Source organism: Cytobacillus mangrovibacter, from assembly GCF_042865275.1.
Lineage (GTDB): Bacteria > Bacillota > Bacilli > Bacillales > Cytobacillaceae > Cytobacillus > Cytobacillus mangrovibacter.
In genome coordinates this window covers 1-50,254 of sequence record NZ_JBIACJ010000019.1, presented here as the reverse complement: position 1 = coordinate 50,254, position 50,254 = coordinate 1, and the positions used below count along the sequence as shown (strand labels likewise).

The following is a 50,254-nucleotide window of genomic DNA, read 5'->3' as shown; positions in this document are numbered from 1 at the left end:
ATCCTTCATAATAACTAGCTCCTTCCGTAATGTAGCTCTGATTTGGTTTGTTTTTTCCAGTAAACATTCTAACCAAATTAACCTACGATTTTACGAGTAAGGAGCTAGTTTCGTTCATGATAACTCGGCGCTAAAGCGCCTGTGGGGTCTCACCTGTCCCACTCCTCCCGCAGGAGTCTCGCAACCTTCCGCTCCAATCAACAACCTTTTTTATCAACCGTTTTCATTTAAACAATTTATTCAAAAACAACAATCTTTAAAAAAAAGAGTCAACTGGATAAGAAATTGTAAAAAAAATTTTTCGTTTTTTTGTGGACTATACCAGTTCAGGAGAAGCTTGGGTCTTTGTGGATTTTTAAACTAGTCCAGTTTTTTTCTAGTGAACATGTAGTAAGAATATACTGAAAATTTAGTTGTGGTATATACCAATTGATGATATTCTCAATTTAGGAAGACGATAATAAGAACGGGGGACTACTATATATGAAACAAATTATGTTAGTGTGTGCAGCTGGAATGAGCACTAGTTTACTAGTATCGAAAATGCAAAAGGCAGCAAAGGAACAAAAGATAGAAGCAGACATTTTTGCTATCTCCGAAAGTGAAGTTGATCAAATTTTAAGGAGTAAAAATGTTGATGTGCTGTTACTTGGTCCACAGGTGCGTTATTTAAAGGGAGCTTACGATGTGAAGTATAAGGATAAGAAAATTCCTATTGAGGTCATCAACATGGCAGATTATGGAATGATGAATGGGGCGAATGTCCTGAAGCAAGCGATCACATTAATTGGGTGAGGGGGATGAAAAAATGGAACTAGAAGAGCCAGTCTTAATGCAAACAATCATGGGACTGATATTGCATAGCGGCAATACAAAAAGTGAATGTATGGAAGCCATCCAGCTTGCAAAAAAAGGAGATATCAAAGCTGCTAGGGAAAAGATTGATTTGGCTAATCAATCACTTGTAGAAGCCCATCGTTCCCAAACAGAGTTGCTGACACATGAAGCTAGAGGTGAAAAAGTAGAAGTATCACTGATGCTCATTCATGCACAGGATCACTTGATGAATTCAATTACTTTCCGTGACATGGCAAAGGAAATAATTGAATTATACGAAAGATTGACAAAGGAGTAACATCGATTAATGATGTTAGCCATATAAAATTTAATAAAGGGGAGTGTCGGAAATGTTCAGTTTTTTAGAAAGAAGTTTTGTACCAGTTGCAGCACGAATAGGGAATCAGCGCCATTTAGTAGCTATTCGTGATGGATTTATTACAATTATGCCACTTACGATTGTTGGGTCCTTTGCCGTATTAATTAACAATCTGCCTATTAAAGGTTACCAGAATCTTCTTGATTCGATTTGGGACCATGGAACATGGACACAATGGGGAGGAAATATGTGGGGGGCAACCTTTGGAGTTATCTCTCTATTGCTAGCCTTCTCCATTGCCTATCACTTAGCCAAAAGCTATGATAAGGATGCTCTATCGGCAGGTGTTATTGGATTATCAAGTTATATGACATTCGGTACTTTTGGTGAAGGCGGTCTAACAGGGTTAACAACTGGAACCGGCGGTATATTTGTTGCTATTATTATCGCTTTACTATCTTCAGAGATATTCTCCCGATTATCAGGGAATCGCCGCCTATTGATAAGAATGCCTGAAAGCGTACCTCCAGCTGTTTCAAAATCATTCGCTGCCTTGCTTCCGGCCATGATTACGATTGCCACATTTGCATTAATTCGCACAATTATTTCAGCAGGTTTCAATATTCCAGATATTATTGGTTCATTCTATACCTTCATTCAAGAACCATTTATGGGTCTAACAAATACATGGATTGCCGCATTAATCCTTGCTTTCATTCCTGCATTCTTATGGACATTTGGTATTCATGGTGCTAATATTATTGATCCATTTATGCAAACAATTAACTTGCCAGCCATTGATGCCAATGTTGCAGCACTAACAGCTGGAGAGGCAGCTCCATATATCATTAATAAGCCTTTCTTTGATGCCTTTGTTAATATGGGTGGATCAGGTACAACTATCGCTTTAATTATCGCAATATTCCTAATAGCTAGAAAAAATAAGCAGTACCGAACGGTAGGAAATCTATCAGCCGCACCAGGTCTATTTAATATTAACGAACCTTTGCTTTTTGGTTTGCCAATCGTATTAAATCCAGTTTTATTTATCCCATTTATCCTGACACCGATGGTAAACGTATCTATTGCCTATTTTGCGACAAAATTAGGAATGGTTCCTGCCGCAACAATTGCAGCTCCTTGGACAACACCGCCTATTATTAATGGGTTCTTAGTAACTCAGTCTTGGCAAGGAGCAGCATTGAGCTTTGTACTAATTGCTATATCTGTTTGTATCTACTTGCCATTTGTTGCAATGGCAAACAAAGCTACAAAAGTAGGAAAACTCCAATCAGGAGAGGCCGAATCATCGGAAAGCTTGAGGGTTTAGAATGAGAAGACTGGGAATATCTATTTATCCTCAACATAGCACGTTAAAAGAAATGAAAGATTATATTCAACTGGCACATACTAATGGCTTTGATCGTATGTTTACCTGCCTAATGTCTATTGGAAATGATGAAGAGAGATTGAAGCTGCAGCAAATTAATCAATTTGCACAACAGCATGGGTTTGAAGTGTTTGCAGACATTGCTCCTCGTGTATTGGAGGAATTAGGGATAAATTTTCGAGAAATCTCCTATTTAAAGGAACATTACCATTTGGATGGATTGCGATTAGATATGGGATTTACAGGTCAAGAAGAGGCATTCATGTCATTGGATGCTTCTAATATAAAAATAGAATTGAATATAAGTAATGGGACAAAGTATGTTGAAAATATCCTATCGTATAAGCCTGATATAACGAATATTGTAGGCTGTCACAACTTTTATCCAAGAAAGTATACAGGACTTTCTCGCAAACATTTTCTAAAGGCTTCCAAGCTTTTTAAAGATCATCATCTTCGCACTGCTGCGATGATTTCTTCACAGCACGCGAAGTTTGGGCCATGGGAAGAGACGCCTCACGGTTTACCGACATTAGAGGAGCATCGTCACCTGCCGATTAAAGTTCAAGCAAAAGATTTATGGCATACATGTTTGATTGATGATTTGATTATTGGGAATATGTTTGCCTCTAAGGAAGAAATAGAAGCCTTAGGTCGTTTAAATCGAAATAAATTAGAGTTAAGAGTTGAATTATTGTCACAAACCAATGCTTTGGAAGAAAGAGTCATTTTCGATGAGCCACATTTTAATCGAGGTGATGTATCTGAATATGTCATTCGAAGTACACAATCTCGCGTGAAATATAAAAATGAATCTTTTCCTCCTCATGATAGTGAAGACATCAAACGAGGTGATGTGACGATTGATAACGATTTGGATATTCGTTACAAAGGAGAGCTGCAGGTTGCTTTAAAGGCAATGCCGAACGCTGGCTCCACGAATATAGTAGCGAAAGTAGTTGACGAGGAATGTTTTCTACTTGACAAAATCGAACCATGGGAATCATTTGTCTTTGTGAGATAACTGATTAATAATAGAGTAGGATTGAGCAAGTAGTAATCGCTCAATCCTTTTTATTGTATGAAAATGCGGTATGGAAAACTTATTATGATAATGGAGGTATAGAATGACTTTGAAATTAGAAATATGGAAGAATCAAAATGAATTATACAATCGTGCGGTTGAAATTATTTCCGAACAATTAATGAGTGGTGCTAAAACATTTGGACTAGCAACGGGTGGGACGATGATCCCGCTTTATAAAAATTTAAGAAACAGCAAATTAGACTTCTCTCATTGCCAAAGTGTCAATTTGGATGAATATGTCGGCGTATCAAAAGATCATCCGGAAAGCTATTATACATTTATGAGAAGTCATCTTTTTGATGCTAAGCCATTCAAAGTAACAAATATTCCGGATGGTGTGGCGGAAGATATTCAAAAGGAATCGAAGGCTTATGAAAATTTATTAAAATCATTAACAGTAGACCTGCAAATATTAGGTGTTGGGGAAAACGGCCATATTGGCTTTAATGAACCAGGAACAGCATTTACTAGTGAAACACATGTGGTTGAGCTGACAACATCAACAAGGGAGGCCAATGCACGATTTTTCCAGTCAATTGAAGAAGTACCAAAACTGGCCATAACAATGGGGATTTCTTCAATCTTACGTGCAGAGTGCATCCTGCTGCTAGCAATTGGTGAGAAAAAAAGACCCGCAATTGAAGCGTTATTAAAAGGAAAAATAACTGAAGATATCCCAGTAACAAGTATTTTGCAGCACAGCAATGTAATATTGCTGACAGATTTAAGTATAGAAGAAGAAGGAACTTAGTTGTTTAGACTTACAGGTTTCATTTCTAATTATTGTTGAAATTACCAATACAAAAAAATATAGAAATCAAACGAATGTCTAAATTTGTGATATTATAGAGATTGTCGATTAAATTTAGGAAAATAAAATCGCTATCTTTTTTAGGGCATTAATAATATATAGAATCGAGAATGACCCAAAAGGTCGGTGAATAACGACTTTTTGGGTCATTCTTATTTGTGAATAAGAAAAGGTCATTTTTACAAAAAAGCTTGGTTGATTGTAGCGGAAGGTGCGAGACTCCTGCGGGCTGAGTGGGACAGGTGAGACCCCACAGGCGCTCTAGCGCCGAGGAGGCTCACCGCCCACCCCGCGGAAAGCGAGCATCCTGGAGCGGAAATCAACCTCTACAAACTATTTTTTAAGCAATAATATTTGCGAAAACAGCAAACAAAAAAGACTTCCCTTAGGAGGAAGCCTCAGTGAAGTGAATAAATAACTTAATAAGAAGAGGGAATGAAATGGGTACAGACAACTTTAGTGATTATCAATTAAGTGAAGAAATCAAAAAAGCATTGACTAGTTTAAACTATAAAAATCCAACAGAAGTCCAAAGAAAGGTAATACCTATCGCATTAGAGAACAAGGACCTCATTGTCAAATCACAAACAGGAAGTGGAAAAACTGCCTCTTTTGGGATTCCTATTTGTGAAATGGTTGAGTGGGAAGAAAACAAGCCACAAGCATTAATTCTTACTCCAACGCGTGAGCTTGCTGCTCAAGTAAAAGAGGATCTAACGAATATTGGACGATTTAAACGAATAAAAGCGACCGCTGTATATGGAAAACAACCTTTTGCTAAGCAAAAATTAGAATTAAAACAAAAAACACATATTGTTGTGGGTACGCCAGGAAGAGTGTTAGACCATATTGAAAAAGGAACATTTGTGGTAGAACGCCTGAAATATCTGATTATCGATGAAGCAGATGAAATGCTTAATATGGGCTTTATTGATCAAGTGGAAGCGATTATAAATAAGCTGCCAGTAAACCGAGTCACCAGTGTTTTCTCAGCAACATTGCCAAAAGACATTGATCAGCTCTGCCATAAATACATGAATCATCCGATTGAAATAGAAATGAAAGCGACAGGGATAACGACAGCCAAAATCGAACATTCCCTTTTAGAAGTAAGGGAAGAAAATAAATTTTCTCTCCTTAAAGATATTACGATTGTGGAGAATGCAGATAGCTGTATCATTTTCTGTCGAACACAAGAGCGAGTAAATGATCTATTGGAGCAACTGAACGATTTAAACTACCCTTGTGATAAAATTCATGGTGGCATGTATCAGGAGGATCGATTTGCTGTCATGAACGATTTTAAACGTGGCGAGTTCCGCTACTTAGTTGCTACAGACGTTGCAGCAAGAGGAATTGATATTGAGAATATCAGCCTTGTTATTAATTATGACATTCCATTAGAAAAAGAGAGCTATGTGCATCGAACTGGAAGAACAGGTCGTGCTGGTAAAGCCGGAAAAGCAATCACATTGATGACACCCTATGAAGAAAAGTTTCTGGGAGAAATAGAAGAATATGTTGGTTTTGAAATCCCAAAGGCTGATGCACCATTAAAAGAAGAAGTGGAAAGAGGAAAAGCGGCTTTTGAGGAAAAGATAAATATGAAGCCTACTCTTAAAGAAGATAAAAGTGCGCGATTAAATAAAGATATCATGAAGCTATATTTCAATGGCGGCAAGAAAAAGAAGATTCGAGCGGTTGATTTTGTAGGTACGATTGCAAAAATAAAAGGTGTAACATCAGAAGATATTGGGATTATCACAATACAGGATCAAGTATCGTTTGTTGAAATATTGAATGGCAAAGGCCCGATAGTCTTACAAGCAATGAAAAAAACAACAGTAAAGGGCAAGTTATTAAAAGTGAATATAGCTAATCAGAGGAAATGACAGATTGTCGAAAATACAGTATTATTGTATATGAATTTCGTACAACATTCTTTGGGGAGGATAAAAATGAGTAAAGATGTGAAACCTTCTCCACAGAAGGCTGGAAAGACTGCTACATCGAATAAACAAAATACAAATTCCCTACTTGCTGATTTACGAGCACTTTTTAAAGCAGCAGTATTGATCGCAAATGTTTTACCTGTTTTTTCAGGGTTTTGGCTAGCTCTCTACTTTACTAATGCTTCTTTCTCTGATCATTGGAGATTATTTCTACTATTAATGATTGGAAGTACATTTGTTATGGCTGGAGCGCTCATTATTAACAATTGGTACGATGTTGATATTGATACGGTGATGGATCGAACGAAAAATCGTCCAACCGTTACAGGAAATATTTCTCTTAAAGTAGTTCTAACAATGGGAATTACTTTTACAATACTGGGATTTATCCTTTTACTTTTTACAACAATTGAAGCTACGATCTACGCTTTTATCGGATGGTTTGTCTATGTTGTGCTATACACCATGTGGTCCAAGCGGAAATATACACTTAATACCGTTATCGGAAGTGTTTCTGGTGCTGTAACGCCTCTTATCGGATGGACGGCAATCGAATCTGGCTTTCATTTAGTGCCAATTGTATTATTCCTTATTTTATTTATTTTCCAAATGCCTCATACTTTTGCCATCGCTATGAAAAAGTATAATGAATATAAAGCGGCTGAGGTTGCAATGTTGCCAGTTGTATATGGATTTGAAATGACCAAGCGGCAAATGGTTATCTACATTGCCTGCCTGCTGCCATTGCCTTTCTTCCTATCATCTCTTGGTACCGCATTTATGATCATTGCAACTTTGCTTAATATTGGTTGGCTGGCTGTAGGCATAAGCGGATTCTTCACGAAGAATGATCTCAAATGGGCTCATGTAAACTTTCTTTATTCAGTCAACTATGTAACCATTTTATTTCTCATGATGGTTATTGTAACACTGCCGGTATTTCATTGAATGTAAGGCACTTTTTTAAAAGATTGTTATTTTGAACAAGTTATATGAACGAAAATTTCACAAAAAATTTAGTTGATTGGAGCGGAAGGTGCGAGACTCCTGCGGGACGAGTGGGACAGGTGAGATCCCGCAGGCGCTCTAGCGCCGAGGAGGCTCACCGCCCACCCCGCGGAAAGCGAGCACCTGTAGCGCAAATCAACCTCTACCAACTATATTTTAATTAGCAACAATGATTGCAAAAACAGCAAATTAAAACGATAAGCAAAAAACATCCTCAAGTGTCCTTGTGGATGTTTTTTTATCAGGTAAGAAGTGGAATGACTGTTAAAAGCCTATCTTCTTTGAGAATGAGTATAGAGAATAAATAATAATACCAACATAATAATGTCTAATCGTGCCTGAAAAGCAAAGGCCATAAATCCTGTATGCAAAATGGGCACCTTTGTTAACAGCAAAGCTGCAATCATAATGGTTAGTAAAGGAATGGTTGCTTTCTTAACACTTTTATTAGCCAATATAGAAATCCCACAAACGATTTCAAGCAGTGCGACAATATACATCAAATAGAGAGGATAAGGCAGGCCGAGATTGACAAAAGATTGGCTTAAATCTTCACTAATTAATTTCATCAAGCCAGAAGTAATAAAAACATAAGCGACTATATATCGAATGAGATGGATTGCGGATAAAGACGTATGAATGTTCATTCCCCCCTTTGTAAAAATGTATGCACAGAATGGGACAAACAATACAGAAAAGTTCAAGCCCCTTTAAATGCTCAAAACAGACAAATCGACATAAAATGTCTAAGGATTTTGCCAGATATCGTATGATATAATGAGGCGTATGGTAAACAGAATGTAAATAGAGGTGTACATAAATGAAAACAGTTCTAGTCATTGGCGGCGGTGTGACGGGCTTATCCGTCATGTATGAATTACATAAATGGAAGATAGCGAATCAGTCAGATGTAAGATTGGTTCTAGCTGAGGCTGCTAGTGAACTTGGCGGAAAGATTCGAACGGTGAAAGAAAATGGCTTTCTAATGGAAGCTGGTGCAGACTCAATCGTAACTAGAAAAGCGAATATGATGTCATTTATTGAAGAACTTGGATTAGAAAGTGAAATTGTTTATAACGCCTCAGGGCGATCGTTTATTTATACAGATGGTGAAATTAAGCCAATCCCTGCAGATGCTGTATTTGGGATTCCTACAAGTATTGAATCATTAGCGAAAAGCACCCTCGTATCAGCAGAAGGAAAGGTAGAAGCCTTAAAGGATTTTTATACAAAAAATGAAACCTTTACAAAAAATGACTCCATAGGAGAATTTCTTGAGCATTTTCTAGGCAAAGAATTAGTTGCAAAACAAATTGCTCCAGTACTTTCCGGTGTCTACTCTGGGAAACTTAGTGATTTAACAATTGCAACAACACTCCCCTTTGTATTCGATTATAAAGAAGAATACGGAAGCATTATAAAAGGCTTTGAGGCAAATAAAAAGAAATTCCAAAGTGGCGGTGGACAAAAGTTTATTTCATTTAAGAATGGGTTAAGCGCCTTAATTGATACTTTTGAAGCAAAGCTTGAAGAAGCTGAAATTTTAAAGAATACGAAAGTAAGCAAAATAAATAAAGTTAACGAAAGATATCATGTGACTTTGGAAAATCAAGATGTCATTGAAGCAGATCATGTGGTGCTCGGAATTCCTCATACAGCTGCAGAAAACTTACTTGATGATCCGATAATAAAAAATGAATACGCCAAATTGGAAAATAGTTCACTTATTAGTGTGTATGTTGGCTTTGATGTACCAGATAGTGTACTGCCAAAGGATGGAACAGGATTTATTGCAGCAGAAAATAATGAACTCAAATGCAATGCCTGCACATGGACAAGCAGGAAATGGGGGCATACTTCAGAAAGCGGCAACTTGCTTGTAAGACTATTTTATAAAAGTATTCACCCAGCCTTCGATTCTATAAAAGACATGAACGAAGATGAACTGCTCCAAGTAGCACTTGAGGATATTCGGAAGAGCCTTCAAATCACGGCTGAACCCATTTCAAGTGAAGTAACGAATTGGTCTGGTCAAATGCCTAACTATTTGATTACCCATCGTCAAAGCGTAGAAGCACTTGAAAGCAAACTCGCAGCTTTATATCCTGGGATTGAAATAGCAGGCTGTTCATATTACGGAGTAGGTATTCCCGACTGTATTGAAAATGGAGAAAAAACGGCGAAGAGAATTATTCAATCACTATAATTGATGATTAAAAGAAGAGGCTGTCCCAAAAGGGAAGCCTCTTTAATCTATTTAGGCACTTCGATTTTTATTAGGCGCTCCATCATGTTTCCTTAGCCTGACATAATGAAAGAACCGCTATTTCTTGTTTTGCTTAATTTGTTCATTATACATTTCTGTCTTTTTAATATTAACCCCTACAAATGTCTCCAATATTGCTTGTCCACCCGCAATGGCAAGAATGAAAATAATGTATCTGGCAAAAGAGGGAACAAATATGTACATCAAGCCTAGAAGGATGGCAGACCAAACCCCTGTACACCAGTAGCAAGTCAATAGGTAACCAATCATAGACTTTGGCACTTTCTTGATTTCATGAGAGGCAGACTCTTTTTTCTTTAAAAAAAGATCCCTTAATGGCTCTGCTATTTTATCAAAAACAATTAAATGTGTTAAACGATAACTTGCTAATATGATCATGATGAAACCCATGGATGATATCTCCATAAAATAACTCCTCCTTACCGCCTAATTTAATTATCACCGGAAAAGGTTTAGATTATAGGGTTCCTTTAATGAAAAAATAATTCATGAGCATCTACTTACAACTATTTATGCAAATGTCGGTCTGCCTAATTTCACTGCGCTGGTTATTACTTCGTACATAAATGCTTGTTCAATTAAGCAGACCGACCATTTATTGTTGCACAGAAAAGTAAAATGTGATGAATCGCACAATATAACTCCGAGCTTATGTATAAACTAGACTTTAGATAGGTAAGAAATGGAGGAAGAAATAATGATTGATGTACAACTTGATGGTGAGCGTGCAATTATAGATGTTCGTGGAAATATTGCAAGAGGTGAACACCCAAAAAATGAGATCTTCAAGTATGTGAAAGAAGCTCCGGTAGGAACAATCATAGAAATTCATGTGCCTTTTCGAGCAGAACCGTTAATTGGTGCCCTCTCATCATTTGGGCTGAATGTGACTATCACTGAACTGGCACCAGACCATTTCCGGTTAATGACTGTTAAATTGAATGAAATATAATAATAAATTTATGAGCATCAACAATTAAAAATGTAAAGGTCGTTCGTCTCATTTCCATGCGCTGGTTATTCTTACGCACTTAAATTAAGCAGACCGGCCATTTATTTTTTACACAGAAAAGGCCATACCCTCAGCATAGCAATAGAGGGTATGGCCTTTATTGGAAAAAACTAACTCATTGCTTAAAAATAGTAGATATAATCTCAGCAGTCGTCATTCCACTTTCTACTTCATACGTACCAGGACGTAGCTTGGTGGATACACCACGTTTTTCAACTTCATTAAAAAATTCCTTAGAGCTTTTAATAATATTTGCATTCTCAAGTGCTTTTCCCACATCAATGCTTGTCATACCCATGGATACGGTTAGCATTGTTCGATAGATGACGGTTTCTTTTGACTTATCTTCTGTCTTTGGTTCACTCGGTTTTGCAGCAGCAGTTTGTTCATTCCACTCTTCTTTTGTATGAATGACATAACCCTTTGAGGTTAATAGACTTTTCATCTCATCATCAGATGGTTTTTCAATATGCTGTGTTTCTGGCGTTTCATCAGAAGTCAAGTAGTACACTGTACCACATAGACTGGCTGCGACCATTAGTCCTGCGGCAAAGCTCCGCATTGATTTAGAGGTCATTTGCACTAGTACCTCCTTCATCCTTCACTTTTATATAAGGAGAAAGGAAATGTTCCACTTCATCTTTAGTCAGCTGCTTTTCCGTTGCAATGCTTTCAAATGAATATCCACGCTTATGTAGATCAAGCATTTCTCTAAGCAAAATTCGCTGCATAGGAGAATCTGCTAATATCCCCGCTTCTTGTGCAATAATTTCCGTATCAAATTCAATCTTTCGAACTTGCTGCTGTAGTTGATCTACTTCATTCATTAAAGAAAAAGAAACTTGATCTATTTGTTGCTCTAAATTTGATGTGGATTGCTTCTCTTTAATAAATGACAAAATGAGAAGAATCAATGCTGCACCAAATAATATACCTAACATCCATCCCATTAACCTATGACACTTCCTCACATGAATCTATTCTCTTGCAGTTTCCTATTATACATGGTTTCTCCCCAGAATTCGATTGAATAATAGAAAACACAACAATGGTCGTATGTTTATGACAGAAATAGGTGAAGGAGGTATATTTTTTATTTAAGGTTGTTGTTGCAAATATTGTTGCTAATGGAAAAGTAGTGAGTAGAGGTTGATTTCCGTTCCAGGCTGCTCGCTTTCCGCGGGGTGGGCGCTGAGCCTCCTCGGAGCACAAGGCTCCTGTGGGGTCTCAGCTGTCCCACTCCTCCCGCAGGAGTCTCGCACCTTCCACTCCAATCAACCGACTTTTTTTGTAGAAAGTTCTCATTTATACAACTTATTTACTGACAATAACTCTTTATCTTGTTCTTCTAAATATAAAAAATGCTTTCGATATTTTCGAATTAAAGTAAGGATGGTAATTTCCAAGGTAATGGAAATAATGAAGCTGATGATAATAATATAAAAGGCGGCTTGATCTGAAACATTTAATATAAATGGAAATACTGTCATGGTCCCAAGTGATCCAATGAGATAGACATTTAATCGATCTTGTGATCGTTCAGGAAGCTCATATATGTTCAGTTTCTTAGCCATTTCTATTAATCCATAAATACTGTAATAAATAACAACCAAGTGGAGAAGCCCGAAGATGGTTGAAGACGCCATGGTGATAAGTGATGAGCTAGATGGCTGAAATTCGTCTAACGGAATCGCAGGGATTAGAAAAAAGGCTGGGACGGACAAAATAACTAAGAAAACAGCAGCTATTTTTGCTTTTCGAAAAAACAATGAGTAAGGCTTTAGCCCACTTATACCAGAAACGATCATAATATAGCCGATAACATCAGGCAAGATATCAAAATAGATGATATTGATGTCTAGTAGGACGAGCAGTAATCCCCAAAAGATTTTGTTAATAGCATAAGGAATCTCAATCATTATTTGCCTCCTTGACGATGGCTTGAATATCTTTTTCATTTAAATATGGGCGATAGGTAAGATCGAAAGGAGTAGTGTACGCGAGCCCATTTTGTTTTTTGCCCTCTAGTCTGCCATTTATTTGATAGAAGTTTCGCTGAATCGAATTATCTTTCTCAAAGGAGAACTGGTAGTTAATAGAGAGGCTTTCCCCTTTTTGAAGAGTAATTGGAAAAAGATCCGGACGCAGCGGTTGTCCGCCAGAAAAAAGACTATTCCCAGGCCTATGAGGTGATTTTTTGAGCTCCACTTGGTCCTGGTTAAGCCGTAAGGAAAGTGCAGACTTTAAATCTTCAAAATAGGGAATATTGATTCCTGATAGTTCAATGTTTTTTTCCGCTTCTACTATATAAAAACCGCTATTATCACTGGATCCTCCTGAAGCTTTAAATTGTAAGGCCGCTTCGGTAGGTTTGAAAAATGATATTTCTCCAATATCCATGGCAACAGATTCCCCGTTTGAAAGATGGGCAGTAATTTCGTTAAAACGCAAACTTTCTGCCGGTATATTGCCAAGCATATAGTCTTCTAGTCGGACATACATTGTTTTTATTTTATAGTGTCGGTATGTCTCCGCATGTGACTCGAATGTGGGGGATAAAATGATTTCTGTTCCCGGTACTGTGGCCATTTGAATATCAACATCTTCATTGCGGTTAACAAGATAATGAAGCTCCAGCATGAATCCATTTTGAAAGGGAATGTCATAATAATGCTTAAGCATAATCGGCTGCTTCAGTTGCTTTACAGAAAAAAACAAATAATTGCCAATGAGGCTAATCAATACAATAGCCATACCTACATAAAGTACGTAATTTCTTAATTTCATCGCGAAATCCTTTCCCGAAAATAATAGGTTAATATTTACATATCTAATTATAATCAATCTTTTTCCTTATTAGTTCCAAAAATTAAAAATTCCTTCAACTGTTTCTCTAACAAATTGTTGTTTTGAATAAGTTTTCTCAATGAATAAATTGCCTAACTAAATTGGTTGATTGGAGCGGAAGGTGGCGAGACTCCTCGAAAATGCATCCGCATTTCCTCGTGCGGTGTCAATTCAAGAAGCCTATTCAATGTCCTGCGGGAAGTGTGGGACAGCTGAGACCCCACAGGTGCTTGCGCCGAGGAGGCTCAGCGCCCACCCCGCGGAAAGCGAGTCGCCTGGAGCGCAAATCAACCTCTACCAACTACATATTATTAAGCAACATAATTTGCGAAACATCCTATTTATAAAAAAACGATTATTATAGAAAGTAGAATTCTATTTAGCAGAGAATTTCGAATTTCTTTTATTGAGTAACGCGATAAAAAAAGGTAACATAGAAAAATAGGATATGACTTGTCCTACACATAATTGAGATACGGAGGGGAAACAATGAACAATCAAATAAAAATAGGCATTGTCGGTTATGGAAACCTTGGCAGAGGGGTCGTTGCGGCAATTGAGCAAAGTACCGATATGGAAATAGCAGGTATATTTACTAGAAGAGCACCAGAAAGTATCTCAGTTCATAATCCCAATTTGAAAGTATTACCCATTTCGCAAGCAGAAGAATGGAAAGATGAAATTGATGTCATGATTTTATGTGGCGGTTCAGCTACAGATCTGCCTGAGCAAGGACCTCAATTTGCACAAATGTTTAACACAGTTGATAGCTATGATACGCATGCGAAAATTCCTGAATATTTCGATTCAGTCAATAAAGCAGCAACAGAAAGTGGAAAGACAAGTATCATCTCTGTAGGCTGGGACCCAGGCCTATTCTCGATTAATCGTTTAATGGCTGAAGCGATTCTTCCAAAAGGAGAAACCTATACGTTTTGGGGAAAAGGCGTTAGCCAAGGACATTCGGATGCAATTCGTCGAATCGAAGGTGTTAAAGGGGCTGTACAATACACTGTTCCGATTGAAAATGCGATTGAAAGTGTAAGAAGTGGTGAAAATCCTGAACTCTCGACAGCAGAAAAGCATTTGCGTGTGTGCTATGTCGTTTCGGAAGAAGGCTACGATCAAGCAAAAATTGAAAAAGAGATTAAAACAATGCCTAACTATTTTGCTGATTATGAAACAGAAGTGAACTTCATTACTGAAGCAGAATTGAAAGAGGATCATTCAAAGCTGCCTCATGGTGGATTTGTCATTCGCGGAGGTCATTCGGGTGAAGGCAATAAGCAAATAATCGAGTTCTCATTAAACTTGGATAGCAATCCGGAATTTACATCGAGCGTACTTGTTGCTTATGCACGTGCGGCTTACCGTTTAAATAAAGAGGGACAGACTGGTGCGAAATCGGTATTTGAAGTACCACCAGTTTATTTATCTCCAAAATCTGCAGAAGAATTGAGAAGAGATCTGCTTTAAGGCAATAAGGATTAGAAAGTCAATGCTACTTTCCTTTCTTTACATCATTAGTTGTTACAGTCATCTGTGACAACTTTTTTTATGCCTTCTAACCGTTTGACAAAAAAGGTCGGTTGATTGGAGCGGAAGGTGCGAGACTCCTCGAAAATGCATCCGCATTTCCTCGTGCGGTGTCCATTCAAGAAGCCTATTCAACGTCCTGCGGGAGTAGTGGGACAGCTGAGACCCCGCAGGCGCTTTAGCGCCGAGGAGGCTCAGCGCCCACCCCGCGGAAAGGGAGTACCTGGAGCGGAGATCAACCTCTACTCAATCATGCTAGAAGCACCAATGTTTGCGAAAACAACCTTCTTCAAAATGACTTTATGCAGGATGGCACTTGTAAAAAAGGTGTAATTAGTGTAATATTACACTAATATTAATTGTATAAGTATGGAAGGAGATGTTTTCTTTGATAAAGAATGCAGGAAGATTGCTATTGTTTTTTGGGATTATTCCCTTTGGTTTATCTTTTTTAACATTTGCATTAATGAGTGTCGGGATGGACCAAATACTCATTGCTACGATTCTGCCAATGATCATTGGGGGAATAGTATTAGGATTTGCCGTTAGTAAAAGACAAAGGGTTCAGCTTGGGGAACGGATTACCCTTTTTAGTATTCCGCTTGTTTATACTGGAATATTATGGGCTGTTTTTATGCTTATTAGCAGCGGATTTTATGGTGAAGATGTTTGGTTTATTTTTGCGCTATCACATATTGCCTATGCTCCTATCTATTTTATGGCTTCATTAATGGGAGTTGGCGGTGTTTTTATATGGGCACCATTAGCCTTTGAGCTGTCTATGTTAGCTGGAGTCCTCTTAGCTATGTTTGGAAGGAAAGAACGTCCTGTTTTCAAAAAGAAGCAGCTCTTAGTCATTTTGGCCACGATATTAATTGGCTTTGGGACTGGAACGGCGGTACAATGGCAGCGAAGTCAAACGGTATTGCCATCGTATGGATTTGAATACGGCGGTGGATACTCGAGTACCGATTTATCCCCTTATGAGGTAACAAATCCTGCAAATAAACTGCCGAAGCTTGATTCACCGGCTACATTTAAGATTAAAGATCCTGGTGATATGCCTATCCTAGATGGTGCAGAAGCGGCATTTCCTGTCTATTCTGCTTTTGCGAATGCGACTTATGAAAATGTAAAGAGCAATGGAGACAAGATTACCTTTACAAACACGATTTATGCATATGAACGTCTATTATCAGGTGAGGTAGATGTTTACTTCGGTGCAGAGCCATCCGCTGAGCAAATGAAAATGGCGGAAAAGGCTGGGAAAGAGCTAGAAATGACACCGATTGGTAAAGAAGCATTCGTATTCTTTGTTAACCCTGCGAATAAAATTAATAGTTTAAGTGTTTCTGAAATTCAAGGCATTTACTCTGGGAAAATTAAAAAGTGGTCAGATGTTTCAGGGAAAAACGAAAGAATAATTGCTTTCCAACGGCCAAAAAACTCCGGAAGTCAAACATTATTGGAAAAAATTATGGGGAATACTCCAATCATGAAGCCGCTAAAGGAAGAAGTTCCAGCTGGGATGGGTGGAATATTAGAAGAGGTTGCAGATTACCGGAATTATGATAATGCAATCGGGTTTTCATTCCGTTTTTTTGCAACAGGGATGAATCCAAATGCAGACATAAAATTACTTGCCATTGATGGGATAGAGCCAAGTCCTGAAAATATTTCAAGCAGCACCTATCCGTTTACAGCATCCCTCTATGCCATTACATTGAAGGATAGCTCAAAACCTACAATTAAACCATTCCTAGAGTGGATGACAGGTCCAGAGGGGCAGAAAATTGTTGAAGACATTGGATATATTAAACTAGCAAATTAAAGTAAAAGGCACTGTGGGTGACAAAAATTTCGCCGCAGTGCCTTTCACAATTTAATTATATTTAATATAGTGTTTTTAGTGCAAGCTATGAAAAATTAATGATGTATTCACAGTTTTCATCACCGTTTACATTACATTTTACTTCACGGATACTTATTTTTCCGTCATAGATTTTTGAAAGAGCCCCTTCTAAAATAGCTCCTTCCAAGTCACAAACCATGTTTCCCTCATTGACTGGAAGTCCTTCGCAAAAGCAATCTTCAATGGCAATGTGCATTTTATTGTCAGTCTTCTCGATGATTTTGGGAATCCCAATCTTTAGCTCTTCAAAGAGGGTCAGTACATCTTCGATTGATTGCACAGGCATACTTTTTCCAATCTCTCTTCCGACTGTAATGGTTGTGTTCTTTCCTTTCATTGGCAGGCCCTGATACATGCCAATTAATCGAACAGATCGAAATAATTCTAAGGGAACAAGATTTCCTAATGTTTCTCGTTTGATTTTCTTCATATCGTCAAATGTGAATAGATTCATATTGAATTCCTCCATTTTAGTAGCACTTAGTTGAGTAGAGCACACCTTTCTATTATATTTTATTCTTTTACTCGAAACATTGATTTAAATCAATAACATTCCTATAAGTAACAGGTAAACTAAATAAAGGTAGAATAATGGGGGTGAATCATAATGAATTCTACTTTATATAAAGATATCTTTGATCAATTACATACTTGTGCCATCATCTCGGATCAATCAGATATCGTTGTTTCGGTGAACACTAAGTTTATAGAGTTAAGTGGGTTTGCTAGTGAAGAAATGATAGGGATGAATATAGAAGCTATATTGAATGGAAAATATGAATTAAACGAGCAGTGGAATAATAATGTTTTCATAATGAAGAAGGATGGAAGTACATTTTCGCAGCGGCTTTCTGTGAAATCAATAACAGATGCACTCAGCGGGGAGGAATACAAGATTTGGTTATTAACAGATTTTAAAGTTTGTAACTTAGATCCTTTAACCAATCTTCCAAACAGAAATTTACTTGACCAAAAGCTTACCCAAGCAATTAATCGGGCAAGAGAGGAATCTACCATTCTAGCCGTTTTATTTCTAGATTTAGACCGGTTTAAGTTTGTGAATGATACGCTTGGCCATTCCTCTGGTGATCAATTATTAACAGAAGCCTCCGTTCGAATAAAAGAGGTGATTGGTGAGGAAAATGTGGTTGCCCGAATGGGTGGGGATGAATTTGTTTGTTTTCTAGAGGATTTAAGCAGTGAGAAAGAGGCAGAGCTTTTTGCAAAGCGAATTATTTTGTCATTCTCTAAGCCATTTTCTTTAAAAGAAACGGAAATGTACATAACCACTAGCATTGGAATTAGTCTTTATCCTTTTGATGGGGATGAGGTCGAGCAGCTGATTACGAATGCAGATTCCGCAATGTATCGTGCCAAGAAAAAAGGAAGAAATCAGTACGAGAAAGCAAAAGCAGATGTGAATGCAGGGGGCTTTGAAAAATTGCTCTTAGAGAATAATCTGCGCAGAGCGTTAGAAAGAGATGAATTGACATTATATTTTCAGCCGCAAGTTGATCTGAAAACGAATCAGATTAAATCTTTGGAAGCGTTAATAAGATGGAATCATCCTGATTTAGGTCTTATTTCACCAGGTGATTTTATCCCCATTGCCGAAGAGTCAGGATTAATTGTCCCAATTGGAGACTGGGTGTTGAGGACCGCATGTATCAAAATGAAAGAATGGCAGAATGCTGGGTACCCTCCAGTAAGAATTGCAGTTAATTTATCTGCAGGGCAATTTCTAAAAAGCGATCTTGTGAAGAAAGTGAAAACCATTTTAGAAGAAACAGGCCTTGCACCTTCTTATTTAGAACTAGAAATTACAGAGAATATGGTTATGCATGATGTACACTTGGCCATTCAAGTTCTTCGGCAGTTAAAGGAAATCGGCATTCAAATCTCTATTGATGATTTTGGTACGGGGTATTCTTCATTAAATTATTTAAAAGAGTTTCCAGTAGATACGTTAAAAATTGATCGTTCATTCATCCGTGATATTGATAAAAATCCGAGCAGCGTGGCCCTGACAAAGGCTATCACAACATTAGCGCATGATCTTAATTTAAAGGTCATTGCTGAAGGTGTTGAAAACTTCAAGCAGCTTTCTGTGGTGAAACAGCATTCATGTGATGCCGTTCAAGGGTTTTATTTCAGCAGACCTCTCAGTTACGAAAATGTTGTTCATTATTTAAATGATCATGACCAAAAAGTCTCTGGAAATGATTGAAGTATCGTTGCAGGTTCCATAAATATTTGAAGTGGAACCTGCAATCATAAGTTAGTCGAATTCTAAAAAGGAAAAAATCTCATGGATGGAGAAGCTAACGTTAGGAAAAATTGTTGAGGTGAAGATATGATTCTCTTGATCATAAATTTCTTCTAGTTGAAAGGAATCTGAGTGCAAAACATACTTTTCAATTAATTGGTTTTGATAATCGACAATCAAATATTCTCTAACTCCAGCTTTTTCATAATAATTCCGCTTACGCAGCCGGTCGTTTCGGGCTGTGCTCGGGGATAATACTTCGACAATCAGTTCAGGAGCACCATAGCAGCGTTTGTTGCGGAGTTTGCTTTTATCACAAACAACAGATATATCAGGTAAAACGGTAACATTCTCTTTTCCCTTCTGTTCTTCCTTAAAGGGAAGTATAACTTGAAAATTACTTCCGAAAACCTGGCAGGTATTCCCTTTTAATGCTGAACCAATCTCTCTTATTAAATTGGCAATAACCCCTTCATGCTCAAATGCTGCTGGAGACATTGAAATTGGCACACCTTCATATAATTCCATTCGCTCTTCTCCAACGAATTGAAAAAACTCCTCTAATGTATATAATTGATTTTCCTTTTGTTCCTTCAAAATAATCCCTCCCTTGTTAAGTAATATTCTTCATTCAAATCTTATCAACTTCCCTTTTTTTCCGCAAGCTAAGCAGAGATGATGAGAAAATTAAATTTCTTACATACAATTATTTAAAAATTCCGCAAAAAGAGATATGATGTTAGTAATCATTTATTTAGGGATTCGAAGGAAATAATAAACAAAGAAAGTCAGCTTGGAGGATATCAAATGTTAAAGGTGATTTCATATTTAAAGCCATACCGGATAGCTGTTGTCATTGCACTTATATTAATGCTGACAGAGCTTGGGGTAGAGCTTGTTCAGCCGCTATTAATGGCAAAGATTATTGATGACGGCATCCTAGTGAATAATTTGTCTGCGGTGATGAAATGGGGCGGTCTAATGATCGGCTTTTCATTCATTGCTTTTGCAGCAGGGGTGATCAATTCCTTCTATGCAGCTCATGTAAGTCAAAGCTTTGGGTTTGATGTGAGAAAGGCTATATTTGAAAAAGTACAATCTTTTTCTTTTGCGAATTTCAATCAATTCCCTGCATCATCCTTAATTACAAGAATGACGAATGATATTACGCAAATACAAAATACTGTTTTTATGAGCTTAAGAATCATGCTTCGTGCACCTTTGCTCATTATTGGCGGGTTAGTGATGGCATTCGTCGTTAATGTAAAGCTGGCGCTGATTTTATCGGCAGTAATTCCCTTTTTATTTGTTTTTCTCATTTGGGTGATGAATAAAGGGGGAGAACTATTTAAAAATGTCCAAGAAAGATTAGACTCAGTGAATGGAGTCATGAGAGAAACACTGACCGGCATTCGGCTAATAAAGGCTTTTATCAGACGAAAATATGAGGTTAGCCGGTTTGCAAAGGCAAACGGAGAGTTGAAGGACCGTACGGTTACGGCATTAAGAATCATGGAAGTAACGATGCCGGTATTGCTATTTATTATGAATCTAAGCATTATTGGTGTTCTATGGTTTGGAAGTGTGCAGCTGAATACAGGCGAAGTAAAAGTAGGAGAAGTGGTAGCCATTGTTAACTATGCCACTCGAATTACCGCTGCTTTCTCCATCTTTTCTTTTATCATTATGGCGTTTTCACGCGCACGGGCTTCTTCCAATCGAATTGTAGAGGTAATGGAAACGCCGATAGATCTTCTTGATCGAAGGGATGCAGATTCTTCATTGGGTGTGAAAGAAGGAAAGATAGAGTTTAAGGATGTTATGTTTCAATATCCTGGTACTGAAGCATCTGCAATTGATCGAATGAGCTTTACCGTTCAGCAAGGGCAAACCATTGCAATTCTTGGTGCAACTGGCTCAGGGAAAACCTCGCTATTTCAGTTGATCCCTCGTCTATATGATGTGAATGGCGGGCAAGTATTAATTGATGGAATGGATGTCCGCGAGATGAGGATGGAAAATTTGCGAAAGCAAATTGGATACGTTCCGCAGGAAGCACTATTATTTTCAGGAAGTGTAAAAGAAAACATAGGATGGGGCAAGGAAGATGCTTCCATGGAGGATATTATTGAAGCGGCAAAGGATGCGCAAATCTATGACACCATTAAGAAATTACCGAATCAATTTGAAACAAAGCTTGGCCAAAAAGGGGTAAACCTTTCGGGTGGGCAGAAACAGCGGCTTTCCATTGCAAGAGCACTGGTTAGAAAACCAAAAATCTTGCTTTTGGATGATAGCACAAGCGCATTAGATCGAAGAACAGAAGCAAAATTACTTCAAGCTTTAAAAGCATACACATGCACGACCTTAATCATTACCCAGAAAATAAGTACGGCGATGGAAGCGGATCAGATTCTTCTTCTAGAGAATGGAAGATTATTAACTAAAGGGACGCATGACTCTTTGCTCGAAACCTCGAAATTATATAATGAGATTTTCAGCTCCCAGTCGAGAGAGGAGAGCAGAAACTATGCTTAAACAATTAATCAGGCCATTTCAATATAAGAAAATCAAGACAGATATGGAGACCTCACCAAGCAACAATAAACAAAAATCAAAGAATTATTTAGGCACTTTAAAAAGAATTTGGTATTTTCTCTCTTCTAATAAAGGGCTATTATTTCTTGTCTTATTCATGGTTTTCGTCAGTTCTGCCTTGGGCTTGCTTGGCCCGTATTTAGTAGGAATGGCGATAGACGATTATATTGTTACTAGAAAGATGGAAGGGTTCATTCCGTTACTGGTCGCACTCGGGGTAATTTATGTTTTCTACTCTTTATCTATTTGGTTCCAAAATTACTGGATGATCGGGATTGCGCAAGATACGGTCTATACGATGAGAATGAAGCTATTTCAGCATTTACATAAGCTGCCGATTCCCTTTTTTGATAAACGTCAGCATGGGGAATTAATGAGTAGAATAACAAATGATATCGAAAATGTCAGCTCAACACTCAATAGCTCTGTCATTCAAATTTTTTCAAGCCTACTTACCCTTATTGGGACAGTGGCTGTAATGCTTTGGCTTAGTCCATTGCTGACATTATTAACCTTGATCATTGTTCCTTTGATGTTTTTCGGAATGAAGTGGATTACGAAACGGACGGGACCGTTATTTAAGGAACAGCAGCGAAATCTGGGGGAATTGAATGGGTTTATTGAAGAAACGATTTCAGGCCAACGGATTATCAAAACGTTTTCTCAAGAGAAGAAGGTAACAGCAGAGTTTTTCGAGAAGAGTGAAAAGTTAAGAGCTGCAGGCTATTGGGCGCAGACATACTCTGGCTTTATTCCAAAGCTAATGAATGTCTTGAACAATTTGAGCTTTGCGATCATTGCTGGGGTCGGAGGGATACTTGCATTAAATAATATGATTTCTATCGGTGTGATCGTTATCTTTGTTGAGTATTCACGCCAATTTACCCGTCCTTTGAATGATTTGGCGAATCAATTTAATACCCTTTTATCAGCCATAGCTGGCGCAGAAAGAGTATTCGAAATCTTAGATGAAGATGAAGAATTTAAGGATGAACAATTGCTTGAAGAGCTCTCACAAGTAAAGGGCGAAGTCGAGTTTAAGAACGTCACCTTTTCCTATGAAGAGGAAAGTAAAACGGTAAAGAATATTGATCTACATGTGTATCCAGGGGAGACTGCTGCATTTGTTGGACCAACAGGTGCTGGAAAAACAACGATGATCAACTTGCTCTCCCGTTTCTATGATGTAGACAGCGGAAGTATTTTTATTGATGGAAATGATCTTGCTAAAGTGAAGAAAGAAAGCTTGCGTAAATATATGGGCTTTGTTTTACAGGATTCATTCATGTTTCAAGGAACGGTACGGGAGAATATTCGGTATGGGAGACTGGCGGCGAGCGATGATGAAGTAGTAGAAGCAGCAAAGCTTGCGAATGCCCATTCCTTTATTGTAAGACTTCCGGATGGTTATGATACGATTTTGAGTCAGGAGGGAAGTGGCATTAGCCAAGGGCAAAAGCAGCTTTTATCCATTGCAAGGGCCTTTCTTGCCAATCCGACCATCTTAATTTTAGATGAAGCAACAAGCAGCATTGATACTGTCACAGAATTGAAGATCCAGGCTGCCTTACAGAAATTAATGAAAGGAAGAACAAGCTTTGTTATTGCCCATCGTTTAAATACCATCCAAAATGCAGATCGGATCTTTGTTCTTGATGAAGGAAGAATTATTGAAGAAGGAAATCATGAATCCCTGCTGAAGGAAAAAGGCTTTTACTATCAATTGCATGGGAAGGTAGTTGCCTCAGGGACATAATCGATGAATGCTTGATAAACTGAGGGGTTTGCAAGAATAATTGTGAAATTGCAAGAATAACTGGCAGTTTGCAAGAAAGACTGAAAAGTTGCAAGATTAATTGCTGTATTTGCAAAATAAATGATAAAATGAATAAATTACTTGATACGCTGCAAAAGTTGTTAGTTAAATCAATAATCGGATGAATAGGAAGCAAAATTCATCCCAATAAGAGCTAAACAAACTTAAAATGGCTGTTAAAATGATAATATTTCATTTTAACAGCCATTTTTTTATATAAATTCTATTGAATGACCCTTTTTTCCTTCGCTTCCTTCAACCATTCTGGAAACTCATTTAGAAGCAGGCTGTACAATTCGTCATCAGATATTGCTTCAACATCTTTTATATGAAAGAAGTTTGCATTATCAATGAAACGGCCTTCCATTTCATCGAGATTTTTTAATACCTCGAAATTTGAATCCCCAATGCCAACAAATTGCCAGAAGAGTGGTTTGTTAGAGGAAGAAACGACAGGCTTTTTGATCGTTCTTTTACAGCCTCCATCATTAATAAATACGATAAAGGCAGGATCTGAACTTGGATCCTCAACCGTATATTTTTCAATGATGTCTTCCATTACCGGAGGCTCATCATTTCTGCCAAACTTATGTATTAATGAATTGTTTAAAATATACTGATCTACATAGCCCTCGAAATCAGCTTCAGTAACAGGCTTCAATCTTGAAAATTCATTATCATATACCCATACATCCAATGATCCATCATCATCAAATTGGCTTGCAACAGCAAGAATTCGCTCGACTACCTTCTGAACGGTTCCGTTTTTGTATAGGCGGCGCATGGATCCGGAAATATCTAATACGAGTGCTACTCTTGCTGTTACATTTGTTAAATTTCTTTTCTCAAGAACGATTTGGGCAGATTTCTTTAATAGACTGATTGTGCTCATAAACTTCCTCCTTGATTGGATTTAGGACAATGACTAGTTTAAATGTACCATAAAATGGTTTGAGATATAATGAGTATTCTGAAAATTACAGGAGACTAAGTACACAAGTGATCCTTATCCACAAGTTTAATAACATCAATGCAGCATAATAAGCATTTAGTCCGGTTCAACATAACTGGGGATACCAGCTGTTCACAAGTTATACAAATCCAAATGAAGTTTTGTGAAGAATTGGTGAAGTGCATTGTCAAAAGGGAAAGAAGAGCGTATATTAAAAGTGTAGAAAGAAAGTGAAAAGCTTCACAAGAAATAAAACGAATCAACAAACTTTCTACAAAAAAAAGCTGGCCGGCTTGAACCCATGGTTGGGTAAAAATTTTTTAATCCAAATTGTGAACAATTTCACAAATTAAAAATTATTGGAGATGATTACTATGAAATGGTGGAAAACTCCTCAAGTAGCGGTAGCATGGACAATTTTGAGAATTTGGTTAGGAATTCAATGGATACAAGGTGGATGGCATAAAGTAGTAGATGGTTTTGATGCTAGTGGATTTATGCAGGGCGCAATTGCAAAAGCAACAGGGGATCATCCAGCAGTACAAGGTTGGTACGCAGGATTTCTAGAAAACTTTGCATTACCTAACGCGGATCTATTCAGCACATTAGTAGCCTATGGTGAAGTTCTAGTTGGACTTGGTTTAATCCTTGGAGTAGCAACAATCCCAGCATTAATTGCAGGAGCATTCATGAACTTTAACTTCTTAATGGCAGGAACTGTCAGCACTAATCCAATTCTTTTTACAGCAGCAATTATTCTACTCTTTACAGGTAGCGGTGCATACTTCTGGGGCGTTGACCGATTTGCAATCCCATATGTGAAGAACCTGATTGGAAAACGAGGAAATGAAGTTGATAAAGCAGCGCATAATCACTAATTGACTAATAAATATAAGAAGCAAGCTCCTAATGGGAACTTGCTTCTTTTTTAAAAAGATAAGAAAGTATAACTTTTGAGTCAGAGAATTGTCTAGCTCCAGCGCCTATCGCCTATCAAACTTCAGGTCTCCTCCCTACGATAAGTCAACATCGGTTCGCTCACGCTCACCGTGTTTCCTTTATCTCAGTCGAAGCCCTTCCAGTTTGTACGGCGATGAACAAGGCGCTTGCGCTTTTCTTATACATGCTTTAACTTTTTCGTTGTTTTCCCTTTACTCTTTGATTGGCAGCATTGGCACGTGCTTGAGCTTCTAAATCAGCTTGATCAGCAAGCTCTGCCGAATACTCTTCATCAATTCCATCAGATTTCATGTTTTGTGGAACCTGTGGAAGGGATGCTTTGTTTTTATCACGAGATCTTTGCCCACGAGAACGACCCATAACAAAAAACTCCTTTCAAAATAAAAAGTACGGAATGCTCAATGATTCCGTACTTTTATTTTTTCCGTAAACAAATACTCTATGAATGGAAATTAATGTTTTGTCCTTTTGTCAACATACCCGCCTGCTCGATCAGCACGCTGAAATTCACGTGCATAATTAACTTCTTGCATACTTGATAAGGTTCGTTTCTTTTTATCCTTAGTTTTTTTATCCATTGCGATCATCCTTTCCAAATAAGGTCATTTTCACGCCATCCATATTTTTCCCCTATCTGCAAAGATTGATACAATGAAAGGTAAATTTTCATTGCTGCGATTTTAGTAAATATCTGTTAATGCATCATGAAGGTTTTCGAAAGCGAATGAGTAGCCAAGGGATAACAGCTTTTCAGGGACGACTCTTTGCCCTTCTAAGACAAGCATGCTCATCTCTCCTAAAGCTGCTTTAAGAGCAAATTCCGGTGCAGGGATCCAGTGTGGCCTCTGTAAGACACTTCCAAGTGTACGACCAAATTCTTTCATGCTAACTGGAGTAGGGGCTGTGAAGTTAACAGGGCCTTCTATCGATTCATTGCTAATCGTAAATTCAATCCCTCCAATTATATCCTTCAAATGAATCCATGATACCCATTGATTTCCTGATCCGACAGTGCCCCCAGCTAGAAGCTTATAAGGGAGAGCGATTCGCGGCAATGCCCCATCTGCTTTATCAAGAATAATGCCAAATCGGCAAAAAACAGTGCGAATGTTAAATTCTCGTGCTTTTGAAGCTTCTGTCTCCCATTGCTGCACAGTTTTGGCAAGAAAGTCTGTTCCAAATTCACTTGATTTTTCGGTAAATGTTTGTGTATCTGAAATTCCGTAATACCCGATTGCACTTGCATTAATTAAAATTTGCGGCTTTTTTTGCAAATGACTGAGGATATGCAGCACTTCTTTTGTCGCATCGATCCGGCTATCGATAATTTTCTTTTTTCGTTCCTTCGTCCATCTCCCGCTGTTGATGGATTCACCAGCAAGATTGATAAAAACATCAATACCTTCTAAACTTTCTGAAGGCTGATCCCCTTCATTTAACCATTGGATATATGTAATCAGAGATGAATTTTCTCTATTACTTCCGTTTCTTGTAAGGATAAAAATCTCGTGCCCTTTTTTAGTTAGTTCATTTATTAAAGCACGGCCGACAAATCCTGTCCCACCTGTCACAGCTATTTTAATTTTTAATTCCCCCTTTTGAAGATGGCAACTGAATATTGTTATATTTTCTATAGATAAGTCCTAAACCCTTTTTCAAATGTGTTACATTAAAGGGGAGGTGAAGAAAATGTCCACCATTACGAAAATTACTGTGCAGAAGAAAAAGAGCGATCGTTACAATATTTTCTTAGACGAGAAATATGCATTCAGTGTGGATGAAGATGTGTTAATTAAGCATCAATTAAAAAAAGGGATGGAAATAGATGATTTCTTCCTTTCAGAGATTTCCTATCAGGATGATATCCGAAAATCGTATAATTTGGCTATTCAATATTTATCAAGAAGGATGCGATCAGAAGGAGAAATGCGGAAGCATCTGAAGGAGAAAGAGGTAGATGAGAGCATCATCCAAGAAGTCATCCATAAATTATACGAATACAGCTTTCTAAATGATGAGGAATTTGCGGTTGCTTTCGTACGGACTGCGATGAACACAACAGACAAAGGGACAGGCACGATTCGAAGGGAATTAAAAGAGAAGGGTATTATGGATGCCTTGATAGATAGTGCGTTAACAGAATATCCTTTTGAAAAAGAACGTGATAGGGCCATCAAGCTATGTGAAAAATTTGTTCAAAAAAATACACGTGATTCTTCCATTGTGATGAAACAAAAGCTAGAACAATTGCTTATTCGAAAAGGTTTTCCTTTTAGTACAATTCAAGCTGCCATTGCTGAAATACAAATGGATAAAGCAGAAGATGAAGAAATGCATGCATTAAGGGCACAGGCAGAAAAAGCCCATCGTAAATATGGAAAGCTAACAGGGTATGAATATGAGCAGAAAATGAAGCAAACATTATTCCGCAAAGGATTTGCGTTCGAATTAATTGAACAAGTGCTAGATGAGTTTAAAGAAGTGTAATCATCACTTAGCTTAAATGCCGTGATGATTACACTCCCAATTTATTCAATAATTATGGTATCTTCATCCATACGTGCGACAATCATTTCCGCAATCTTAGCTGGTGATCGGAGACGGGATTTATCTTTAATATGGTCGTTAAAGTCCCAGAATGGCGTATCCATCCCACCCATATAGACTGCTTTTATTTTTACGTCTGTATGCTCATATTCCTTCTGCAAGCTTTCGGTTAATCCCCGAATAGCGAACTTACTTGTCACATAGCCTGCTTCATTTACTTTCCCTTTCAGCCCTGCTGTTGAAATAATATTCATAAGGAATCCTTCTTTTTCTTCTACTAAAGAAGGAAGAAGGGCCTGGGACAGATAAAGAGGTCCTAATACATTTGTGGCGAGCATTTCTTTCATTTCAGATGGAGCTATGTTTTCAAATGGCCCAAAATGGCCAACACCTGCGTTGTTAATCAATCCATAAAGATGGAATCTTCCTCTGATCCCATCCATGAAAGTTTGAATGGCTGTTTGATCGGTTATATCAAGTACAAAAGAATCAGCATGACCGTTCATAGCTCGGATCTGACTTTCAACTGCTTTCAGTTTTTCTAAAGTTCTTCCTATCAGAATTAGATGGAAGCCTTGCTGTCCATATAAGAAGGCGAGTTCCTTGCCTAAGCCAGAACCAGCTCCAGTAATAATGATTGATTTCATCCGTCTACTCCTCCATGTGAGAAAAAGATCTCGTGCATTTCTATATAAAATCCCCTTATTCTTTTCCTCTTTTCTAAGTGGTCATAATTCACTATACTTAATATGGTGTTCATTTTCAATTTTAGGGATGTACATCTTTGAAATAATGGGTGGGGGGAGAAAGAGATGTCACAAGAAAAGAGATATAGCGAAATGTCCCAATATGAACTTCAACAGGAAATTTCAAAGTTGAATGAAAAGGCTAGAAAAGCAGAGCAAATGGGAATGGTTAATGAATTTGCTGTTATGGAAAGAAAAGCTGTAATGGCAAGATCCTATTTATTAAATCCGGATGATTATAAGGCTGGAGAAATATATGAGCTTGAAGGAGATCCAGGCACCTATTTTAAAATTGATTATATGAATGGTGTGTTTGCATGGGGATTCCGTTTAAATGGAGATAAAGCGGAAGAGGCTATTCCCATCTCAATGCTGAAAAAGTAGCAAGAAAGAGGAAAAGCTTCCTCCTTCTTGCTCATACCTTAAGATCTTTTTCTCGTCTCTGCTTCCAATATAACGAGATTTTGGGTTTGCTGTGTTTCTCCATTAACCTGTGCATGAGCACGCTTTGGTCTAAAATTAGGTGCGTTGAATTTAGTATGGAAAAAATTCTTTGGTTTTCCCATCATCAAGCCTCCTTATTATTCAAAGCAAATGGTTTGTGGCTTTTTAGAAATCAGGTGTATCACTGTCACGATTGGATGATGCCCGCATTCTTTCTTGCGGATGCGTATTGATTGTCCCATTCGCCCTTTTCGAAGCATATTCTGCTTTTGCTTTGGGCTCACCCTCAAATTTATTATTGTTTTGATTTGGGAAGTTCGTTACTTTGTTACGCATAGGCAGCCTCCTAAGCATTCATTAAAACCGTGAAAAGCATTGCCGCTTTTGTGAATGCCAATCACGTAAATATAGTATTTGCAGTTATATAAGACGTATGTCGGACAGTTTATGGAAATGAGGTGAAACGTTTGAATCATAACCAAAAAAGATTATTCGAGCGGCTGCTTGAAAAAAACAATCAGCTCTCTGCGGGTCAAGCTCAAACATGGGTCGAGCTTCTTTGGGAAGACTTTGAGGCTACATATGCAAAAGCAGGCAGAGAATATAAAGGCAGTGAAATGACAGAAAAAGTGGTTAGCCAATGGATTGAGTATTATGGGGAAAATCTTCATGAATTTGTGGCACATAACCCGAAATATAAGCATTTGCTCGAGCAGAATCCAAGTAAGTTACATTAAGGCAGGCTGTCTCATCTTAAGACAGCCTGCCCTCATTTAGCCTGGAAGGATTTCCAGCTTTTTTCTTAATTTTTCTTCACTAAAAATCCATCCAGTATAAGATGTTATGATAGTCAATGAAGGATCTAATTGCACGACTGCCACAAATGGGTAGTAGTCATTGCTTCTGTAGCGAAGATCAATGAAACGAACCTCATAATAATCATCGTATTCATCAATTTCCCACCGGTAAACAGGTGAGAAGGATAAAAAGGCAGATAGATTTTTATCCTTTTTTGCTGCGTTTAATACTGGTGTTTCAGGTACTGGCACTCGATTAAATTGATCTAATATGCTCACTTCATCTTTAACAGCACGCCCAACAAAAAATTGATGTTTATTCATGACGGCGATTCGCCATTGTCTAAATTTCATGGTGGGAGCAATGATGATTTCTGTTGCATCAGGAATCATTTTTTTGACTTCCAGATACACTTTACGTCTTGCACTAAAACGAAGCAAATAATAGATAATCAATAAGAAATATATAGGAATAAAGGTGTATCCAGGATTGGCCCCAAGAGCCCAGATGACTAGGCCAACAATATGAATCCCAAAAATATATGGATCAAATGTGTTGATCACACCTAATGCCACCCATTTTGTTGAGAAGGGCCTTAATGCCTGTGTTCCGTATGCATTAAATATATCAACAAAAACATGCAGAAAAACAGCTAGGAAAGTCCAAATCCATAAATGCAGCAAATTTGCCCCAGGAAAAAAGGGATAAATAACAGCGGTCAGGGCTATTGGCCATAATAGAACAGCAGGGATGGAATGAGTAATCCCGCGATGATTTCGAATATAAACAGCATTATTTTTTAGTTTTAAGATGGTGTCGATATCAGGTATTTGTGAGCCGATAATCGCTCCAAGCATGACACTAGTTGTTGTTGCCGTACTTTCAGTAACAACTGGATCAAGGGTAGCAATTCCAGCAAGCGCAATTCCCATGACAATATGTGTACCTGTATCCAAGTGTTTAACCTCCTTCTTTAGAGGGTTGTTCAAAAAGGTGTGAAATAATCCCTCAGAAAACATACAAACTGTATGTATGCAGCAAATGCCCTCTCCTATAATTTTAGCCTTTATGCTCTTGTTACACTAGTGAAAAAAAGCGTAATTTTATAAGAGGAGCAAAAAAAGTACTAGTAATAAATTTTCCCAATTTACTATGCATTATCCAATGGAATAAAAGCATCATGGAGGAACAGGAAATTGAAGAAAAACCAATTAAGCCAAATAGAGAAGATAGATGTAAAAATGTTTCAGCAAGACTTAATCGGTTGGTTTGAAGCTGAGCAAAGGGACTTGCCATGGAGAAAAGACAAGGATCCTTATAAAGTATGGGTTTCAGAAATTATGCTCCAGCAGACACGTGTGGATACGGTCATTCCCTATTTTCTTCGTTTTATCGAGCAATTTCCAACCATTCAAGCACTGTCGACAGCTGAGGAAGATCGAGTTTTGAAGGCTTGGGAAGGACTAGGCTACTATTCCAGAGCTAGAAATCTCCAATCAGCAGTGAAAGAGGTACATGAGAACTATGGTGGAATAGTCCCTGATGATCCCAAAGAAATTTCTACATTAAAAGGCGTTGGCCCTTACACAGCTGGAGCTATTTTAAGTATTGCGTATGGCATTCCAGAACCTGCCGTTGATGGCAATGTGATGCGAGTCTTATCAAGAATATTATTGATTTGGGATGATATTGCAAAAGCTTCATCAAGAAAAATCTTTGAAGAAGCAGTAAGAAGGTTAATTTCTCACGAAAATCCTTCCTATTTCAACCAAGCATTAATGGAGCTGGGGGCTTTAATTTGTACGCCAACATCACCGAGCTGTTTATTATGCCCGGTTCGAGAACATTGTCAAGCCTTTCAAGAAGGTTCACAGAATGAGCTGCCTATTAAAACAAAAAATAAAAAGCACCGTCATGTTCAAATTGCTGCAGCCGTTCTAAGAAATGATGAAGGAAAAATCCTCATTCATAAAAGGCCTGAAAAAGGATTGTTGGCCAACCTTTGGGAATTTCCCAACATCGAAGTTGCTCTCCCGTTTGTAAATGAAAAGGATCAATTGAAAGAGGCGGTAAAGGACTTATATAAAGCAGATATTCAAATCGGAGGAATGATTGGACAAATTGAACATGTCTTCTCCCATTTAACCTGGAATATCAATGCATACGAAGGGAAAATTCAATCAATAGAAATGGAATCCAAGGAACTGAAATTAGTAACGATTGAAGAAATGAAGGAATTCACCTTTTCAGTCTCCCACCAGAAAATGATGAAGCAATATTTCGAGGGTGATGAGTAGTAAAGGGAACTCCTATTAATCGGATGCCGTGGATGAATTGGTGATAGGCGCTTGCGCTTTTCCTAAAAGATAAGAAAGTATAACTTTTGAATCAGAGTATTGTCTAGCTCCAGCGCCTATCGCCTATCAAACTTCAGGTCTCCTCCGCAACGATTGCGTCAACATCGGTTCGCTCACGCAAACCGTGTTTCCTTTATCTCAGTCGAAGTCCTTCCAGTTTGTACGGCGATGACCAAGGCGCTTGCGCTTTTCTTATTTTAAAGGTTTCTTAATCCGCCACGGCTTTGGATTTCTTCAACAATTTCTCTTTGGATGGTTTGGCCTTCCGTATTCAAATACGGGACAATTTGTTGGAAAGAGTGATGAAAGAAGGCAAGCTCATCATTACTCCAATCCGCCTTTGCCATCATTGATAACTCAGTCATATCCCGTCCGTTATACATAAGCAACTTCCTTTCCTAAACATAGTACTCTTATTGTTATGAACTGGATTGCTTGATATACATCAAAAAGATAAAATAGGCACAAGACATAGTTTAAATTGTGTGCATAAAACTATTGACCAAAAAAGATTGGTTGATTGGAGCGGAAGGCGCGAGACTCCAGCGGGAGTAGTGGGACAGGTAAGACCCCACAGGCGTTTTAGCGCCGAGGAGGCTCACCGCCCACCCCGCGGAAAGCGAGTGACTGGAGCGCAAATCAACCTCTACAAACTATCTTACTTGTGATTGTGAAACAAAATGAAGAAAAGAGATCTTTTATAAAAGAAAGGATTTTTCAAATGACACAAAAAGTAGCATTAGTAACAGGCAGCAGCAGAGGAATAGGCAAGGCAACAGCATTGAGACTAGCAAAAGAAGGCTATGATATTGTTATTAACTATGCAAGAAGCAAAACGGCTGCATTAGAAACAGCGGCAGAAATTGAAGCACTTGGCAGAAAAGCATTACCTGTTAAAGCAAATGTTGGGGATGTTGAAAAAATCAAATTCCTATTTGAGGAAATTAATCGTGAATTTGGCAGACTTGATGTATTTGTTAATAATGCGGCATCAGGAGTGCAGCGTCCAGTGATGGAGCTTGAAGAATCTCATTGGAATTGGACAATGAATATTAACAGCAAAGCACTATTATTTTGTGCTCAAGAAGCTGCAAAGCTTATGGAAAAGAATAACGGCGGGAAAATTGTCAGCATTAGCTCATTAGGATCAATTAGATATCTAGAAAATTATACAGTAGTGGGAGTATCGAAAGCTGCATTAGAAGCATTAACACGCTATCTAGCAGTTGAGCTTGCTCAAAAAAATATTATTGTGAATGCTGTGTCAGGCGGAGCAGTTGATACAGAAGCACTGAAGCATTTCCCTAATCGTGAAGAACTATTGGCAGAAGCACGACGAAAAACACCGGCAGGAAGAATGGTTGAAATAGACGATATGGTCAATGCAGTCATGTTTTTATTAGCAGATGAATCAAGTATGATTCGTGGGCAGACAATTATCGTTGACGGTGGAATATCATTGCTTGTTTAACTAATATCTTTGTGTGGGCTAACTTTTAAACAAGTTGGATGGTATTAAGAGCAACCGAGTCAGAACATGTGCCGGCTTCAGAAAAATTTGAGTGATAAAAAAATAAGAGGATATTTCCTCCGCGCTTGGACAAATTAATATGCGTGGAGGTGATAACAATGGCAAAACAACCTAATCAATCACAAGCTGGTACAAACATTCAACAAGTAAGACAGCAAAACGCACAATCAGCAGGTCAAGGCCAATTCGGCACTGAGTTTGCAAGTGAAACAAATGCACAAGAGGTAAGACAGCAAAATCAACAAGCAGAAGCTCGCAAAGCTAAAAACTCAGGCAACTTTGGCCAACAATAATAGTAAAGAAGGCGCTCTCCACTCGGAAGGGTGCCTTCTTCTATTTTACAGCTTGTAAGTTTATCTCTATTAAATAAGTGCCATAATGAACATAAACAATCATTATGGCTTTTCGACAAAACTTCCTTTCACTCAACATAAGTAGTCAAAGGGATAGTAAGGATATGATCGAATACATACATAATAGTAAAAATAAATGGGACGGTGACACTTGGATGATGAAAAGCTTTGACCATTTAGTAACAGCACAAATGCAAACAATGGATAAATTATTATATTTACAAGGCGAGCTTGAGCGCTGTGAAGAAATTGAAGAGGAGTTGAGATTGCTTCAGCAAGAGACTGAGCTTGAAAGTCTCCAAACAGAAATTGCAATGATGAAAGAAGAATTAAGAGAAATTCATCGTGTATTTGAGAACCAAACCGAAGAAGTGATTCGTACATATCAGGAGGTCAAGGTTTCAGTATAGAATGGGTGTAAACCTACTAGGATATAGTAATCTTTAAGCCATTGATGATTTTCAATGGCTCTTTGTTTTAAATTCTTCTTTAAACCGTTATAATAAATAGAAAAAGGATTCGTACTTTGTTGCCTTTAGTTAATTTAGAAAATGATCAGAAATCGAAATTCGTATAGCAACTGGATGATTTAGTTATCTAGCATAGAGAAACAAGCGGTTTTGTTTGTTCCGAAGACGCTTACGCATTTCAAATAGGTTTCAAAGCCCGGGTATATGAAAGTAGGGGAGAAAGAATGGCCGTACCCATAGAAGGAGAACCAATACAAATTCATAGTTATAAACATAATGGGCATATCCATCGCGTATGGGACGAAACAACCATATTAAAAGGGACACAGAATCTGGTGATTGGCGGAAACGACCGGACCATTGTAACAGAATCTGATGGAAGAACTTGGGTTACACGAGAGCCAGCCATTTGTTATTTTCATTCTCAATATTGGTTTAATGTCATTGGTATGATTCGTGAAGATGGAATTTATTATTATTGCAATCTTAGCTCTCCATTTATTTTTGACGGAGAGGCCGTTAAGTATATCGACTATGATCTGGATATTAAAGTATTTCCTGATATGACCTTCAATCTATTAGATGAAGATGAATATGAACGTCACCGTCAGGAAATGAAGTATCCAGAACCAATCGACCGGATACTTAAATCAAATGTCGATCAATTAATTCAATGGATTCGCCAACGAAAAGGTCCGTTTGCACCTGATTTTATTGATATGTGGTATGAAAGATATTTAACCTACAGACGCTAATTAAATGGCTGAAATTGCAGACTTAATGCCTGTTGATTCTTTGTATCAACAGGTTTTTATGTGGAAAAATAGGTGAAGGTTTAAAGAGGGGGAGAAAGTTGGACAGCATCAAGCGTTATATGCACTTTGTTAAACCATACCGACTTCAAATTATTGTTACGATCATCATCGGGATTATTAAATTTGCCATACCGTTGATGATTCCGCTTTTAATAAAATATGTCATCGATGATATTGCGGGCAATCCAGAATTAAGCAGTGCGGAACAATCAAGCAAGCTGCTAATGATTATGGGGATTATGATCATTATTTTTGTCATCGTACGTCCGCCAATCGAATATTACCGTCAATATTTTGCTCAATGGGTAGCGAGTAAAATATTATACGATATCAGGGATAAGCTCTTTACACATATTCAGAAGCTTAGTTTTAAATATTACGCTAACACGAGAGCAGGAGAAGTGATTTCGCGAGTCATCAATGATGTCGAGCAGACGAAGACATTTGTCATTACGGGATTAATGAACCTGTGGCTCGATATTGCAACAATTGTTATAGCGGTTATTATTATGTTCCAAATGGATATGACATTAACCATTGTTTCATTGATTCTCTTTCCATTCTATGGATTTTCGGTGAAATATTTCTTCGGCAATTTAAGAAGACTGACGAGAAAACGCTCGCAGGCCCTTGCAGAAGTGCAGGGATATTTACATGAACGTGTACAGGGAATGGCCGTTATCAAAAGTTTCGCCATTGAGGATTATGAACAAACACAATTTGATAAACAAAACAGCAATTTCCTGACAAAAGCCATTGATCATACGAAATGGAATGCGAAAGCCTTTGCTGTCGTCAATACGATTACAGATATTGCTCCATTAATCGTTATCGGATATTCGGGCTACCAGTTGATACAAGGAAATCTTACGGTTGGGACGATGATGGCCTTCATCGCATATATTGACAGATTATATAATCCGCTACGAAGACTTGTGAATTCTTCCACAACGATGACACAAGCGATTGCATCGATGGACAGGGTGTTCGATTTAATTGATGAGAAATATGATATTGATGATTCACCTAATGCCGTCGAATGCACAAATGTGAAAGGCGATATTGCCTTTGATCAGGTGAGCTTTGCTTATAATGACGAGGAAAACCCAGTGTTGAAAAATATCTCTCTATATGTAAAGAAAGGGGAGACGATTGCCCTTGTCGGAATGAGTGGCGGCGGGAAATCATCATTAGTTGGTCTCATTCCCCGTTTCTATGATGTAACGGAGGGAAGTATTCTTCTTGATGGGAATGATATACGATCGTTTAAGGTTCGTACATTAAGGGATAAGATTGGAATGGTACTCCAGGATAATATTCTATTTAGTGAATCAGTGAAATCGAATATTTTATTAGGACAACCAGGCGCATCTGATGATGAGGTCATTGAAGCAGCAAAGGCTGCCAATGCGCATGAATTTATTATGAATTTACCAGATGGCTATAATACAAAAGTAGGAGAACGCGGTGTGAAACTTTCGGGAGGCCAAAAGCAGCGTGTGGCGATTGCAAGAATTTTCCTAAAGAACCCGCCTATTCTAATATTAGATGAGGCTACCTCGGCCTTAGATCTGGAAAGTGAGCATTTAATTCAGGAGGCGCTTGAAGAACTAGCTAAAGATCGGACAACCTTTATCGTCGCTCATCGTCTATCCACCATTACACATGCTAACCGTATCGTCCTTATCGAGCATGGGGAAATATCAGAAATTGGCAGCCATGATGAATTAATGAAAAAACAAGGAAATTATTATAAGCTCTTTCAAGTACAACAATTGGAACATTAGAAATGAAAGGCTGACCCTAAAGCTGGGGTCAGCCTTCTTTTTATAAATATAAATAGTAATTTTCGCCCAAGTGAAACATAAAATGGTAGAGGTGACTAGGATGAAGGACTCTTTTTCTGTCATTAATTGTCGAAAAATATAAAAAGATTAATATATTCGTATAATTTAGATAAATTTGTAGACTTAGGTAAATTTTTTTAATAGAATAAAAAGCAAGCAATAAAGGATTCGGACTCTTCTGAATCTAATAGACAGGTGGACACCTAGAAAGGAGTATCTTAGTGACACAAGCTCCGGTATTGGATGTAAAGCAATTAAAGACATCCTTTTTTTCAGAGGATGGAGAAGTACCAGCAGTAGACGAAGTAAGCTTTTCTGTGAACAAAGGAGAGATTCTAGGCATTGTAGGAGAATCGGGTTGCGGAAAAAGTGTAACTTCATTGTCGATCATGAAACTGATTCCACAGCCGCCAGGGAAAATTGTCGGCGGAGAAATCTTACTAAATGGTGAGAATTTAGTTCAGTCTTCAGAAAAAAGAATGCGTGAAATAAGAGGAAATGAAGTGGCGATGATTTTTCAGGAGCCAATGACTTCATTAAATCCACTCTTTACGATCGGGAATCAATTAATGGAAGGCATCAAAATACATACAAAAGCAGGGAAAAAGGCCGCTTTTCAGCAGGCGGTTGAAATGCTTAAGCTAGTTGGCTTGCCAAGAGCCGAACAAATCATGAATGAATATCCACATCAGCTCTCAGGTGGAATGAGACAAAGGGTAATGATCGCTATGGCACTATCTTGTCATCCGAAGCTGTTAATTGCTGATGAGCCTACAACGGCATTGGATGTAACCATTCAAGCACAAATCCTAACATTAATGAAAGATCTGAATGAAAAGCTGAACACAGCCATCATGTTAATCACTCATGATTTAGGCGTAGTAGCTGAGGTTTGTGAACGAGTTATTGTCATGTACGCTGGAAAAGTTGTCGAAGAAGCACCGGTAATGGAGATCTTCAAAAATCCAAAGCATCCTTATACAATGGGTTTGCTCCAATCGGTACCAGATGTTCGTGAAAAGAAAGGGCGTCTTTATTCTATTCCTGGGAATGTACCGAAACCTGGATCGATTAAGACCGGCTGCCGTTTTGCGGCAAGATGTGAATTCGCATATGATCGTTGTCTTACAGACAATCCTTCTCTTTATGAAGTTGCTGGGGATACCAAGCATACAGTAAGGTGTTTCTTGCATGAATCAGGGGGTGCGATAAGTGGCTGAGGTATTACTGGAAGTGAATCAACTGAAAAAGTACTTTCCCATTTCCGGAGGAATATTTGGAAAAAGGGTAGGGGAAGTAAAAGCGGTTGATGATATTAGTTTCTTCGTAAATAAAGGTGAAACTCTTGGTCTTGTAGGGGAATCGGGCTGCGGGAAATCAACGACAGGCAGAATGCTCATGCGCTTGACTGAACCGACTGAAGGACAGGTGCTTTTTGAAGGAAAAGAATTAACAAGTTTAACGGATGGGGAAATGCGCAAGATGAGAAAAGAAATGCAAATGGTGTTCCAAGACCCTTTTGCTTCCTTAAACCCCCGTCATACCGTTGAAAAGATTTTGGAAGAACCGCTTATTGTTCATGGAATGGGAGATAAGCAGGAACGTAAGCAAAGAGTGAAGGAAATGCTTGAAGTGGTAGGGTTAAGCAGCTACCATGCGAAACGCTATCCGCACCAGTTTAGTGGCGGGCAAAGACAGCGGATCGGCATTGCTCGGGCTTTGATGACAAAACCGAAGCTGATTATTGCTGATGAGCCTGTTTCCGCATTGGATGTGTCCATTCAGTCCCAGGTATTAAATTTACTTGAAGATCTGCAAAAGGAATTTCAGCTCACTTATATTTTTATCGCGCATGATCTTGGGGTCGTTAAACATATTAGTGATAGGGTAGGAGTCATGTATCTTGGGAGGCTAGTAGAGATTACTACTGCTGAGAAGTTGTATGAGAATCCTCTTCACCCATATACCAATGCTCTATTGGGGGCTGTTCCTGTCCCAGATCCAACTGTGAAAAAGGAAAGAGAACTCTTAACGGGTGATATTCCAAGTCCATCAAACCCGCCAACAGGTTGCGCATTTCATACGAGATGCAAGGAGTGCATGGACATTTGTAAAACAGAAAGGCCTCAATTAGAGGAAATTGAACCTGGTCATTTTGCAGCATGCCATTTGTACAAGACGAATTAAGTCTATGTATAGGGCAATCTGCGTGAATGATAGATTAGCATTTAGAAATTTAGGCAATAGAAAAAAAGGGGGAAAATAATGAAAAAGCGCAATGGTATTCTATTTGTAATTTTTGCTTTGCTTCTTTCTTTGGCATTGGTTGGTTGCAGCAACAACAACTCAACAGGTGGGACGAAGGAAGAAGATGGTGAGAAAGATACGGGTACAGAAGGTACAACTGAGCCAGAAGATACAAACACTACTGGTGGAACGTTAGTATTCGGCCGTGGAGGAGACTCTACTTCTCTTGACCCAGCAGCAACAACTGAAGGGGAAGCTTTTAAAGTAACTGTAAACCTATTTGAAACATTAATTAACTTCGGGGAGCAAGATACTGAAATCGAAGCAGGCCTTGCTACTGAGTGGGAAACTAGTGATGATGGTTTAAAACATACATTAAAACTTCGTGAAGGCGTTAAGTTCCATGATGGAACAGACTTTAATGCAGAGGCTGTTGTCTATAACTTTAATCGCTGGAAAGCGGGTAATGCTGAGCAGTTCTATTACTATAACTCTCAGTTTGGCGACAAAATTGATAGTGTAACAGCTGTAGATGCTTATACAGTTGAGTTTAACTTAAACACACCAATTGCTCCATTCTACAAAAACTTAGCTATGTCACCATTTGGAATTGCCAGCCCTGCTGCAATTGAAAAACACGGTGATAAGTTTATGGAAAATCCAGTAGGAACAGGACCATTTGTGTTTAAAGAGTGGAAACGTAATGACCGTATTACAATTGAGAAATTTGCTGATTATTGGCAAGAAGGTCTACCTAAATTAGATTCTGTCATTTTCCGCTCTATTCCAGAAAACTCTGCACGTCTGAATGCATTGGCTTCTGGAGAAGTTGATTTGATTGATGGAGTAAACTTCAGTGATGTTGGTCAAATCGAAAGCAATCCAGATTTACAAGTATTTGAGCGTCCAACACTTAACGTAGCATACCTTGGTTTAACAAATACTCGTGGACCGCTTCAAGATAAACTTGTTCGTCAAGCGCTTAACCATGCAGTTGACAAGCAAGCTTTAATCGATGCGTTCTATGCAGGAGCAGCTGATCCTGCGATCAACCCAATGCCTCCTGTAGTAGCTGGCTATAATGATGCAGTTGAAGACTATGCATATGATCCAGAAAAGGCAAAAGAATTATTAAAAGAAGCTGGTTATGAAAATGGCTTTGAAATGGAATTATGGGCAATGCCTGTACCAAGACCATATATGCCAGATGGACAAAAGGTTGCAGAAGCACTACAAGCAAACTTTGCTGCAATCGGTGTGAAAGCGAAAATTGTCACTTATGAATGGGGTACTTACCTTGAAAAGGCGAATAATGGAGAAGCTGATTCATTCCTACTAGGCTGGACAGGTGATAATGGAGATGCTGATAACTTCTTATACGTTCTATTAGACGAAGATGCAATCGGATCAAACAACTATACGTACTACAAGAACTCTGAAGTACATGATTTATTATTAAAGGCACAAGCAAGCTCTGATCAAGCTGAACGCGAAGAGCTGTATAAGCAAGCACAGGTTATTATTAAAGACGATGCACCTTGGATCCCGCTTGTTCACTCAAGACCGATCTTAGCAGGTAAAGCAGGTATTGGTAACTTCTTGCCGCATCCAACAGGTTCTGACTTACTTTCTAATGTTGAATTAAAATAAGACTTTATGAAAAGGGAGTTCAGAAGTGACTCCCTTTTCTATTCCTGCCACATAATGAAAAATAAATTTTGGACAACCTTCCAGTGAGGTGAGAATATGCTTTCATACACAATTAAACGAGTTTTCTCCTTAGTGCCAGTATTGCTAGGTCTATCCTTAATCGTCTTCTTTATGATTCGAGCGATTCCTGGGGACCCAGCACAGATTATTTTGGGGCAGCTCGCAACAAAAGAGGCAGTCGCTGAATTAACGAAGCAGCTTGGACTTGATCAGCCTTGGTTTATACAGTACTTTACATATCTTGGCGGATTATTTACCGGAGACTTAGGTGAATCAATCAAGACCAAAACAGCTATTAGTCAAGAAATCTGGCCATATTTAGCTGCAACAATTGAGCTTTCATTTTGTGCCATTGTTATCGCTATTTTCTTCGGAGTAAATGCGGGGATTATCAGTGCCTGGTATCAAAACTCTTGGTTTGATTATATTGCAATGGTATTAGCACTTATCGGAGTTTCTATGCCAATCTTCTGGCTTGGTTTAATGGAGCAATGGATCTTTGCCATTAATCTGGACTGGCTTCCTACTTCAGGAAGAGAAGAGGTAAGAAATCCAGTAACAACAATAACAAATATTTATATGATTGATACCCTTTTACAAGGAAGATTGGATCAATTCTGGGATGTTGTCAAACATTTAATTCTTCCTGCCTTTGCTTTAGCCACCATTCCAATGGCGATTATTGCAAGGATCACCCGATCTTCAATGCTTGAAGTCATGCGATCTGATTTCATTCGTACAGCAAGAGCAAAGGGGTTAAGAATGTTTTGGGTTGTCTATAAGCACTCATTGAAAAATGCGATTATTCCAGTCCTTACAATTATCGGTTTACAAACGGGCCTATTACTTGGGGGCGCGATTTTGACAGAAACGATCTTTAGTTGGCCTGGAATGGGACGTTATATATATGATGCGATCGGTTCTCGTGATTATCCTGTCATTCAATCTGGTATTCTCGTGATCGCCTTTATATTTGTCATGATTAATTTAGTTGTGGACTTGCTGTATGCTGCAATTGATCCACGAATTAAATATAACTAGGGGGGAACATACTTGGAACTTTCTACTCAAAAAAACTTGCAGCCACCTATTGTACCAAAAGAAGACAAAGTAGTTTCCCCTTGGCTTGAGGCGTGGAGGAGCTTTCGAAAGAATAAACTTGCGCTAATAGGGACAATCATTGTTCTTTTCTTTATAGTCATTGCCATTTTTGCCCCATTCATTGCCCCATCCGGAATTAATGACCAAATGCTATCTAAGCGTCTACAGGCGCCATCAAGTGAGCATTGGTTTGGAACAGATGATTTTGGAAGAGACATCTTTTCGAGGGTTATTTACGGAGCGAGGATTTCCTTATGGGTTGGTTTTCTCGCTGTAATGGGTTCCATTGTTGTTGGATGTTTTCTAGGAATTGTAGCAGGGTATTATGGAAAATGGGTAGATACAATTATCTCGCGTATTTTTGATATCATGCTTGCTTTTCCGAGTATTTTGTTAGCGATAGCGATTGTGGCAGTATTAGGACCATCGCTCAAAAATGCGCTAATTGCCATTGCGGTAATCAATATTCCGAACTTTGGAAGGCTGATACGTTCAAGAGTACTCAGTGTTAAGCAGGAAGAATATATAATGGCTGCGAAGGCTGTTGGAATGAAGAATAATAGAATTTTATTCAAGCATGTGCTTCCAAACAGTATGGCACCAATTATTGTACAAGGGACCTTAGCCATTGCGACAGCTATTATTGAGGCGGCTGCACTAGGATTTCTAGGAATGGGTGCAGAGGCTCCGAACCCAGAATGGGGAAAAATGCTGTCAGATGCCAAGTCCTTTCTAACTCAAGCACCTTGGACGATGATATTTCCTGGCTTGGCTATCATGCTGACCGTATTGGGCTTTAACCTTATGGGGGATGGGCTTAGAGACGCACTTGACCCAAGGATGAAAAATTAATAGGAACTCGGCAGTCAATAGAGTTCAATGTAGAAAAGCAGCTGAAAAGGAACTGCCCCGTAACGTTAGCATGGTGTCTAGCATTTACGGGGCAGTTCAATATTAGCTGCTTTTTATTCTTCAATCAATATTTCACTTGTTTTTTTATGATAGGTTTGAAAACTTGTAATCAATTTATCAAGATGAGCGACTTGTTCATCATAATTAATGATGGCTGAGATAATCTGCATCGTATGAGATAAAATGGCTTCATCCTCTATTTTGGCTTCCTTTTGATGGGCGAAAAAGAGGTTAAGAAGTTCTTTGCTGTTTAGAATGATATCTCCTTCTTCAAACGATACATTTGGACGTACTTTCCCAATAAACTTCAGCATCACATGCTCATGATAGTGAATCAGACAATCGAGCTGCTGTTGAACTGCGTTTTGGAATTCAGCGGGCATTTCTTGCAGATCATTCTCAAAGCGATGCAGTCTTCTTAGCATCTCAAGGGATCTCTTGACCGTAGAAATCATTTGCCGATAAATCACTAGCTTTCGAGATTTGGCTAGTGTATTTTTTTTGAAATAATTTCTTTCTTCTTTATACATGACATACAAATGATCAAGATTTCTGACTGCTTCTTTCATTTTCCCAATATCATTCTTTAGTAACCGATGCTCTGATGCGTGCCTAATCGTAAGCCTGATCCACTTAGTTGTCTCTTCAGTTATATCTGAAAGCTTGAAATAAAGCTTTTTTTCATACTTAGGAGGCAGGAAAACCAAATTAACAATAAAGGCCGAGAATACACCGAGCATAATGGTAGAAAAGCGAATAATCGCAAATTCGATAAATGCATCTCCAGGTGTCTCCATAATAACAATCATGGTAACGAGTGATAACGAAATAGTCGTATCAATTTTCAACTTCAAGTTTATTGTAATCACCACGATAGCAGCCAGTCCGATGATGACAATATGATTGCCAAATGATAGAACGAAAATAACAGCAATAATTGCTCCAATTACATTTCCCTGTATTTGCTCAATAATGGATAAAAAGGATCTGTAGATGGTCGGCTGTAATGCAAAGATCGCAGCAATTGCCGCGAAAACAGGTGAGGGCAGTTGAAATATTTCCGATAAAAATAAGGATAAAATAATTGCAATTCCCGTTTTGAATATGCGGGCGCCAAGCTTCATATGAATGTATTTCCTTTCATTATTTAATTGCACTTTCGATCATTCAAAATGATCGAGATACGTTTTTTAATGAGTGCTTCTAGCTTTTGTTAAGTATATAACAATAATGTACTATACATGGATATAGAAAGAAGTACAATGGGCATTTTCTTGAACTTTTCTTAGAAGCTCGATAATGAGTTGAAAGGAGTAGGAAAAAGGAGCGAAGAAATCGCTCCTTTCATACAAAATATAATGGTTGGGCTTTTAGACTTCGCCTGCTTAATATTCGTCTCTCAACGCTTCAAAGGCATTTCGAACGGCATGGATGCTCGCTTGAATATCCTCTTCCGTATGTGCAATGGTTACAAACCATGCTTCATATTTAGAAGGAGCAAGATTGATCCCTTGTTTCAGCATCAATTTAAAGAATTTCGCAAACATTTCTCCATCTGTATTTTCTGCTTGCTCATAATTAACAATTTTTTCATTTGTAAAATAGATGGTTAAGGCACCTTTTAAGCGATTGATTGTAATAGGGGTATTGAACTCTTTAGCAGCAGCTGTAATCCCTTCTTCGAGCATCTCACCTAATCTGTCAAGGTATTCGTAAACCCCTGTTTGCTTCAGTACTTCAAGACAAGCTATTCCTGACAAAATGGATGCAGGATTTCCGGCCATTGTTCCCGCTTGATAGGCAGGACCTAATGGAGCGACTGTTTCCATGATTTCCTTTTTCCCGCCGTAGGCACCAATGGGAAGACCGCCGCCAATTATTTTTCCCATTGCTGTTAAATCAGGTGTGACACCTAGCATATCTTGGGCACCGCCATACATGAAACGGAATGCAGTAATTACCTCATCGTAAATAACAAGTGCTCCGGCAGCATGTGTTATTTCATTTACTTGTTCGAGGAAGCCTGGCATAGGTTCTACAATTCCGAAGTTGCCAACAATTGGCTCCACAAGTACCGCAGCAATTTGATCTCCCCATTTTTCTAAAGCTTCCTTATATGGCCCGATATCATTGAAAGGAACGGTAATGACTTCCTGTGCAATGCTTTTCGGGACACCGGCAGAATCAGGAGTTCCTAATGTTGAAGGACCAGAGCCAGCTGCAACAAGAACAAGATCTGAGTGGCCATGGTAGCAGCCAGCGAATTTAATGATTTTGTCTCTTCCTGTATAGGCTCGTGCAACTCGAATCGTTGTCATCACGGCTTCTGTGCCAGAGTTAACGAATCGCACCTTTTCGAGATTCGGCATGGCTTCCTTTAGCATTTCGGCAAACTTGACTTCGTGCGGGGTAGGTGTTCCATAAAGCACACCGGTTTCTGCGGCTTTTTTTATTGCTTCTGTAATATGGGGATGAGCATGTCCGGTAATGATTGGTCCATAAGCAGCTAAATAATCGATATATTGGTTGCCGTCCACATCCCAGAAATAAGCGCCTTTTGCTCTTTCCATCACAACAGGGGCGCCACCACCAACTGCTTTATATGAGCGGGATGGGCTATTTACGCCACCAACGATATGTTCAAGTGCTTGTTTATGTATGCGTTCTGAATTTGTAAACTGCATGTAAATCCTCCTTTGAAAAATGAAGCAGTAGATCTAGCATTTATTATCTTACCATGTTCATGAAGAGAAAGCTGTTTTTCAAGATTATTATCCTTTTCCAGAACAGTCCAAGCAGTCATACAAAATAGATAGAGAGCGTATAAATTAATAGTGTAACAGGGAGAGGCGGGGTGTTATGGTATTTTATTTATCCCTTATGCTTATTGTATTTTGTATGGCTATGAGTTTGCGTACCTTATTTTTGCCTCATAGACTCAAGGGGAAGAAGATATCCTTTGAGAATTTCTTATACTTAGCCTGTATTTACTTAACGATCATGATTGGATTTGGATTAATATATATTCTGCTTGAATTAAATGGATTTAATGTGTTTATGGAAGAAACTGATGGATGGTATGGTGATTTTTTCGAGCGGCTTGAAACAGGTTTTTATTTCAGTGCGGTAACTTTATTTTCAGTGGGCTATGGGGATATATCTCCGGTTGGAATTGGTCGAATGATTGCGGTTCTTGAGGCTTTGATTGGCTATACGATTCCAGCGGCCTTTGTATTTCGGGCTGTGTTTGAAATGGAACCGAGATAGCTGATACTTGCTTAAGTAGATTAGTTGTTTTTATTGAAGAGATTGGATAGGCTTATTATTAAAGCACAAGTAATTTGAGCTTTAGCCACTTGTGCAAGAATGTATTCGGAGGGATAAGAATGAAAGCTGCAATAGGAGAGCTGGCCCCTGAATTTTCAGTCAAGGGAAGCAATGGAGAAATGGTGAGCTTATCGGATTATCATGGGAAGAATGTAGTACTGTATTTCTACCCGAAGGACATGACACCTGGATGCACGACACAAGCCTGTGATTTCAGAGACAAATATGAGAGTTTTGCAGGTTTGAATGCGGTCATCTTAGGAGTAAGTCCTGATGCGCTCACTCGGCATGAGAAATTTATTGATAAATATGACCTGCCCTTTATTTTACTGGCGGATGAAGATCATCAATTGGCAGAAGCTTATGATGTTTGGAAGCTGAAGAAAAACTTTGGTAAAGAATATATGGGCATTGTGCGCTCTACGTTCATTATTGATAAAGAGGGCAGATTGGTGAAGGAATGGAGAAAGGTGAGTGTTAAGGGGCATGTTGAAGAAGCCCTGCAATATATTGAAGAATATTTAAGCTAAATAAGGAAGTAAGCAAGATGATACCTTCGATTTCCTGCCTATTTTTTTGAGATCGAGGCTTTTGTCCACTCATCTGAACGGGTTTTGAATATCATTTTATTAGGGCATACCTCCTCAGATACTTTTAAGGCAAATCTTTTACGGATTTGCCTTTTTTTTGGAGTAAAAGCAGAAGTTTTTAAAAAGTTTCTTTATATAGAAGTTTTTAATCATTTCCCTCATACATATATTAATATCAATAGTGATAAGTAGAGGAGGAGAAAGGAATAATAATTGAAAACGTACTAGGAAAGTTTTAGCGTAATGTAGTTTGTTATGTTGACAAAAGTGATATGAAATGAGTACACTATTTATAAAGATTATAAAATAAGAATTTCTTTAGAAGAGAGGTGCATGGCGGTGGCACATATTGAATTAAAGGAAGCGTTGGATACCTTAAAGAATACCGGAGTGCGCATAACACCACAGCGTCATGCGATACTTGAGTATTTAATTAACTCAATGTCACACCCGACTGCAGACGATATTTATAAAGCTCTAGAAGGAAAATTCCCGAATATGAGTGTTGCAACTGTTTACAATAATTTGAGGGTATTTCGTGAGGTTGGACTTGTCAAAGAACTGACTTATGGGGATGCATCAAGTCGTTTTGATTACGTTACATCTCACCACTATCATGTTATTTGTGAAAAATGCGGAAAGATTGTTGATTTTCATTATCCTGGGCTTGACGAAGTAGAGCAATTAGCCTCACATGTAACAGGATTTAAAATTAGTCATCACCGGATGGAGATTTATGGCGTATGTCCAGAATGTGCTAGTAAAGAAGCTCATTAATAAATATTGTCGCAATGAAGCTGCTAGCCGGAGTGCTGACAGCTTTTTTATATAGTTGTTTTCAAAAATTTTACAGTTTTAACACAGCCATTTGAGATAAATAAAGGCTTGGCAGATGCCAAGCCTTTATTTATCTCTTCTTATTATATTTTTCATCGAATTCTTCGCCCTCAAGATTCTTATCAAGCGTTAATGGTTCACTACAATACATGCACATGTCTACACGACCAAGTATCTTTGTGTGTTTCCCGCAATTTGGACAAACAACTTGGACTGTTTTCGTTGAAAGCATCCCAATCCAAAAATAAACAACTACGCTTGCGATCATGAAGAGAAATCCTAAGAACATGAATATAGTCATCAGAATAGGAGACTCTTTAAAGAATATTCCTACATACATAACTAGAAACCCAATGAAAATTAATGCTAGGGCAAATGATCGGATCTTATTAATCTTACTTGAATACATTGTATACTTAGCCATTCATGTCCCTCCTAAAGAATAACTATATCACATCAATAGATAGAAGATAAATAAAAAAGAAGAGAACGATTTTTAGTAATAAATTAAGAAGGAGATGATAAAAAATTGTCGAAGATATATTTAATCAATAAATTGGAGGAATGATGATGGAAGACATTCTCCGTCCTATTTATCAAGAACGGGCAAGTCAGGCTAACACGCTTGGTGTCTTAATGATAAAGAAACGACAAAGGGATATTCCAGTTACAGACACATTTGATACGATCCTACTTATTTTAGTAACTGAAGCTGAAACACCGGTCTTTATTAAACACTATACTTATCATGATAAAAAAGCTGCATTGTATATGGTTACTGATCAGCAGTTGAATGAATGGCTTTTACTTGGTTCAAATAAGAAAATATTTGACTGGTTATATAACGGGAAGATTCTCTTTGATCGCAACGAATATATACACAATATAAAAACAGAATTAATGGAATTTCCGTTCTATGGACGTAAGTTAAAGATGGGCTTAGAGTTTGCTAAGTTGATTCGCCGATATATGGATGGCAAAGTTTTTTTTGAAAACGATCATTATCTTGATGCTTATAATCATGTCGTACATTCACTTCATCATCTGGCAAGATTAGCTGTAATTGAGCAAGGATTTCATCCGGAGGTGACTGTTTGGCAGCAGGTTAAGCAAATAGATCCGGAAATTACTAAGCTATATGAAGAGTTGGTAAACAGCCAGGAGCCTTTGGATAAAAGACTTGAGTTACTCTTCTTGGCAAGTGAGTTTCTAATCCATTCGAAAATGAAGAGCGGGATTCATCATTTGGTAGACGTATTAGCTGAACAAGATTTTTGGTCTATTAATGAAATCATTAACCATGAAGAAGTCCTTCTATATAGTGTAGATTTGACTATGCTTCTTGAATATTTAATTGATAAGGGCATAATTGAAGTTGTGATGAAAGATACAAAAGGCCAAGGTGTATTCCATCGATATTATAAATTAGCTAAAAAATTATCTTAAAAAAGTATTAAAAGCTATTGACCTTTCTAAAAATCCTTGGTATATTAATATCCGTCGCTGCGATATGCAGGAAAAACATTTTCACAGCTGACGGATTAACTTCAAAAAATATGTTGACTTAAAACGCAGCATATGTTACATTAATAAAGTCGCTTCTGAGCGATGAAAACAAGATAAACGAAATTGTTCTTTGAAAACTGAACGAACAAAAACGTCAACGTTTTAAATTTTTATTTATGAGCTAATCAACTCTTTATTGGAGAGTTTGATCCTGGCTCAGGACGAACGCTGGCGGCGTGCCTAATACATGCAAGTCGAGCGAATCTGAGGGAGCTTGCTCCCAAAGATTAGCGGCGGACGGGTGAGTAACACGTGGGCAACCTGCCTGTAAGACTGGGATAACTTCGGGAAACCGGAGCTAATACCGGATAATTCTTTTCCTCTCATGAGGGAAAGCTAAAAGATGGCTTCGGCTATCACTTACAGATGGGCCCGCGGCGCATTAGCTAGTTGGTGAGGTAACGGCTCACCAAGGCGACGATGCGTAGCCGACCTGAGAGGGTGATCGGCCACACTGGGACTGAGA

Annotated in this window: 53 protein-coding genes and 1 rRNA gene; 34 read left to right on the top strand and 20 right to left on the bottom strand. The window is 38.3% G+C overall.

All coding sequences use genetic code 11. The features are described 5' to 3' along the window. Positions 1 to 483 precede the first annotated feature (483 nt). The 7 genes from ACFYKT_RS20860 (at position 484) to cyoE (ending at position 7,344) form a co-directional block, all read left to right on the top strand. Entirely contained in the window at positions 484 to 795 is a 312-nt protein-coding gene (locus ACFYKT_RS20860) for a PTS sugar transporter subunit IIB (RefSeq protein WP_389223649.1), read from the top strand. Between the two features lie 13 nt (positions 796 to 808). After that, entirely contained in the window at positions 809 to 1,135 is a 327-nt protein-coding gene (locus ACFYKT_RS20855) for a PTS lactose/cellobiose transporter subunit IIA (RefSeq protein ID WP_389223646.1), read from the top strand. A gap of 43 nt (positions 1,136 to 1,178) precedes the next feature. Continuing rightward, positions 1,179 to 2,486: a PTS sugar transporter subunit IIC gene (locus tag ACFYKT_RS20850; protein ID WP_389223643.1), complete on the top strand. Its 1,308-nt coding sequence runs from the start codon at positions 1,179 to 1,181 to the stop codon at positions 2,484 to 2,486. Position 2,487: 1 nt separating this feature from the next. Beyond that, on the top strand, positions 2,488 to 3,570 hold the full coding sequence (locus tag ACFYKT_RS20845) for a DUF871 domain-containing protein (protein WP_389223640.1): 1,083 nt from the start codon (positions 2,488 to 2,490) through the stop codon (positions 3,568 to 3,570). A 103-nt stretch (positions 3,571 to 3,673) separates the two neighbouring features. Beyond that, the gene (locus ACFYKT_RS20840) at positions 3,674 to 4,384 is read left to right on the top strand and encodes a glucosamine-6-phosphate deaminase (RefSeq protein ID WP_389223637.1); all 711 of its coding nucleotides are present in this window, start codon (positions 3,674 to 3,676) and stop codon (positions 4,382 to 4,384) included. 500 nt (positions 4,385 to 4,884) lie between these two features. Next, positions 4,885 to 6,336, top strand: coding sequence for a DEAD/DEAH box helicase (locus tag ACFYKT_RS20835; RefSeq protein WP_389223634.1), 1,452 nt, complete (start codon positions 4,885 to 4,887; stop codon positions 6,334 to 6,336). A gap of 66 nt (positions 6,337 to 6,402) precedes the next feature. Then, entirely contained in the window at positions 6,403 to 7,344 is a 942-nt protein-coding gene (cyoE, locus tag ACFYKT_RS20830; protein ID WP_389223631.1) for a heme o synthase, read from the top strand. 332 nt (positions 7,345 to 7,676) lie between these two features. On the opposite strand, the gene ACFYKT_RS20825 is transcribed toward cyoE, so the two are convergent. Beyond that, the gene (locus ACFYKT_RS20825; protein WP_389223628.1) at positions 7,677 to 8,051 is read right to left on the bottom strand and encodes a DoxX family protein; all 375 of its coding nucleotides are present in this window, start codon (positions 8,049 to 8,051) and stop codon (positions 7,677 to 7,679) included. Positions 8,052 to 8,224: 173 nt separating this feature from the next. Between ACFYKT_RS20825 and hemG the strand changes: the two genes are divergently transcribed. After that, a complete protein-coding gene (hemG, locus tag ACFYKT_RS20820; protein ID WP_389223625.1) occupies positions 8,225 to 9,610 on the top strand; it encodes a protoporphyrinogen oxidase in 1,386 nt (461 codons plus the stop codon). Between the two features lie 117 nt (positions 9,611 to 9,727). Here hemG and ACFYKT_RS20815 read toward each other — a convergent pair whose 3' ends face one another. Then, positions 9,728 to 10,096 (bottom strand): DUF1360 domain-containing protein, encoded by a 369-nt coding sequence (locus ACFYKT_RS20815; protein WP_389223622.1) that lies wholly within the window; start codon positions 10,094 to 10,096, stop codon positions 9,728 to 9,730. Between the two features lie 292 nt (positions 10,097 to 10,388). On the opposite strand from ACFYKT_RS20815, the gene ACFYKT_RS20810 reads away from it, so the two are divergent. Then, a complete protein-coding gene (locus tag ACFYKT_RS20810; RefSeq protein WP_389223619.1) occupies positions 10,389 to 10,643 on the top strand; it encodes an amino acid decarboxylase in 255 nt (84 codons plus the stop codon). Between the two features lie 175 nt (positions 10,644 to 10,818). Here ACFYKT_RS20810 and ACFYKT_RS20805 read toward each other — a convergent pair whose 3' ends face one another. The 4 genes from ACFYKT_RS20805 to ACFYKT_RS20790 all read right to left on the bottom strand — a co-directional run bounded on the left by ACFYKT_RS20805 (position 10,819) and on the right by ACFYKT_RS20790 (position 13,490). Further along, the gene (locus tag ACFYKT_RS20805; protein WP_389223616.1) at positions 10,819 to 11,280 is read right to left on the bottom strand and encodes a hypothetical protein; all 462 of its coding nucleotides are present in this window, start codon (positions 11,278 to 11,280) and stop codon (positions 10,819 to 10,821) included. Then, positions 11,270 to 11,653, bottom strand: a complete 384-nt coding sequence (locus tag ACFYKT_RS20800; RefSeq protein ID WP_389223613.1) for a hypothetical protein — start codon at positions 11,651 to 11,653, stop codon at positions 11,270 to 11,272. The genes ACFYKT_RS20805 and ACFYKT_RS20800 overlap by 11 nt, the downstream gene beginning before the upstream one ends. Positions 11,654 to 12,004: 351 nt before the next feature. Next, entirely contained in the window at positions 12,005 to 12,622 is a 618-nt protein-coding gene (locus tag ACFYKT_RS20795) for a hypothetical protein (RefSeq protein ID WP_389223611.1), read from the bottom strand. Further along, positions 12,615 to 13,490 (bottom strand): hypothetical protein, encoded by an 876-nt coding sequence (locus ACFYKT_RS20790; RefSeq protein ID WP_389223608.1) that lies wholly within the window; start codon positions 13,488 to 13,490, stop codon positions 12,615 to 12,617. Before ACFYKT_RS20790 ends, ACFYKT_RS20795 begins: the two co-directional genes overlap by 8 nt. A 549-nt stretch (positions 13,491 to 14,039) precedes the next feature. Here ACFYKT_RS20790 and ACFYKT_RS20785 point away from each other — a divergent pair. Together ACFYKT_RS20785 and ACFYKT_RS20780 are read left to right on the top strand one after the other, a co-directional pair. After that, entirely contained in the window at positions 14,040 to 15,026 is a 987-nt protein-coding gene (locus tag ACFYKT_RS20785; protein WP_389223605.1) for a diaminopimelate dehydrogenase, read from the top strand. A gap of 448 nt (positions 15,027 to 15,474) precedes the next feature. Then, on the top strand, positions 15,475 to 16,917 hold the full coding sequence (locus tag ACFYKT_RS20780) for a substrate-binding domain-containing protein (RefSeq protein WP_389223602.1): 1,443 nt from the start codon (positions 15,475 to 15,477) through the stop codon (positions 16,915 to 16,917). An 85-nt stretch (positions 16,918 to 17,002) separates the two neighbouring features. Here ACFYKT_RS20780 and ACFYKT_RS20775 read toward each other — a convergent pair whose 3' ends face one another. Further along, positions 17,003 to 17,452: a V4R domain-containing protein gene (locus ACFYKT_RS20775; protein WP_389223599.1), complete on the bottom strand. Its 450-nt coding sequence runs from the start codon at positions 17,450 to 17,452 to the stop codon at positions 17,003 to 17,005. Between the two features lie 153 nt (positions 17,453 to 17,605). On the opposite strand from ACFYKT_RS20775, the gene ACFYKT_RS20770 reads away from it, so the two are divergent. Further along, positions 17,606 to 19,225, top strand: a complete 1,620-nt coding sequence (locus ACFYKT_RS20770; protein WP_389223596.1) for a sensor domain-containing protein — start codon at positions 17,606 to 17,608, stop codon at positions 19,223 to 19,225. A 51-nt stretch (positions 19,226 to 19,276) separates the two neighbouring features. On the opposite strand, the gene ACFYKT_RS20765 is transcribed toward ACFYKT_RS20770, so the two are convergent. Beyond that, positions 19,277 to 19,861 carry a Uma2 family endonuclease gene (locus ACFYKT_RS20765; RefSeq protein WP_389223593.1) on the bottom strand — a complete coding sequence of 195 codons (585 nt, stop codon included), beginning with the start codon at positions 19,859 to 19,861 and terminating at the stop codon, positions 19,277 to 19,279. Positions 19,862 to 20,071: 210 nt separating this feature from the next. On the opposite strand from ACFYKT_RS20765, the gene ACFYKT_RS20760 reads away from it, so the two are divergent. Together ACFYKT_RS20760 and ACFYKT_RS20755 are read left to right on the top strand one after the other, a co-directional pair. Continuing rightward, complete coding sequence (locus ACFYKT_RS20760; RefSeq protein ID WP_389223590.1) at positions 20,072 to 21,802, top strand: ABC transporter ATP-binding protein; 1,731 nt, start codon at positions 20,072 to 20,074, stop codon at positions 21,800 to 21,802. Continuing rightward, entirely contained in the window at positions 21,795 to 23,618 is a 1,824-nt protein-coding gene (locus tag ACFYKT_RS20755; RefSeq protein ID WP_389223587.1) for an ABC transporter ATP-binding protein, read from the top strand. Before ACFYKT_RS20760 ends, ACFYKT_RS20755 begins: the two co-directional genes overlap by 8 nt. Positions 23,619 to 23,901: 283 nt before the next feature. On the opposite strand, the gene ACFYKT_RS20750 is transcribed toward ACFYKT_RS20755, so the two are convergent. After that, positions 23,902 to 24,570: a vWA domain-containing protein gene (locus tag ACFYKT_RS20750; protein ID WP_389223584.1), complete on the bottom strand. Its 669-nt coding sequence runs from the start codon at positions 24,568 to 24,570 to the stop codon at positions 23,902 to 23,904. Between the two features lie 434 nt (positions 24,571 to 25,004). Here ACFYKT_RS20750 and ACFYKT_RS20745 point away from each other — a divergent pair, with 434 nt between their 5' ends. Beyond that, positions 25,005 to 25,508, top strand: a complete 504-nt coding sequence (locus tag ACFYKT_RS20745) for a DoxX family protein (RefSeq protein WP_389223581.1) — start codon at positions 25,005 to 25,007, stop codon at positions 25,506 to 25,508. A 250-nt stretch (positions 25,509 to 25,758) separates the two neighbouring features. Here ACFYKT_RS20745 and ACFYKT_RS20740 read toward each other — a convergent pair whose 3' ends face one another. The 3 genes from ACFYKT_RS20740 to ACFYKT_RS20730 form a co-directional block, all read right to left on the bottom strand. Beyond that, positions 25,759 to 25,950, bottom strand: coding sequence for a YfhD family protein (locus ACFYKT_RS20740; protein ID WP_053478895.1), 192 nt, complete (start codon positions 25,948 to 25,950; stop codon positions 25,759 to 25,761). Positions 25,951 to 26,042: 92 nt separating this feature from the next. Next, on the bottom strand, positions 26,043 to 26,168 hold the full coding sequence (locus tag ACFYKT_RS20735; RefSeq protein ID WP_389223578.1) for a YfhE family protein: 126 nt from the start codon (positions 26,166 to 26,168) through the stop codon (positions 26,043 to 26,045). 102 nt (positions 26,169 to 26,270) lie between these two features. Then, positions 26,271 to 27,173 carry a TIGR01777 family oxidoreductase gene (locus tag ACFYKT_RS20730; protein WP_389223661.1) on the bottom strand — a complete coding sequence of 301 codons (903 nt, stop codon included), beginning with the start codon at positions 27,171 to 27,173 and terminating at the stop codon, positions 26,271 to 26,273. Positions 27,174 to 27,279: 106 nt separating this feature from the next. Between ACFYKT_RS20730 and recX the strand changes: the two genes are divergently transcribed. Further along, a complete protein-coding gene (gene recX / locus ACFYKT_RS20725; protein WP_389223575.1) occupies positions 27,280 to 28,077 on the top strand; it encodes a recombination regulator RecX in 798 nt (265 codons plus the stop codon). 41 nt (positions 28,078 to 28,118) lie between these two features. Here the strand turns inward: recX and ACFYKT_RS20720 are convergent, their stop codons facing one another. Continuing rightward, positions 28,119 to 28,784, bottom strand: coding sequence for an SDR family NAD(P)-dependent oxidoreductase (locus ACFYKT_RS20720; RefSeq protein ID WP_389223572.1), 666 nt, complete (start codon positions 28,782 to 28,784; stop codon positions 28,119 to 28,121). A 165-nt stretch (positions 28,785 to 28,949) separates the two neighbouring features. Here ACFYKT_RS20720 and ACFYKT_RS20715 point away from each other — a divergent pair, with 165 nt between their 5' ends. Next, positions 28,950 to 29,267 carry a YfhH family protein gene (locus tag ACFYKT_RS20715; RefSeq protein ID WP_389223570.1) on the top strand — a complete coding sequence of 106 codons (318 nt, stop codon included), beginning with the start codon at positions 28,950 to 28,952 and terminating at the stop codon, positions 29,265 to 29,267. Positions 29,268 to 29,305: 38 nt separating this feature from the next. Here the strand turns inward: ACFYKT_RS20715 and ACFYKT_RS20710 are convergent, their stop codons facing one another. Both ACFYKT_RS20710 and ACFYKT_RS20705 read right to left on the bottom strand, forming a co-directional pair. Continuing rightward, a complete protein-coding gene (locus ACFYKT_RS20710) occupies positions 29,306 to 29,449 on the bottom strand; it encodes a YpzG family protein (RefSeq protein ID WP_389223567.1) in 144 nt (47 codons plus the stop codon). A 43-nt stretch (positions 29,450 to 29,492) separates the two neighbouring features. Further along, positions 29,493 to 29,663, bottom strand: coding sequence for a small, acid-soluble spore protein K (locus tag ACFYKT_RS20705; protein ID WP_389223564.1), 171 nt, complete (start codon positions 29,661 to 29,663; stop codon positions 29,493 to 29,495). 131 nt (positions 29,664 to 29,794) lie between these two features. On the opposite strand from ACFYKT_RS20705, the gene ACFYKT_RS20700 reads away from it, so the two are divergent. Further along, positions 29,795 to 30,064 carry a YfhJ family protein gene (locus tag ACFYKT_RS20700; RefSeq protein ID WP_389223561.1) on the top strand — a complete coding sequence of 90 codons (270 nt, stop codon included), beginning with the start codon at positions 29,795 to 29,797 and terminating at the stop codon, positions 30,062 to 30,064. Between the two features lie 36 nt (positions 30,065 to 30,100). Here ACFYKT_RS20700 and ACFYKT_RS20695 read toward each other — a convergent pair whose 3' ends face one another. Next, the gene (locus ACFYKT_RS20695; protein WP_389223558.1) at positions 30,101 to 31,081 is read right to left on the bottom strand and encodes a metal-dependent hydrolase; all 981 of its coding nucleotides are present in this window, start codon (positions 31,079 to 31,081) and stop codon (positions 30,101 to 30,103) included. 285 nt (positions 31,082 to 31,366) lie between these two features. Here ACFYKT_RS20695 and mutY point away from each other — a divergent pair, with 285 nt between their 5' ends. After that, a complete protein-coding gene (gene mutY, locus ACFYKT_RS20690) occupies positions 31,367 to 32,422 on the top strand; it encodes an A/G-specific adenine glycosylase (RefSeq protein ID WP_389223658.1) in 1,056 nt (351 codons plus the stop codon). A gap of 257 nt (positions 32,423 to 32,679) precedes the next feature. Here the strand turns inward: mutY and ACFYKT_RS20685 are convergent, their stop codons facing one another. Further along, positions 32,680 to 32,865 carry a hypothetical protein gene (locus ACFYKT_RS20685; RefSeq protein WP_389223555.1) on the bottom strand — a complete coding sequence of 62 codons (186 nt, stop codon included), beginning with the start codon at positions 32,863 to 32,865 and terminating at the stop codon, positions 32,680 to 32,682. A gap of 338 nt (positions 32,866 to 33,203) precedes the next feature. On the opposite strand from ACFYKT_RS20685, the gene fabL reads away from it, so the two are divergent. The 10 genes from fabL (at position 33,204) to nikC (ending at position 43,408) form a co-directional block, all read left to right on the top strand. Beyond that, positions 33,204 to 33,953: an enoyl-[acyl-carrier-protein] reductase FabL gene (fabL, locus tag ACFYKT_RS20680; RefSeq protein ID WP_389223552.1), complete on the top strand. Its 750-nt coding sequence runs from the start codon at positions 33,204 to 33,206 to the stop codon at positions 33,951 to 33,953. Positions 33,954 to 34,111: 158 nt separating this feature from the next. Next, positions 34,112 to 34,306, top strand: coding sequence for a gamma-type small acid-soluble spore protein (locus ACFYKT_RS20675; RefSeq protein ID WP_389223549.1), 195 nt, complete (start codon positions 34,112 to 34,114; stop codon positions 34,304 to 34,306). 218 nt (positions 34,307 to 34,524) lie between these two features. Beyond that, complete coding sequence (locus ACFYKT_RS20670; protein WP_389223655.1) at positions 34,525 to 34,776, top strand: YgaB family protein; 252 nt, start codon at positions 34,525 to 34,527, stop codon at positions 34,774 to 34,776. A 284-nt stretch (positions 34,777 to 35,060) separates the two neighbouring features. Then, positions 35,061 to 35,591, top strand: a complete 531-nt coding sequence (gene ntdP, locus ACFYKT_RS20665) for a nucleoside tri-diphosphate phosphatase (protein ID WP_389223546.1) — start codon at positions 35,061 to 35,063, stop codon at positions 35,589 to 35,591. A 98-nt stretch (positions 35,592 to 35,689) separates the two neighbouring features. Continuing rightward, entirely contained in the window at positions 35,690 to 37,438 is a 1,749-nt protein-coding gene (locus tag ACFYKT_RS20660) for an ABC transporter ATP-binding protein (protein WP_389223543.1), read from the top strand. A gap of 281 nt (positions 37,439 to 37,719) precedes the next feature. After that, entirely contained in the window at positions 37,720 to 38,718 is a 999-nt protein-coding gene (locus ACFYKT_RS20655) for an ABC transporter ATP-binding protein (protein WP_389223540.1), read from the top strand. Then, complete coding sequence (locus ACFYKT_RS20650; protein WP_389223537.1) at positions 38,711 to 39,685, top strand: ABC transporter ATP-binding protein; 975 nt, start codon at positions 38,711 to 38,713, stop codon at positions 39,683 to 39,685. Before ACFYKT_RS20655 ends, ACFYKT_RS20650 begins: the two co-directional genes overlap by 8 nt. 78 nt (positions 39,686 to 39,763) lie before the next feature. Then, complete coding sequence (locus ACFYKT_RS20645; protein WP_389223534.1) at positions 39,764 to 41,395, top strand: ABC transporter substrate-binding protein; 1,632 nt, start codon at positions 39,764 to 39,766, stop codon at positions 41,393 to 41,395. A 96-nt stretch (positions 41,396 to 41,491) separates the two neighbouring features. Next, a complete protein-coding gene (locus ACFYKT_RS20640; protein ID WP_389223531.1) occupies positions 41,492 to 42,496 on the top strand; it encodes an ABC transporter permease in 1,005 nt (334 codons plus the stop codon). A 12-nt stretch (positions 42,497 to 42,508) separates the two neighbouring features. Further along, on the top strand, positions 42,509 to 43,408 hold the full coding sequence (gene nikC / locus ACFYKT_RS20635) for a nickel transporter permease (protein WP_389223528.1): 900 nt from the start codon (positions 42,509 to 42,511) through the stop codon (positions 43,406 to 43,408). A gap of 113 nt (positions 43,409 to 43,521) precedes the next feature. Here the strand turns inward: nikC and ACFYKT_RS20630 are convergent, their stop codons facing one another. Both ACFYKT_RS20630 and ACFYKT_RS20625 read right to left on the bottom strand, forming a co-directional pair. Beyond that, complete coding sequence (locus ACFYKT_RS20630) at positions 43,522 to 44,592, bottom strand: FUSC family protein (RefSeq protein ID WP_389223525.1); 1,071 nt, start codon at positions 44,590 to 44,592, stop codon at positions 43,522 to 43,524. 261 nt (positions 44,593 to 44,853) lie between these two features. Then, positions 44,854 to 46,152, bottom strand: a complete 1,299-nt coding sequence (locus ACFYKT_RS20625; protein ID WP_389223522.1) for a glutamate-1-semialdehyde 2,1-aminomutase — start codon at positions 46,150 to 46,152, stop codon at positions 44,854 to 44,856. Between the two features lie 175 nt (positions 46,153 to 46,327). Here ACFYKT_RS20625 and ACFYKT_RS20620 point away from each other — a divergent pair, with 175 nt between their 5' ends. From ACFYKT_RS20620 to perR, 3 genes are all read left to right on the top strand, one after another. Next, positions 46,328 to 46,735: an ion channel gene (locus ACFYKT_RS20620; protein ID WP_389223519.1), complete on the top strand. Its 408-nt coding sequence runs from the start codon at positions 46,328 to 46,330 to the stop codon at positions 46,733 to 46,735. A 119-nt stretch (positions 46,736 to 46,854) separates the two neighbouring features. After that, positions 46,855 to 47,325 (top strand): thioredoxin-dependent thiol peroxidase, encoded by a 471-nt coding sequence (gene bcp, locus ACFYKT_RS20615; RefSeq protein WP_389223516.1) that lies wholly within the window; start codon positions 46,855 to 46,857, stop codon positions 47,323 to 47,325. Positions 47,326 to 47,724: 399 nt separating this feature from the next. Next, positions 47,725 to 48,162, top strand: a complete 438-nt coding sequence (gene perR, locus ACFYKT_RS20610) for a peroxide-responsive transcriptional repressor PerR (RefSeq protein ID WP_389223652.1) — start codon at positions 47,725 to 47,727, stop codon at positions 48,160 to 48,162. Positions 48,163 to 48,292: 130 nt separating this feature from the next. Here the strand turns inward: perR and ACFYKT_RS20605 are convergent, their stop codons facing one another. After that, positions 48,293 to 48,646 (bottom strand): YgzB family protein, encoded by a 354-nt coding sequence (locus tag ACFYKT_RS20605; RefSeq protein WP_389223513.1) that lies wholly within the window; start codon positions 48,644 to 48,646, stop codon positions 48,293 to 48,295. Between the two features lie 146 nt (positions 48,647 to 48,792). Here ACFYKT_RS20605 and ACFYKT_RS20600 point away from each other — a divergent pair, with 146 nt between their 5' ends. Both ACFYKT_RS20600 and ACFYKT_RS20595 read left to right on the top strand, forming a co-directional pair. Then, entirely contained in the window at positions 48,793 to 49,668 is an 876-nt protein-coding gene (locus ACFYKT_RS20600) for a nucleotidyltransferase-like protein (protein ID WP_389223510.1), read from the top strand. Positions 49,669 to 49,921: 253 nt separating this feature from the next. Next, a 16S ribosomal RNA gene (locus ACFYKT_RS20595) occupies positions 49,922 to 50,254 on the top strand; the annotation flags it as partial.

Bases quoted from the DNA above. Each gene is read 5' to 3' on its own strand.
- ACFYKT_RS20790 (WP_389223608.1), bottom strand. From the start codon at position 13,490: ATGAAATTAAGAAATTACGTACTTTATGTAGGTATGGCTATTGTATTG.
- ACFYKT_RS20805 (WP_389223616.1), bottom strand. From the start codon at position 11,280: ATGACCTCTAAATCAATGCGGAGCTTTGCCGCAGGACTAATGGTCGCA.
- ACFYKT_RS20630 (WP_389223525.1), bottom strand. From the start codon at position 44,592: ATGAAGCTTGGCGCCCGCATATTCAAAACGGGAATTGCAATTATTTTA.
- ACFYKT_RS20785 (WP_389223605.1), top strand. From the start codon at position 14,040: ATGAACAATCAAATAAAAATAGGCATTGTCGGTTATGGAAACCTTGGC.
- cyoE (WP_389223631.1), top strand. From the start codon at position 6,403: ATGAGTAAAGATGTGAAACCTTCTCCACAGAAGGCTGGAAAGACTGCT.
- fabL (WP_389223552.1), top strand. From the start codon at position 33,204: ATGACACAAAAAGTAGCATTAGTAACAGGCAGCAGCAGAGGAATAGGC.
- ACFYKT_RS20735 (WP_389223578.1), bottom strand. From the start codon at position 26,168: ATGGATAAAAAAACTAAGGATAAAAAGAAACGAACCTTATCAAGTATG.
- recX (WP_389223575.1), top strand. From the start codon at position 27,280: ATGTCCACCATTACGAAAATTACTGTGCAGAAGAAAAAGAGCGATCGT.
- ACFYKT_RS20710 (WP_389223567.1), bottom strand. From the start codon at position 29,449: ATGGGAAAACCAAAGAATTTTTTCCATACTAAATTCAACGCACCTAAT.
- ACFYKT_RS20605 (WP_389223513.1), bottom strand. From the start codon at position 48,646: ATGGCTAAGTATACAATGTATTCAAGTAAGATTAATAAGATCCGATCA.
- ACFYKT_RS20740 (WP_053478895.1), bottom strand. From the start codon at position 25,950: ATGGGTCGTTCTCGTGGGCAAAGATCTCGTGATAAAAACAAAGCATCC.
- ACFYKT_RS20810 (WP_389223619.1), top strand. From the start codon at position 10,389: ATGATTGATGTACAACTTGATGGTGAGCGTGCAATTATAGATGTTCGT.
- ACFYKT_RS20795 (WP_389223611.1), bottom strand. From the start codon at position 12,622: ATGATTGAGATTCCTTATGCTATTAACAAAATCTTTTGGGGATTACTG.
- ACFYKT_RS20860 (WP_389223649.1), top strand. From the start codon at position 484: ATGAAACAAATTATGTTAGTGTGTGCAGCTGGAATGAGCACTAGTTTA.
- bcp (WP_389223516.1), top strand. From the start codon at position 46,855: ATGAAAGCTGCAATAGGAGAGCTGGCCCCTGAATTTTCAGTCAAGGGA.
- hemG (WP_389223625.1), top strand. From the start codon at position 8,225: ATGAAAACAGTTCTAGTCATTGGCGGCGGTGTGACGGGCTTATCCGTC.
- ACFYKT_RS20825 (WP_389223628.1), bottom strand. From the start codon at position 8,051: ATGAACATTCATACGTCTTTATCCGCAATCCATCTCATTCGATATATA.
- ACFYKT_RS20755 (WP_389223587.1), top strand. From the start codon at position 21,795: ATGCTTAAACAATTAATCAGGCCATTTCAATATAAGAAAATCAAGACA.
- ntdP (WP_389223546.1), top strand. From the start codon at position 35,061: ATGGCCGTACCCATAGAAGGAGAACCAATACAAATTCATAGTTATAAA.
- ACFYKT_RS20840 (WP_389223637.1), top strand. From the start codon at position 3,674: ATGACTTTGAAATTAGAAATATGGAAGAATCAAAATGAATTATACAAT.
- ACFYKT_RS20705 (WP_389223564.1), bottom strand. From the start codon at position 29,663: ATGCGTAACAAAGTAACGAACTTCCCAAATCAAAACAATAATAAATTT.
- ACFYKT_RS20845 (WP_389223640.1), top strand. From the start codon at position 2,488: ATGAGAAGACTGGGAATATCTATTTATCCTCAACATAGCACGTTAAAA.
- ACFYKT_RS20855 (WP_389223646.1), top strand. From the start codon at position 809: ATGGAACTAGAAGAGCCAGTCTTAATGCAAACAATCATGGGACTGATA.
- ACFYKT_RS20775 (WP_389223599.1), bottom strand. From the start codon at position 17,452: ATGAATCTATTCACATTTGACGATATGAAGAAAATCAAACGAGAAACA.
- ACFYKT_RS20750 (WP_389223584.1), bottom strand. From the start codon at position 24,570: ATGAGCACAATCAGTCTATTAAAGAAATCTGCCCAAATCGTTCTTGAG.
- ACFYKT_RS20760 (WP_389223590.1), top strand. From the start codon at position 20,072: ATGTTAAAGGTGATTTCATATTTAAAGCCATACCGGATAGCTGTTGTC.
- ACFYKT_RS20800 (WP_389223613.1), bottom strand. From the start codon at position 11,653: ATGGGATGGATGTTAGGTATATTATTTGGTGCAGCATTGATTCTTCTC.
- ACFYKT_RS20720 (WP_389223572.1), bottom strand. From the start codon at position 28,784: ATGAAATCAATCATTATTACTGGAGCTGGTTCTGGCTTAGGCAAGGAA.
- ACFYKT_RS20715 (WP_389223570.1), top strand. From the start codon at position 28,950: ATGTCACAAGAAAAGAGATATAGCGAAATGTCCCAATATGAACTTCAA.
- ACFYKT_RS20835 (WP_389223634.1), top strand. From the start codon at position 4,885: ATGGGTACAGACAACTTTAGTGATTATCAATTAAGTGAAGAAATCAAA.
- ACFYKT_RS20675 (WP_389223549.1), top strand. From the start codon at position 34,112: ATGGCAAAACAACCTAATCAATCACAAGCTGGTACAAACATTCAACAA.
- ACFYKT_RS20745 (WP_389223581.1), top strand. From the start codon at position 25,005: ATGAAATGGTGGAAAACTCCTCAAGTAGCGGTAGCATGGACAATTTTG.
- ACFYKT_RS20815 (WP_389223622.1), bottom strand. From the start codon at position 10,096: ATGGAGATATCATCCATGGGTTTCATCATGATCATATTAGCAAGTTAT.
- ACFYKT_RS20770 (WP_389223596.1), top strand. From the start codon at position 17,606: ATGAATTCTACTTTATATAAAGATATCTTTGATCAATTACATACTTGT.
- ACFYKT_RS20685 (WP_389223555.1), bottom strand. From the start codon at position 32,865: ATGTATAACGGACGGGATATGACTGAGTTATCAATGATGGCAAAGGCG.
- mutY (WP_389223658.1), top strand. From the start codon at position 31,367: ATGTTTCAGCAAGACTTAATCGGTTGGTTTGAAGCTGAGCAAAGGGAC.
- ACFYKT_RS20645 (WP_389223534.1), top strand. From the start codon at position 39,764: ATGAAAAAGCGCAATGGTATTCTATTTGTAATTTTTGCTTTGCTTCTT.
- ACFYKT_RS20620 (WP_389223519.1), top strand. From the start codon at position 46,328: ATGGTATTTTATTTATCCCTTATGCTTATTGTATTTTGTATGGCTATG.
- ACFYKT_RS20625 (WP_389223522.1), bottom strand. From the start codon at position 46,152: ATGCAGTTTACAAATTCAGAACGCATACATAAACAAGCACTTGAACAT.
- ACFYKT_RS20670 (WP_389223655.1), top strand. From the start codon at position 34,525: ATGAAAAGCTTTGACCATTTAGTAACAGCACAAATGCAAACAATGGAT.
- ACFYKT_RS20600 (WP_389223510.1), top strand. From the start codon at position 48,793: ATGGAAGACATTCTCCGTCCTATTTATCAAGAACGGGCAAGTCAGGCT.
- ACFYKT_RS20640 (WP_389223531.1), top strand. From the start codon at position 41,492: ATGCTTTCATACACAATTAAACGAGTTTTCTCCTTAGTGCCAGTATTG.